General features: G+C 68.5%; 44 protein-coding genes, 3 rRNA genes and 1 pseudogene (1 of these 48 running past the window's edge). 32 read left to right on the top strand and 16 right to left on the bottom strand.

The window, feature by feature from the left end; translation table 11 throughout:
* The first annotated feature begins 40 nt into the window (after positions 1-40).
* Both BKK81_RS31560 and BKK81_RS31555 read left to right on the top strand, forming a co-directional pair.
* Positions 41-1186: a M20 family metallopeptidase gene (locus BKK81_RS31560; protein WP_071022760.1), complete on the top strand. Its 1146-nt coding sequence runs from the start codon at positions 41-43 to the stop codon at positions 1184-1186.
* 50 nt (positions 1187-1236) lie between these two features.
* Positions 1237-2235 (top strand): Bug family tripartite tricarboxylate transporter substrate binding protein, encoded by a 999-nt coding sequence (locus BKK81_RS31555; RefSeq protein WP_071021230.1) that lies wholly within the window; start codon positions 1237-1239, stop codon positions 2233-2235.
* A gap of 175 nt (positions 2236-2410) precedes the next feature.
* On the opposite strand, the gene BKK81_RS31550 is transcribed toward BKK81_RS31555, so the two are convergent.
* From BKK81_RS31550 to BKK81_RS31540, 3 genes are all read right to left on the bottom strand, one after another.
* On the bottom strand, positions 2411-4024 hold the full coding sequence (locus BKK81_RS31550) for a M20/M25/M40 family metallo-hydrolase (RefSeq protein ID WP_083384811.1): 1614 nt from the start codon (positions 4022-4024) through the stop codon (positions 2411-2413).
* Between the two features lie 317 nt (positions 4025-4341).
* On the bottom strand, positions 4342-5094 hold the full coding sequence (locus BKK81_RS31545) for a flagellar brake protein (protein ID WP_071021228.1): 753 nt from the start codon (positions 5092-5094) through the stop codon (positions 4342-4344).
* Between the two features lie 192 nt (positions 5095-5286).
* On the bottom strand, positions 5287-5514 hold the full coding sequence (locus BKK81_RS31540; RefSeq protein WP_071021225.1) for a hypothetical protein: 228 nt from the start codon (positions 5512-5514) through the stop codon (positions 5287-5289).
* Between the two features lie 614 nt (positions 5515-6128).
* Here BKK81_RS31540 and BKK81_RS31535 point away from each other — a divergent pair.
* From BKK81_RS31535 to BKK81_RS31500, 8 genes are all read left to right on the top strand, one after another.
* Positions 6129-7226: a branched-chain amino acid aminotransferase gene (locus BKK81_RS31535; RefSeq protein ID WP_071021221.1), complete on the top strand. Its 1098-nt coding sequence runs from the start codon at positions 6129-6131 to the stop codon at positions 7224-7226.
* 628 nt (positions 7227-7854) lie between these two features.
* Positions 7855-9386, top strand: a 16S ribosomal RNA gene (locus BKK81_RS31530).
* Between the two features lie 329 nt (positions 9387-9715).
* Positions 9716-12594, top strand: a 23S ribosomal RNA gene (locus BKK81_RS31525).
* A 122-nt stretch (positions 12595-12716) separates the two neighbouring features.
* Positions 12717-12830 (top strand): 5S ribosomal RNA (rrf, locus tag BKK81_RS31520).
* Together the 16S, 23S and 5S rRNA genes form the textbook arrangement of a ribosomal RNA operon.
* 281 nt (positions 12831-13111) lie before the next feature.
* On the top strand, positions 13112-13594 hold the full coding sequence (locus tag BKK81_RS31515) for a hypothetical protein (protein ID WP_071021218.1): 483 nt from the start codon (positions 13112-13114) through the stop codon (positions 13592-13594).
* A gap of 221 nt (positions 13595-13815) precedes the next feature.
* Positions 13816-15141 carry a TolC family protein gene (locus BKK81_RS31510; protein ID WP_071021215.1) on the top strand — a complete coding sequence of 442 codons (1326 nt, stop codon included), beginning with the start codon at positions 13816-13818 and terminating at the stop codon, positions 15139-15141.
* A 2-nt stretch (positions 15142-15143) separates the two neighbouring features.
* A complete protein-coding gene (locus tag BKK81_RS31505) occupies positions 15144-16304 on the top strand; it encodes an efflux RND transporter periplasmic adaptor subunit (protein WP_071021212.1) in 1161 nt (386 codons plus the stop codon).
* Positions 16305-16310: 6 nt separating this feature from the next.
* Entirely contained in the window at positions 16311-19430 is a 3120-nt protein-coding gene (locus tag BKK81_RS31500; RefSeq protein WP_071021209.1) for an efflux RND transporter permease subunit, read from the top strand.
* Positions 19431-19456: 26 nt separating this feature from the next.
* Here BKK81_RS31500 and BKK81_RS31495 read toward each other — a convergent pair whose 3' ends face one another.
* Entirely contained in the window at positions 19457-20353 is an 897-nt protein-coding gene (locus BKK81_RS31495) for a LysR family transcriptional regulator ArgP (RefSeq protein WP_071021206.1), read from the bottom strand.
* A gap of 73 nt (positions 20354-20426) precedes the next feature.
* Between BKK81_RS31495 and BKK81_RS31490 the strand changes: the two genes are divergently transcribed.
* Positions 20427-21083 carry a LysE/ArgO family amino acid transporter gene (locus BKK81_RS31490; protein ID WP_071021203.1) on the top strand — a complete coding sequence of 219 codons (657 nt, stop codon included), beginning with the start codon at positions 20427-20429 and terminating at the stop codon, positions 21081-21083.
* A gap of 26 nt (positions 21084-21109) precedes the next feature.
* Here the strand turns inward: BKK81_RS31490 and BKK81_RS31485 are convergent, their stop codons facing one another.
* Positions 21110-21913, bottom strand: a complete 804-nt coding sequence (locus tag BKK81_RS31485; protein WP_071021202.1) for a BPL-N domain-containing protein — start codon at positions 21911-21913, stop codon at positions 21110-21112.
* 218 nt (positions 21914-22131) lie between these two features.
* Here BKK81_RS31485 and BKK81_RS31480 point away from each other — a divergent pair, with 218 nt between their 5' ends.
* Positions 22132-22761: a nitrogen fixation protein NifQ gene (locus BKK81_RS31480; RefSeq protein ID WP_083384637.1), complete on the top strand. Its 630-nt coding sequence runs from the start codon at positions 22132-22134 to the stop codon at positions 22759-22761.
* Here BKK81_RS31480 and BKK81_RS31475 read toward each other — a convergent pair.
* Together BKK81_RS31475 and BKK81_RS31470 are read right to left on the bottom strand one after the other, a co-directional pair.
* Positions 22724-23548 carry an EAL domain-containing protein gene (locus BKK81_RS31475; protein WP_071021198.1) on the bottom strand — a complete coding sequence of 275 codons (825 nt, stop codon included), beginning with the start codon at positions 23546-23548 and terminating at the stop codon, positions 22724-22726. The two genes, BKK81_RS31480 and BKK81_RS31475, sit on opposite strands and share 38 nt — an antisense overlap.
* Complete coding sequence (locus BKK81_RS31470; RefSeq protein WP_071021196.1) at positions 23545-24435, bottom strand: EAL domain-containing protein; 891 nt, start codon at positions 24433-24435, stop codon at positions 23545-23547. Before BKK81_RS31470 ends, BKK81_RS31475 begins: the two co-directional genes overlap by 4 nt.
* 689 nt (positions 24436-25124) lie before the next feature.
* Between BKK81_RS31470 and BKK81_RS31465 the strand changes: the two genes are divergently transcribed.
* Both BKK81_RS31465 and BKK81_RS31460 read left to right on the top strand, forming a co-directional pair.
* The gene (locus BKK81_RS31465) at positions 25125-25493 is read left to right on the top strand and encodes a hypothetical protein (protein ID WP_071021193.1); all 369 of its coding nucleotides are present in this window, start codon (positions 25125-25127) and stop codon (positions 25491-25493) included.
* Positions 25494-25742: 249 nt separating this feature from the next.
* Positions 25743-26354 (top strand): TetR/AcrR family transcriptional regulator, encoded by a 612-nt coding sequence (locus BKK81_RS31460; RefSeq protein ID WP_071021190.1) that lies wholly within the window; start codon positions 25743-25745, stop codon positions 26352-26354.
* Positions 26355-26494: 140 nt separating this feature from the next.
* Here BKK81_RS31460 and BKK81_RS31455 read toward each other — a convergent pair whose 3' ends face one another.
* The 3 genes from BKK81_RS31455 to BKK81_RS31445 all read right to left on the bottom strand — a co-directional run bounded on the left by BKK81_RS31455 (position 26495) and on the right by BKK81_RS31445 (position 29985).
* Positions 26495-27292 carry a family 1 encapsulin nanocompartment shell protein gene (locus BKK81_RS31455; protein WP_071021188.1) on the bottom strand — a complete coding sequence of 266 codons (798 nt, stop codon included), beginning with the start codon at positions 27290-27292 and terminating at the stop codon, positions 26495-26497.
* On the bottom strand, positions 27285-28328 hold the full coding sequence (locus tag BKK81_RS31450; RefSeq protein ID WP_071022753.1) for a Dyp-type peroxidase: 1044 nt from the start codon (positions 28326-28328) through the stop codon (positions 27285-27287). Before BKK81_RS31450 ends, BKK81_RS31455 begins: the two co-directional genes overlap by 8 nt.
* Positions 28329-28563: 235 nt before the next feature.
* Entirely contained in the window at positions 28564-29985 is a 1422-nt protein-coding gene (locus BKK81_RS31445) for an APC family permease (protein WP_071021185.1), read from the bottom strand.
* Between the two features lie 388 nt (positions 29986-30373).
* Here BKK81_RS31445 and BKK81_RS31440 point away from each other — a divergent pair, with 388 nt between their 5' ends.
* The 3 genes from BKK81_RS31440 to BKK81_RS31430 all read left to right on the top strand — a co-directional run bounded on the left by BKK81_RS31440 (position 30374) and on the right by BKK81_RS31430 (position 34225).
* Positions 30374-31531 carry an MFS transporter gene (locus BKK81_RS31440; protein ID WP_197524081.1) on the top strand — a complete coding sequence of 386 codons (1158 nt, stop codon included), beginning with the start codon at positions 30374-30376 and terminating at the stop codon, positions 31529-31531.
* A gap of 182 nt (positions 31532-31713) precedes the next feature.
* Positions 31714-32484, top strand: coding sequence for an SDR family NAD(P)-dependent oxidoreductase (locus BKK81_RS31435; RefSeq protein ID WP_071021180.1), 771 nt, complete (start codon positions 31714-31716; stop codon positions 32482-32484).
* 88 nt (positions 32485-32572) lie between these two features.
* Positions 32573-34225 carry an AMP-binding protein gene (locus BKK81_RS31430; RefSeq protein ID WP_083384632.1) on the top strand — a complete coding sequence of 551 codons (1653 nt, stop codon included), beginning with the start codon at positions 32573-32575 and terminating at the stop codon, positions 34223-34225.
* 44 nt (positions 34226-34269) lie between these two features.
* Here BKK81_RS31430 and BKK81_RS31425 read toward each other — a convergent pair.
* Positions 34270-34899 (bottom strand): annotated as a pseudogene (locus tag BKK81_RS31425) (LysE family translocator).
* Between the two features lie 912 nt (positions 34900-35811).
* Between BKK81_RS31425 and BKK81_RS36955 the strand changes: the two are divergent.
* Positions 35812-36897, top strand: a complete 1086-nt coding sequence (locus tag BKK81_RS36955; protein ID WP_418235918.1) for a methyl-accepting chemotaxis protein — start codon at positions 35812-35814, stop codon at positions 36895-36897.
* A 101-nt stretch (positions 36898-36998) separates the two neighbouring features.
* Here the strand turns inward: BKK81_RS36955 and BKK81_RS31415 are convergent, their stop codons facing one another.
* Positions 36999-37964, bottom strand: a complete 966-nt coding sequence (locus BKK81_RS31415) for a LysR substrate-binding domain-containing protein (RefSeq protein WP_071021177.1) — start codon at positions 37962-37964, stop codon at positions 36999-37001.
* Positions 37965-38069: 105 nt separating this feature from the next.
* Between BKK81_RS31415 and BKK81_RS31410 the strand changes: the two genes are divergently transcribed.
* The 7 genes from BKK81_RS31410 to BKK81_RS35800 all read left to right on the top strand — a co-directional run bounded on the left by BKK81_RS31410 (position 38070) and on the right by BKK81_RS35800 (position 45362).
* Entirely contained in the window at positions 38070-38963 is an 894-nt protein-coding gene (locus tag BKK81_RS31410; protein WP_071021174.1) for an MBL fold metallo-hydrolase, read from the top strand.
* 496 nt (positions 38964-39459) lie between these two features.
* Positions 39460-40641: a porin gene (locus BKK81_RS31405; protein ID WP_071021170.1), complete on the top strand. Its 1182-nt coding sequence runs from the start codon at positions 39460-39462 to the stop codon at positions 40639-40641.
* Between the two features lie 136 nt (positions 40642-40777).
* Positions 40778-42211 carry a M20 family metallopeptidase gene (locus BKK81_RS31400; protein WP_071021167.1) on the top strand — a complete coding sequence of 478 codons (1434 nt, stop codon included), beginning with the start codon at positions 40778-40780 and terminating at the stop codon, positions 42209-42211.
* Positions 42212-42213: 2 nt separating this feature from the next.
* Positions 42214-42930 carry an ABC transporter permease gene (locus tag BKK81_RS31395; protein ID WP_156811509.1) on the top strand — a complete coding sequence of 239 codons (717 nt, stop codon included), beginning with the start codon at positions 42214-42216 and terminating at the stop codon, positions 42928-42930.
* Positions 42930-43667 carry an ABC transporter permease gene (locus BKK81_RS31390; RefSeq protein ID WP_071021164.1) on the top strand — a complete coding sequence of 246 codons (738 nt, stop codon included), beginning with the start codon at positions 42930-42932 and terminating at the stop codon, positions 43665-43667. The genes BKK81_RS31395 and BKK81_RS31390 overlap by 1 nt, the downstream gene beginning before the upstream one ends.
* Entirely contained in the window at positions 43664-44455 is a 792-nt protein-coding gene (locus tag BKK81_RS31385) for an ABC transporter ATP-binding protein (protein ID WP_071021161.1), read from the top strand. The genes BKK81_RS31390 and BKK81_RS31385 overlap by 4 nt, the downstream gene beginning before the upstream one ends.
* A gap of 34 nt (positions 44456-44489) precedes the next feature.
* Positions 44490-45362 carry a transporter substrate-binding domain-containing protein gene (locus BKK81_RS35800; RefSeq protein WP_071021158.1) on the top strand — a complete coding sequence of 291 codons (873 nt, stop codon included), beginning with the start codon at positions 44490-44492 and terminating at the stop codon, positions 45360-45362.
* 37 nt (positions 45363-45399) lie between these two features.
* Here the strand turns inward: BKK81_RS35800 and BKK81_RS31375 are convergent, their stop codons facing one another.
* On the bottom strand, positions 45400-46002 hold the full coding sequence (locus tag BKK81_RS31375) for a DJ-1/PfpI family protein (protein WP_071021155.1): 603 nt from the start codon (positions 46000-46002) through the stop codon (positions 45400-45402).
* 92 nt (positions 46003-46094) lie between these two features.
* On the opposite strand from BKK81_RS31375, the gene BKK81_RS31370 reads away from it, so the two are divergent.
* Positions 46095-46646, top strand: a complete 552-nt coding sequence (locus BKK81_RS31370; RefSeq protein ID WP_071021153.1) for a TetR/AcrR family transcriptional regulator — start codon at positions 46095-46097, stop codon at positions 46644-46646.
* Positions 46647-46929: 283 nt separating this feature from the next.
* Here BKK81_RS31370 and pstS read toward each other — a convergent pair whose 3' ends face one another.
* Positions 46930-47955, bottom strand: coding sequence for a phosphate ABC transporter substrate-binding protein PstS (pstS, locus tag BKK81_RS31365; RefSeq protein WP_071021150.1), 1026 nt, complete (start codon positions 47953-47955; stop codon positions 46930-46932).
* Positions 47956-48183: 228 nt separating this feature from the next.
* Here pstS and BKK81_RS31360 point away from each other — a divergent pair, with 228 nt between their 5' ends.
* The 3 genes from BKK81_RS31360 (at position 48184) to BKK81_RS31350 (ending at position 50530) form a co-directional block, all read left to right on the top strand.
* Positions 48184-49086 (top strand): EamA family transporter, encoded by a 903-nt coding sequence (locus BKK81_RS31360; protein ID WP_071021147.1) that lies wholly within the window; start codon positions 48184-48186, stop codon positions 49084-49086.
* A gap of 147 nt (positions 49087-49233) precedes the next feature.
* A complete protein-coding gene (locus tag BKK81_RS31355) occupies positions 49234-49686 on the top strand; it encodes a tautomerase (protein ID WP_071021144.1) in 453 nt (150 codons plus the stop codon).
* A 121-nt stretch (positions 49687-49807) separates the two neighbouring features.
* Positions 49808-50530 carry an SAM-dependent methyltransferase gene (locus BKK81_RS31350; RefSeq protein ID WP_071021141.1) on the top strand — a complete coding sequence of 241 codons (723 nt, stop codon included), beginning with the start codon at positions 49808-49810 and terminating at the stop codon, positions 50528-50530.
* Between the two features lie 45 nt (positions 50531-50575).
* Here BKK81_RS31350 and BKK81_RS31345 read toward each other — a convergent pair whose 3' ends face one another.
* The gene (locus BKK81_RS31345; protein WP_231908152.1) at positions 50576-51562 is read right to left on the bottom strand and encodes a LysR family transcriptional regulator; all 987 of its coding nucleotides are present in this window, start codon (positions 51560-51562) and stop codon (positions 50576-50578) included.
* Between the two features lie 126 nt (positions 51563-51688).
* Between BKK81_RS31345 and BKK81_RS31340 the strand changes: the two genes are divergently transcribed.
* From BKK81_RS31340 to BKK81_RS31330, 3 genes are all read left to right on the top strand, one after another.
* Entirely contained in the window at positions 51689-52606 is a 918-nt protein-coding gene (locus BKK81_RS31340; RefSeq protein WP_071021139.1) for a diiron oxygenase, read from the top strand.
* 90 nt (positions 52607-52696) lie between these two features.
* A complete protein-coding gene (locus BKK81_RS31335; RefSeq protein WP_071021136.1) occupies positions 52697-53668 on the top strand; it encodes a tripartite tricarboxylate transporter substrate binding protein in 972 nt (323 codons plus the stop codon).
* Between the two features lie 2 nt (positions 53669-53670).
* A complete protein-coding gene (locus BKK81_RS31330) occupies positions 53671-55269 on the top strand; it encodes a gamma-glutamyltransferase family protein (protein WP_071021133.1) in 1599 nt (532 codons plus the stop codon).
* 16 nt (positions 55270-55285) lie between these two features.
* On the opposite strand, the gene BKK81_RS31325 is transcribed toward BKK81_RS31330, so the two are convergent.
* Positions 55286-56261: the 3' portion of an NAD(P)H dependent flavin oxidoreductase family protein gene (locus BKK81_RS31325; RefSeq protein WP_071021130.1), read on the bottom strand. It continues 770 nt past the right edge of the window; 976 of the gene's 1746 nt are visible here — the last part of the coding sequence; its start codon lies beyond the right edge, outside the window — the gene reads right to left on this strand; its stop codon occupies positions 55286-55288.

Raw genomic sequence — 56261 nt, 5'->3', positions numbered from 1 at the left:
GAACGAAGTGAACGAGTTCGTACCGGCCAGGGACAGTGGCATGGATAAAGATGAGGAAGCGGTGCTGGCCTGGCTGGCCGGCCGCGAGTCGGCCATGCAGGCGCTGCTGCAGCGCATCGTCGACATCGACAGCGGCAGCCGCCAGGAGGCTGGCGTGACGGCGGTGGCCGAGGTCCTGGGCGCGCACCTGCGCGAGGCCGGCATGGCCGTGGCCTTCCATGCCGTGCCCGGCTTCGGCGTCTGCCTCGACGCCGGGCTGCCCGGTTCCGGCCAGGGGCGCCCGATCCTGCTGATGGGCCATATGGATACGGTCTACCCGGCCGGCACCGTCGCACGCAGGCCCTTCCGCATCGAGGCGGGGCGCGCCTACGGGCCGGGCGTGGCCGACATGAAGTCGGGCCTAGTGATGAACGTCTTCGTGGCCGAGGCGCTGGCGCGCCTGGGCCGCCAGGCGCCGCCGCTGCGCCTGTTCTTCTCCTGCGACGAGGAGATCGGCTCGGGCGCCACGCGCGAGCGCATCATGGAGGTGGCGCGCGGCGTGCGCACCGTGTTCAACGCCGAGCCGGGCCGCGTCAGCGGCAACCTCGTCACCGGCCGCAAGGGCTCGATGGTGGTGGCGTTCGAGGTGGAAGGGGTGGCGGCGCACGCCGGCATCAATCCGGCGCAGGGTGCGAGTGCGATCGACGCGCTGGCGCGCAAGATCGTCGCGCTGCATGCCCTCACCGACGCCGGGCAGGGCATCACCACCAATGTCGGCTGCGTGCAGGGCGGCATCGTGCCGAACATGGTGGCGCCGCAGGCGCAGGCCCAGCTCGACGTGCGCTTCACCGCCGAGACCGACGTGGAGGCCCTGGTCGAGCGCATCCGTGCCATCGTCGAGGAAGAGTCCATCCCGCGCACGCGCGGCCGCATCACCGAACTGCGCCGCACCATGCCGATGGCGCGTACCCCGGACGCGCTGCTGGCGCTGTACCAGGGCAATGCCGAGCGGCTCGGCTTCCGCGTCGAAGGCGAATTCACCGGCGGCGCGGCCGACAGCGGCCTGACCGCCTCGGTCGGCACGCCCACGCTGTGCGGCACCGGCCCGGTGGGCGGCCACGCACATACCGAACGCGAGTACTGCGAGCTGTCGACCTTCGTGCCGCGCGCGCAGGCGCTGGCACTGACCATCCTCGGCCTGCGTTGAACGGCTGGATCCGGCCTTCCCCCAAGTTTCCTGGCTCTTCCTAATCTCCCATGCAGAAGCTGATCTCTACCCGTCGCCACTTCCTCCGCCTGGGCCTGGGCGCCGTGGCGCTCGCGGCCGCGCCGGCCGCCGTGCTGGCCCAGGGTGCCTGGCCTGCCAAGCCCATCACGCTGGTCGTGCCGTTCCCGCCGGGCGGCTCGGTCGACATCATGGCGCGCCAGTACGCCGACCCGCTGGCGCGCATCCTCGGCGTGCCGGTGGTGGTCGACAATCGCCCGGGCGCCGGCGGTTCGGTCGCCACGCAGTCGGTGGCGCGCAGCAAGCCCGACGGCTACACGCTGGTGGTGTCCTCGCAGAGCAGCCACCTGGCCAATCCGCTGACGCAGCCGCGCATCGGCTACGACCCGATCAAGGATTTCGAGAACATCGCCATCCTGGGGCGCCAGCCCAATGCGCTGGTGGTCCATGCCAGCCTGCCGGTGCGCACCTTCGCCGAGTTCCTCGCCTATGCGAAGAAGAACCCCGGCAAGCTCGACTACGGCAGCGGCGGCGCCGGCAGCATGGGGCAGCTCAATGTGGAGATGCTCAAGGCCAATACCGGCATCTATGCCACGCACATCCCCTATCGCGGCGGCTCGCAGCTCATCACGGCGGTGCTGAGCAATGAGGTGCAGTTCATCCTGGACAACCTGGTCATCATGCTGCCGCATATCAAGGACGGCAAGGTGCGCGCGCTGGCGGTGGCGTCCGAGCAGCGCCTGCCGCAGCTGCCCGACGTGCCGACCTTCGCCGAACTGGGCTATCCGCAGCTCAACCTGAGTTCCTGGACCGGCATCGCCGCGCCTGCCGGCACGCCGGAGCCGGTGGTGCAGAAGCTGTACCAGGCGGTGCGCCAGGCCGCCAGCGATCCCGCCATGCAGGCGGCGCTGCGCTCGCGCGGCGTGGTGCCGCCGGAGGACATGCCGCCGGCCGCCTTCGAGAAGATGATGGCCGAGCGGCTGCAGCGCTACGGCGAGGTGGTCAAGCGCGCCAAGATCTCGGCGGAATAAACGGGAGGACCCCGCCGGGCCATGGCGCGGTAGCGTATGGCGGGGTGTGGCATCGACGGGCGGCGGCCGGCACGGGAAACCGTGGCCTGCCGCCTTCGCATGGCGCGGCCGGCAAGGCGACGCCGGCGGTGCGCCGGCGATCGGGTCTCAGCGATAGGGTCTCAGCGATAGGGTGTCAGCGGTAGGGCGTCTGCAGGATGCCCATCACCGTGCGGATGCCGTCGCGGTAGTTGCCCAGCCGCATGTTCTCGTCGTAGCTGTGCTGGTTGTTGTCGGCATTGACCAGCGGCACGATGACGAAGGGCGACTGCAGCGCCTGCACCGCGGCGCCGGTGGGTACCGTGCCGCCCATCATGCGGATCTGCACCGGCGCCTGGCCGTAGGTGGACTGCATGGCCTGCTGCAGCCAGCGGCTGACCGGGGCGTCGAGCGGTGTCCGCGCCGCCGAACTGGAGGCCGGCACCTCGCCGGCGCTGAGCGAAGCCAGCTTGGGATAGCGCGCCCGCTCCTCCGCGCTCGGCTCGCCCTCGACCAGGTGGTAGCCCTGCTTCTGCACGTGTTCCTTGAGGCGGGCGAACAGGTATTCCGGGCTGGTCTCGGGCACCGTGCGGATGTCGATCTCCGCCAGCGCCGACGAGGGCACCACGGTGCGCGCCTTGGCGCCGACGTCGCCGGCGGCCATGCCGCGCACGTTCAGGCTCGGATACTGCATGGCTTCCTGGTAGTTGGCGCCGACCCGCTCGGCCGCGGCGATGCCCAGGCGGCGGCGCAGCGCCGCCTCGTCGTCCGGCACGGCGCTCATGATGCGGCGCGCTTCGTCGTCGAGCCTGACCGGGCTGTAGTAGCCCGGGATGGTGACGCGGCCCTCGTCGTCCTTCATGCTGGCCAGCAGGCTGGCCAGGCGCTGGGCGGGATTGGCCGAGTAGTTGCCATAGTGGCCGCTGTGCAGCTCCTGGCCGGCGCCGAATACCTTGAGCTTGACCAGCAGCACGCCGCGGTTGCCGAACACCAGCGTGGGCCGGTTGCTCTGGTGCATGGGGCCGTCGAAGATCACCATGCCATCGTTGCGCAGCAGCGCCAGGTTCTGGCCGATCACCTTGCCCAGCGAAGGCGAGCCCTTTTCCTCTTCCGAATCGAGCAGGACCTTGATGTCCACGGCCGGCTCGGCGCCGGCGGCCTTGAGTGCGTCGACGGCCGCCAGGAACATCACGATGGGGCCTTTGTCGTCCGAGGACGAGCGCGCGAACAGCCGCCACTCGGGATCGACCCGCTCGCCGTAGAGGTGCTCCAGCGGCAGCGCCTCCCACTTGCCGTCGGCCTGGCGCGCCTTCAGCACCGCCTCCCAGGGACTGCGCTGCGCCCACTGCGACGGCGTCACCGACTGGCCGTCGAAATGCATGTAGAACAGCACCGTCTTGCGCGGCGCCGCGCCGGCCGCCGCCGGCGCCTTGAGCTCGGCGTAGACCATCGGCTTGCCCTCGTTGGGCAGCTCGCGCGCGTTGAAGCCGCGCCGCGCGAAGGCCTGCACCAGCCAGGCGGCATTCTTCTGGATGTCGGCCGGCACGTTGGCGTCGTTCGGCATGGCCAGCAGTTCCACCCACTCGCGGTAGCTGCCGGCGGCGGCTCGCATGGCCGCCTGTTCCAGCGCGGCGCCGTCGAGCGTGGCGGCGCCGGCACCGGTGGCCAGCAGGGCCGCGCCCAGGGCGGCGGCCAGGGGCCAGGCGAGCGGGCGGCGCAGGGAGCGCGGGCGCTGGCGGTCGGTGCGGGGGGCTCGTATCGGGTCGTTCATCGTGTCCTCGTGGATCCAGGTCGGCTGCTGTGGTGCCTTGGTCTTGTCATCGGCCGGCAGGGTGGCCGGCGCAGCGCTCAGATGGTAGCGCGTCCCTTGCCTGCCGGGCCGCCGATTCCGTTCCGGCCGGCTTTCGACGGCGCCGCCGCGGGCGCCTCCACCGGGTTGCGCGAGGCCTGTGCATTGCGCGACGGCGATGCGCCCCGCTATCACGGCAAGGGCGTGCATCGCGCGGGGGCCGGGGATGGCCGCGCGCCATGCCGGCAGCGATGCCGCGCATCCGCTGCGGCGCGGGGCTTGAGGCCGCGCGCGGGACGTCAGGCGGGCGGGGTTTCCAGCGGGGCTTCCAGCGGGATTTCCGGCGCGACTTCGAGCGCGAACACCAGGCGCTGCAGTTGCCGCCGAGTGCCGGCGTCGAGATCGACGAAGACGCAGCCGACCTTGCGCCGAGCGTCCGCCTGCGGGGTGGCGGGGCCGTGCCGTACCACGCGCAGGCTGGCCTGCACGATGCCGAAAGGGCCGAAGTCCAGCGTGCAGTCCGGCAGCAGCCGTCCGGGCGCGAAGACGGCCAGCAAGCCGAGCGGCACGCGCAGGCCGACGCCGCTCAGCGACAGGTCGCGGATGTCCAGGCTCAGCGGCGGGCCACCAGCCTCATCTTCCCGCCGGCAGCGGAAGCCGCGCGCCGCCGCCAGGCGGACGCGGAAATGCCTGCGCGCCTGCAGGTACTGCAGGCGCGCAGGCAAGGGAATGTGGAAGGCGGGCGTATTGCCCAGGCGGGTCACCTCGGGCGTGCCGGCGGCGAAGCGGATGGGCGTACCGCCCAGCGAGCCGCGCAGGCTCAGGCCGGTGGCGTTCAGCAGCCGTTCCAGTTCGCGCCCGTTGCGGCACCATTCGAGCACGCAGGCGCGCCGGTCCTCGTCGGCCAGCAGCAGGCGGGTCGGGATGCCGGCCGGCTCGAACAGCAGCGGCGTGCGCGTGCGGGCCAGTTCACGCAGCACACGGGCGATGCTTGCCGGCTCGTCGAGCCAGAAGTCGTCCTGCGCGGTGGCCGGCTGCACGGTCGGTGACATGGGGCGGATCGTAAACCATCATTTCGAGGGGATACGGGATTATCGCCTGCCTGTTGGCGGCATGGCGTGGCTGCCAGGCAACGTGCGCGGCGGCGCGTGCGGCGAGGTGCCGGAAGCGGCACTGGAACGGCGGGGAACGGTGGCGCGGCAAGGCCGCGCCCATCCGGCTCGGGCGGGGGTGCCCGTCGGCGCTCAGTGGGGGAAGCGGTCGTCGCCGTTGGCGATGTAGTGGCTGGCTTCCTCGCCCCAGTGGGTCATCTGGCGGGCGCGCGGCTTGATGGCGCCATCGACGTAGACATCGCGCTGGCCGGCATGGGCGGCCGAGTCGAAGGGGCGGGGGCCTTGCTGGGCGAAGACGGGGGTCGACAGCGCGCCGAGGGTGGCGGCCAGGGCCAGGAAGGAGAGTGCGGCTTTCTTCATTTTATTATCGGCGTCAGCGGATTCATGGGTTCGTGACGCCAGCATGTCATCAGGAGTGGCGGCATTATAGGGGTTTTCCCTAGACCGTGCAGGGCGAGTTTGCGGCGGCGCAATAATCCCCGCCAAGGACACCTTGGCTGTGACTCAAAGGCAGCTTTCCATGCGATCAGGGTCGTTCCGGGCGGCCGGGATCGGCCACAGGTGCTGCCATCGCCCTGGTGGGGGGGGGTGTCTCCGCGCGAGACTTCCGGGCCTCAAAAAAAAGAGAGCCCGCGGGGCGGGCTCTGCGAAGGACCATCGTCACGGTCACTCACGCACGGCATGTCATGCGCTTGACATGGATAGCGGCAGTGCGGGCCTCGCCTTTTCCCCCACCGTAGCGGGGGGGAGGGCGCTAGTCCGGGCGCCGGGTTTGCCCTGGTGTCTTGTCAGGCTCTCGCGCGAAGGGTGGAGTGCCACGGCAGTGCGTTGCGATGGCCGTTTCCACCGTCGATTGTGCGGTGCTGCCCGCCGTCCGCTGCTGCCGGCACCAATACAGCGCCTCAATCTGCCTGCATTGGCGCACAATATCGGTCTCGGGCGTGTGTGAGCGCCTTGCATATTTGGGAGCCGGTATGAGCAGCAATGTCGAAGCAGTCTTTTCCATCGAACCCAGCCAACACCCCGTGGCCGCCGCGGAGCGTGCGCGTTTGCTGGAGAATCCCGCCTTCGGCAGGGTGTTCTCCGATCACATGGCGACCATCCGCTACACCGAGGGCAAGGGCTGGCACGACGCCAGGATCGCCGCGCGCGGCCCCTTCGAGTGCGATCCGGCCATGCAGGTGTTCCACTACGCACAAGAGATTTTCGAGGGGATGAAGGCCTATCGCCTGCCCGATGGCGGTGGTGCGCTGTTCCGCCCTGACGCCAATGCGCGCCGCTTCCGCAACTCGGCCCGCCGCCTGGCCATGCCGGAGCTGCCCGAGGCACTGTTCCTGGAGTCCGTGCGCGAACTGGTGCGCCTGGACCGCGAGTGGATTCCCACCGTGCAGGGCGGTTCGCTGTATCTGCGCCCTTTCATGATGGCTACCGAGGTGGCGCTGGGCGTCAAGCCGGCGGCCGAATACCTGTATTGCGTGACGGCCTGCCCGGTGGGCGCGTACTTCAAGGGCAGCAACCCGGCGGTCACCATCTGGGTGTCGGACAACTACACGCGTGCCGCGCCTGGCGGCACGGGCGAGGCCAAGTGCGGCGGTAACTATGCGGCCAGCCTGCTGGCGCAGGCCGAGGCCTCGCGCGAGGGCTGCGACCAGGTGGTCTTCCTCGACGCGGTCGAGCGGCGCTGGGTGGAAGAACTCGGCGGCATGAATGTCTTCTTCGTCTTCGACGATGGCTCGCTGCAGACGCCGCCGCTCACCGGCACCATCCTGCCCGGTATCACGCGCGAGTCGCTCATCGTCCTGGCCCGAGACATGGGCCTGACGGTACGTGAAGAGCCGTACTCGATCGACCAATGGCAGGCCGATGCCCGGAGCGGCCGCCTGCGCGAAGCCTTTGCCTGCGGCACGGCCGCCGTGGTGACGCCCATCGGGACGGTGAAGGGCCACAAGCACAACTTCACGATCGGCGATGGCGGCGCCGGCAACCTGACGATGCGCCTGAAGAACGCGCTGGTCGACCTGCAGCAGGGCCGCGCGGCAGATCCGCATGGCTGGATGGACCGCCTGTTCTAAGCCAGCTCCGACCCGCGATCCGCTCGAGGGTTCCCCGTCCTGGTGCTGCGGCCGGCGCGCAAGGCGAGGCGGGGCCGCGGGGAGGGCTTCTGTTCCCGGATAGCCTGGGCCGGTCCAGGGTTCACCAGGGTATGAGCGGAGATGGCAAGCGGATAGAAGAGGCGCTTGGGATTTTTTTCTGAAAAGCCTTGCCAATTGGTTATCGAGGCATTAGTATTCGCCTCCCCGTTCGCAGCGCACCGCGTGACGGGGAGGGAATGGCAGGATTGGAGCGGCTCGAATGAGTGCGGCGTCCGAATAAAAGAAATTCTCGAAATCGCTTGATTGATCTCGAAAAATTCTTTATAGTCTCGTTCCTTCGCTGCAGACATAACGCAGCGGCAACGCAAACCGGCAAAGCCGGATGCGGCCCGAGAGGGTGGTTCTTTAACAAACAAACACCGATAAGTGTGGGTGCTTGATAGTGAATGCGGAAGACCTCGGTCTTCTAGCTTGCAAATTATCAGTGCTCGCACAGTAAACATGTTTGGTTTCGTCTTCGGACGGAGCCAGTCAGTTTTCTGAGAGTGAGCGACCGCTCGAAAGAGCGAGGTTTGCGCAGGCAACTGCGCGGAACCACACAGAGATTGAACTGAAGAGTTTGATCCTGGCTCAGATTGAACGCTGGCGGCATGCCTTACACATGCAAGTCGAACGGCAGCGCGGACTTCGGTCTGGCGGCGAGTGGCGAACGGGTGAGTAATACATCGGAACGTGCCCTGTTGTGGGGGATAACTAGTCGAAAGATTAGCTAATACCGCATACGACCTGAGGGTGAAAGCGGGGGACCGCAAGGCCTCGCGCAATAGGAGCGGCCGATGTCTGATTAGCTAGTTGGTGAGGTAAAGGCTCACCAAGGCGACGATCAGTAGCTGGTCTGAGAGGACGATCAGCCACACTGGGACTGAGACACGGCCCAGACTCCTACGGGAGGCAGCAGTGGGGAATTTTGGACAATGGGGGCAACCCTGATCCAGCAATGCCGCGTGTGTGAAGAAGGCCTTCGGGTTGTAAAGCACTTTTGTCCGGAAAGAAATCCTTTGGGCTAATACCCCGGAGGGATGACGGTACCGGAAGAATAAGCACCGGCTAACTACGTGCCAGCAGCCGCGGTAATACGTAGGGTGCGAGCGTTAATCGGAATTACTGGGCGTAAAGCGTGCGCAGGCGGTTTTGTAAGACAGGCGTGAAATCCCCGGGCTCAACCTGGGAATGGCGCTTGTGACTGCAAGGCTAGAGTGCGTCAGAGGGGGGTAGAATTCCACGTGTAGCAGTGAAATGCGTAGAGATGTGGAGGAATACCGATGGCGAAGGCAGCCCCCTGGGACGTGACTGACGCTCATGCACGAAAGCGTGGGGAGCAAACAGGATTAGATACCCTGGTAGTCCACGCCCTAAACGATGTCAACTAGTTGTTGGGGATTCATTTCTTCAGTAACGAAGCTAACGCGTGAAGTTGACCGCCTGGGGAGTACGGTCGCAAGATTAAAACTCAAAGGAATTGACGGGGACCCGCACAAGCGGTGGATGATGTGGATTAATTCGATGCAACGCGAAAAACCTTACCTACCCTTGACATGCCACTAACGAAGCAGAGATGCATTAGGTGCCCGAAAGGGAAAGTGGACACAGGTGCTGCATGGCTGTCGTCAGCTCGTGTCGTGAGATGTTGGGTTAAGTCCCGCAACGAGCGCAACCCTTGTCTCTAGTTGCTACGAAAGGGCACTCTAGAGAGACTGCCGGTGACAAACCGGAGGAAGGTGGGGATGACGTCAAGTCCTCATGGCCCTTATGGGTAGGGCTTCACACGTCATACAATGGTGCGTACAGAGGGTTGCCAACCCGCGAGGGGGAGCTAATCCCAGAAAACGCATCGTAGTCCGGATCGTAGTCTGCAACTCGACTACGTGAAGCTGGAATCGCTAGTAATCGCGGATCAGCATGCCGCGGTGAATACGTTCCCGGGTCTTGTACACACCGCCCGTCACACCATGGGAGTGGGTTTTGCCAGAAGTAGTTAGCCTAACCGCAAGGAGGGCGATTACCACGGCAGGGTTCATGACTGGGGTGAAGTCGTAACAAGGTAGCCGTACCGGAAGGTGCGGCTGGATCACCTCCTTTCCAGAGCGTGCATTCCGAGTCGAGCACTCACACTTATCGGTTGTTTGTTGTTGCGGCCAGGACATGGCCAAATGCAAGTGCTTGATATCGAGCGCTTGCATTTGGCATTGCCAAGCGAAGAAATTCGGCTGTTCTTTAACAATATGGGATGTAGTAAAGGTGTCGTGAAGCCTTGATGAGAGGCTGAAGTAACCAACACGATACCGGGTTGTGATTGTATCAACCAAAGTATTTAAGTGATCGAAAGATGACTTGGAATACGGCACAAATGCGAGAACTCAACCTGTAATGAGCGTTTCAAGCGCGAGCTTGAGACACACTCGTTATAGGGTCAAGCGAACAAGTGCATGTGGTGGATGCCTTGGCGATCACAGGCGATGAAGGACGCGGTAGCCTGCGAAAAGCTTCGGGGAGCTGGCAAACGAGCTTTGATCCGGAGATGTCCGAATGGGGAAACCCGGCCCGTATGGGTCATCCCTTGCTGAATACATAGGCAAGGGAAGCGAACGCGGCGAACTGAAACATCTAAGTAGCTGCAGGAACAGAAATCAACCGAGATTCCCAGAGTAGTGGCGAACGAAATGGGAACAGCCTTGTACTCTTTAGCAGCATTGTTAGCAGAACGGGATGGAAAGCCCGGCCATAGCAGGTGATAGCCCTGTATGCGAAAACAGCGTTGTGGAACTAGGTGTACGACAAGTAGGGCGGGACACGTGAAATCCTGTCTGAAGATGGGGGGACCATCCTCCAAGGCTAAATACTCGTGATCGACCGATAGTGAACCAGTACCGTGAGGGAAAGGCGAAAAGAACCCCGGGAGGGGAGTGAAATAGATCCTGAAACCGCATGCATACAAACAGTCGGAGCCTGGAAACGGGTGACGGCGTACCTTTTGTATAATGGGTCAGCGACTTACATTCAGTGGCAAGCTTAACCGATTAGGGCAGGCGTAGCGAAAGCGAGTCCGAACAGGGCGTTCAGTCGCTGGGTGTAGACCCGAAACCAGATGATCTATCCATGGCCAGGTTGAAGGTGCGGTAACACGTACTGGAGGACCGAACCCACTAGTGTTGAAAAACTAGGGGATGAGCTGTGGATAGGGGTGAAAGGCTAAACAAATCTGGAAATAGCTGGTTCTCTCCGAAAACTATTTAGGTAGTGCCTCGTGTCTCACCTTCGGGGGTAGAGCACTGTCATGGTTGGGGGGTCTATTGCTGATTACCCCGCCATAGCAAACTCCGAATACCGAAGAGTGCAATCACGGGAGACAGACATCGGGTGCTAACGTCCGGTGTCAAGAGGGAAACAACCCAGACCGCCAGCTAAGGTCCCAAAGATTGGCTAAGTGGGAAACGAAGTGGGAAGGCTAAAACAGTCAGGAGGTTGGCTTAGAAGCAGCCACCCTTTAAAGAAAGCGTAATAGCTCACTGATCGAGTCGTCCTGCGCGGAAGATGTAACGGGGCTAAGCCAGTCACCGAAGCTGCGGACGCACGCAAGTGCGTGGTAGGAGAGCGTTCTGTAAGCCTGTGAAGGTGTCTTGTAAAGGATGCTGGAGGTATCAGAAGTGCGAATGCTGACATGAGTAGCGATAAAGGGGGTGAAAGGCCCCCTCGCCGTAAGCCCAAGGTTTCCTACGCAACGTTCATCGGCGTAGGGTGAGTCGGCCCCTAAGGCGAGGCAGAGATGCGTAGCTGATGGGAAGCAGGTTAATATTCCTGCACCGTCGTATGATGCGATGGGGGGACGGATCGCGGAAGGTTGTCCGGGTGTTGGAAGTCCCGGTCCCTGCAGTGGAGAAGGCGCTTAGGCAAATCCGGGCGCGGGATTCAAGGCTGTGGGGCGAGCGACCATGTGTCGCGAAGCAATCGGAAGTGGTTCCAAGAAAAGCCTCTAAGCTTCAGTCATACGAGACCGTACCGCAAACCGACACAGGTGGGCGAGATGAGTATTCTAAGGCGCTTGAGAGAACTCGGGAGAAGGAACTCGGCAAATTGGTACCGTAACTTCGGGATAAGGTACGCCCTGGTAGCTTGACTGGCCTGCGCCAGAAGGGTGAAGGGGTTGCAATAAACTGGTGGCTGCGACTGTTTAATAAAAACACAGCACTCTGCAAACACGAAAGTGGACGTATAGGGTGTGACGCCTGCCCGGTGCCGGAAGATTAAATGATGGGGTGCAAGCTCTTGATTGAAGTCCCGGTAAACGGCGGCCGTAACTATAACGGTCCTAAGGTAGCGAAATTCCTTGTCGGGTAAGTTCCGACCTGCACGAATGGCGTAACGATGGCCACACTGTCTCCTCCCGAGACTCAGCGAAGTTGAAGTGTTTGTGATGATGCAATCTCCCCGCGGCTAGACGGAAAGACCCCATGAACCTTTACTGTAGCTTTGCATTGGACTTTGAACCGATCTGTGTAGGATAGGTGGGAGGCTTTGAAACCGGGACGCTAGTTCCGGTGGAGCCGTCCTTGAAATACCACCCTGGTTTGTTTGAGGTTCTAACCTTGGCCCGTGAATCCGGGTCGGGGACAGTGCATGGTAGGCAGTTTGACTGGGGCGGTCTCCTCCCAAAGTGTAACGGAGGAGTTCGAAGGTACGCTTGGTACGGTCGGACATCGTACCTAAAGTGCAATGGCAAAAGCGTGCTTAACTGCGAGACCGACAAGTCGAGCAGGTGCGAAAGCAGGACATAGTGATCCGGTGGTTCTGTATGGAAGGGCCATCGCTCAACGGATAAAAGGTACTCTGGGGATAACAGGCTGATACCGCCCAAGAGTTCATATCGACGGCGGTGTTTGGCACCTCGATGTCGGCTCATCTCATCCTGGGGCTGTAGCCGGTCCCAAGGGTATGGCTGTTCGCCATTTAAAGAGGTACGTGAGCTGGGTTTAAAACGTCGTGAGACAGTTTGGTCCCTATCTGCCGTGGGCGTTGGAATCTTGACGGGGGCTGCTCCTAGTACGAGAGGACCGGAGTGGACGTACCGCTGGTGTACCTGTTGTCTCGCCAGAGGCATCGCAGGGTAGCTATGTACGGAAGAGATAACCGCTGAAAGCATCTAAGCGGGAAACTCGCCTGAAGATGAGGATTCCCTGGAGGCTTGACCTCCTTGAAGGGTCGTTCGAGACCAGGACGTTGATAGGCTGGGTGTGGAAGCGCAGTAATGCGTTAAGCTAACCAGTACTAATTGCCCGTAAGGCTTGATCCTATAACCAGTGTGTTTCACTGGTTGACGTATCGCGTGTGCCCAGAACGGTGCCGATACCTCACAACCAAGACTACATCCCTATTCGCTGCGACGGCTCAACCCCGGCGCAGCAACCCTTAATGCCTGGTGACCATAGCGAGTCGGAACCACCCCTTCCCATCCCGAACAGGACCGTGAAACGACTTTGCGCCGATGATAGTGCGGACTACCCGTGTGAAAGTAGGTCATCGCCAGGCTCTCCCTCCCGCAAAACCCCTCGACAGCAAACGCTGCGAGGGGTTTTGTCTTTGCGGCGTGCCGGAACGTCGAGATGTCATGACAGTCGTGACCCTGCATGGACGCCTGCCGGGATTGCTCAGGACTCCCTGGGGGCTGACGCGAACGGCAGGCATTGTCGCTTTCCAAGGAACGCAGAAGGGCTAGCGATGGTCTATGCCTTGCATTCCGTTACAATGTTGTCCTGCAGCAAGACGCCATCCCAAGTTCGTCGCAACGTCGGCTGCACCGTCTCTCCTCCATGCGCGCCCTCTACCTGCTGTTCGCCGTCGCCTGCCTTTGCCTGTTGTCTTTCGGGACGACGGTGCCGGCGCACGCTGCCGGCGGGGCCTGCCCGGCTGGCGGCGCGCATGCAGCGACCCGGCCGGCGCTGCCTGAGCCGACCGTCGAGCGGACGGCGGAGCGTGCCATCGACCGCACTGTCGAGCGCGTAGCGCAGGGCAGCATGCTCGAACTGGTGCTCGACGACGAGGATTTTCCCGACTTCGGTGAGCCCGAGATGGCGGCCTCCGACGAGCCGCCGCCCGGTTACTGTGATATCTGGGCGGCCGACCTGCTCGATCCGCTCGACGTCCTCGACGAAATCGAGGAATCCGGTGCGCTGTTCGTGCTGCCCCAGGTCAGCCTGGCACAGGCGCCCGATTTTCCCCCGTCTTCTTGCCCGGGCCGCGCTGACGCGCTGCCTGCGGCCTGCTTCAAGCCTCCCCGAAGCCTTTCCGCCTGAGGCGCCTCGCCGGCGCCGCGCGCTCGGCACCTGCGCGTGCCGCGCGTACCCGCTATTCCCATTCGACTGATTCCGCCGCACGGCCTGAGCGCTTGACCGCCTGAGGCCCGGCCCGTCCGCCCGTCCGCCTGTTCGCCAGTCGGCGAGGGCGGGAGCCGGCTTGCCGTCGCCCCTGGGGCGATGGTGGCTGGCGCACGGCCGTGCGGCCTGTTTGCCTGTCCATGAAGACCACCACCACGCTAGTCTTGACCGCGTCGCTCGCGTTCGCCTTGCCGCCGGCGCAGGCTGGGACGGCCGCCGCCAGCGCACCCTCCGCGGCGGCTGCTGCCGCCCCGCCGGCCGCCGCGCGCTCCCCCGCCGACACCTTCTCCTTGTCCCGGCTCCTGGCGCTGGCGCAGTCGACCAACCAGGGGGCGCTCGCCGCCCAGGCCGGCGTCGACGCCGCCAGCGCGGCCGTCACCAGTGCCCGCGCCTATCCGAACCCGCAGGTCGAGGTGCTGTACGGCCGCCTGTCGGGGCGCACGGCCGGTGTGGCGAGCGGCAGCGCGCCCACCTATGCCATCACGCAGAAGTTCGACTACCCGCGGCAGCGCAGCCTGCGCGAAGAGATCGCGCGGCGACAGCTCGATGCCACCCACGCCGGCCGCCAGGCCTGGCGCGCGGACCTGTCGGCGCGCGTCAAGCAGTCCTTCTATGAGACCCTGCGCCGCGAGAGCGAGCTGGCCGCGGCACGCGAGGACCTGAGCATGATGCGGCAGATCCATGCCCGCGCCCGCCTGCGTGTCGACGTGGGCGAGGCGCCGCGCTATGAGCTGATCAAGGCCGAGACCGAACTGCTGACCGCGCAGAAGACCAGGCAGGCGGCGCAGCTGCGCGTGGAGCAGGCGCGCGCCGCGCTGCGCCAGCACGTGGGCGGTGCCATGCCGGCCGATTTCGCACTCAGCGGCTCGCTGGGCGATGCCGTGGCGCTGCCGCCGCTGCCGCGCCTGCGCGAGCAGCTCGGCAGCGAGAGCGCCGAGCTGGCGCAGCGCCGCATGGAGCTGGAACGGGCGCGGTTGGCGGTCGACTACCAGCGCTCGCTGCGCCTGCCCGAAGTGTCGCTGCGCGCGAGCACGGAGCGGCAGCCTGACAACACGGTCACCCAGGTCGGCCTGGTGCTGACCATTCCGCTGTGGGATCGCCGCAGCGGGCCGGTCAACGAGGCCGTGGCGCAGGCCGCCCAGGCGCGCAGCACGCTGGAGGCGCGCGAATTCGAGCTGAGCCAGGAACTGGAGACGGCCTATCACCAGATGGAGGCGGCCCAGGCCCAGGTCACGGCGCTGGAGTCCGGCATCGTGCGCCAGGCCGAGTCCGCGCTGGCCGTGGCGGAGTCCGCTTACCGCTTCGGCGAGCGCGGCATCCTCGACTACATCGACGCGCAGCGCGTGCTGCGCAGCGCCCGCGGCGAATTGATCGCCGCTCAGTACGAGCTGCAGCTCGCCGCCATCCAGATCGAGAAATTGCTGTCGACGGTGCCGTCGACGCCCGCATTCACCGGACTCCAATGACCATGCGCCCGAACTTTTCCCTTTCGCTGCTGGCTTGCGCCGCGGCCTTCGCCGTGCTGACCGGCTGCTCCGACCAAGCGGCCCCGGCGGCCGAGCCGGCCAGGCTGCCGCCGGGCATCGTCAAGCCCGAAGAGACACTGCAGAAGACGCTGAAGGTGGCGCCGGCCGCCACCAGCGCCTTCAGCGAGATGCTGCGCGTGGCCGGCCGCATCGATTTCGACGAGCAGCGCGTGGCGCGCATCGGCGCCAGTGTGACCGGCCGCGTCACCGACCTGTATGCCATGCTCGGCCAGGAAGTGAGGGCCGGCCAGGTGCTGGCGCGCCTGCACAGCAGCGAGCTGGGCACCGCGCAGATGGCCTTCCTCAAGGCCGAGGCGCAGACCGAGCTGCAGGCGCGCAACGCCGAGCGCGCGCGCCAGCTGTACGCCGCCGACGTGATCGGGCGCGGCGAGCTGCAGCGGCGCGAGAGCGAGTATGCGATCGCCTCGGCCGAGATGCGCGCCTACCGCGACCAGTTGCGCGTGCTGGGTATGTCGCAGGGTGCCGTCGCCGAGCTGGCCCGCAGCGGCAGCATCGACTCTTATTCACCGGTGTTCTCCAGTGTCAGCGGCACCGTGGTCGAGCGCAACGTGGCCCAGGGCCAGGTGGTGCAGCCGGCCGACGCGCTCTATACGGTGGCCGACCTGTCGCGCGTCTGGGTCGTGGCCGAAGTGCCGGAGCAGCAGGCCGCGCTGGTGGCGGAAGGGCAGAGCGTGGACATCGAGGTGCCGTCGCTGGCCAATGGCGCCGGTCACGACCGCATCACCGGCAAGCTGATCTACGTCGGCCGGGTAGTCAATCCGCAGTCGCGCACGGTGCTGGTGCGCACCGAGCTGGAGAACAAGGAAGGACGGCTCAAGCCGGCCATGCTGGCCAGCATGCTGATCGCCAGCAAGGCGGTGGACCAGCTGGTGGTGCCCGAGTCGGCCATCGTGCGCGACGGCGGCGATGAACTGGTCTACGTGGAGCAGCCTGGCGGACAGTATCGCCTGACCAAGGTCAAGCTCGGCGCCGAGAGCGATGGCATGCGCGTGGTGCAGGGCGGTATCCGCGCCGGCGACCGCATCGTGGTCGAGGGGGCCTTCCACCTCGACAACGAGCGCAAGCGACTCGAACAGGGGTAAGCCGCCATGATCCGATCCCTAGTACAGGCCGCCATCAAGCAGCGGCTGGTGGTGTGCGTGCTCGCCGTGGTGCTGTTCGCGTTCGGCCTGGGCGCGGCCAAGAAGCTGTCGGTGGACGCTTTCCCCGACGTGACCAATGTGCAGGTGCAGATTGCCACCGAGGCGATCGGCCGCTCGCCCGAAGAGGTCGAGCGCTTCGTCACGGTGCCGGTCGAGATGGCGATGACCGGTCTGCCGGGCCTGCAGGAAATGCGCTCGCTGAACAAGCCCGGGCTGTCGCTGATCACCCTGGTCTTCACCGATGCGACCGACGTCTACTTCGCCCGGCAACTGGTGATGGAGCGGCTGATCGAGGTGGGCGGGCGCATGCCGGAAGGCGTGGCACCGGTGCTGGGCCCGGTCTCGACCGGCCTCGGCGAGGTCTACCAGTACACGCTCGACCATGCCGATGACGGCGAGCGCGAGCTGACCCAGGAAGAACTGGCCGAGCGCCGCATCGCCCAGGACTGGGTGGTGCGCCCGCTGCTGCGCTCGATCCCCGGCGTCGCCGAGATCAACTCGCAGGGCGGCTACGTGCGCCAGTACCAGGCGCTGGTCAATCCCGACCGCATGCGCCACTACCAGGTCTCGGTGCAGCAGGTCTACCAGGCGCTGGCGCGCAACAATGCCAACTCCGGCGGCGGCGTGCTGCCGCACTACGCGGAGCAGTACCTGATCCGCGGCGTGGGCCTGGTGCGCGGCCTCGACGATATCGGCAGCATCGTGCTCAAGGAGATCGACGGCACGCCGGTCTACGTGCGCGACGTGGCCGAGGTCAAGATCGGGCACGAGGTGCGCCAGGGCGCGCTGATCAAGGACGGGCGGACCGAGGCGGTCGGCGGCATCGTGATGATGACGCGCGGGGGCAACGCCAAGGAGGTGGTGAGCCGGGTCAAGGCGCGCGTGGCCGAGATCAACGCGCGCGGCATGCTGCCGGGCAAGCTGCAGATCGTGCCTTACTACGACCGCAGCGAGCTGGTGGACGCCGCGCTGTGGACGGTGACCAAGGTGCTGCTCGAAGGGGTGGTGCTGGTGGTGATCGTGCTGTTCCTGTTCCTGGGCGACGTGCGCTCCTCGGTGGTGGTGCTGGCGACGCTGGTGCTGACGCCCCTGTTGACCTTCATGGTGATGAACCAGGTGGGGCTGTCGGCCAACCTGATGTCGCTGGGGGGGCTGGCGATCGCCATCGGCCTGATGGTGGACGGCTCGGTGGTGGTGGTGGAGAACGCCTTCGAGCGGCTCGGCCATTGCGACAAGACCGGCATGAGCAAGACCGAGATCCTGGTCAAGGCGGTCGGCGAGGTGGCCACGCCGGTGATCGTCGGCGTCGGCATCATCATCCTGGTGTTCCTGCCGCTGATGACGCTGTCCGGCATGGAAGGCAAGATGTTCGCGCCGCTGGCCTTCACCATCTCGATCGCGCTGGCGATCTCGCTGATCCTGTCGCTGACGCTGTCGCCGGTGCTGTCGTCCTACCTGCTCAAGGGCGGGGCCGAGCACGACACCCGCGTGATCGCCTTCCTCAAGCGCCACTACCTGCGCCTGCTGCACTGGGCGCTGGCCAACAGCCGCAAGACTGTTATCTGCGCGGTGGGCGCCTTCGCCGCCGCCATCGCGGTGGTGCCGCTGCTGGGTACTTCCTTCATCCCCGAGATGAAGGAGGGTTCGATCGTGCCGGCGCTGGATCGCGTGCCGAACATTTCGCTGGAGGAGTCGATCAAGCTGGAGAGGGAGGCCAACAAGCTGGCCTTGTCGGTGCCGGGCGTGAAATCGGTGGTGTCCGGCGTGGGCCGTGGCGAAAGCCCGGCTGACCCGCAGGGCCAGAACGAGTCGACGCCGATCGCCAGCCTGAAGGACCGCGACGAGTGGCCCGACGGCTGGACCCAGGACGATATCGCCAATGCCATCCGCGATAAGCTCAAGGCCATTCCCGGCGCGCAGATCGTGATGGCGCAGCCGATCTCCGACCGTGTCGACGAGATGGTCAGCGGCGTGCGCTCCGACGTGGCGGTCAAGGTCTTCGGCGACGACCTCGGCAAGCTGCGCGAGCTGGCCGGCGAGATCGCGCGCGTGGCCGGGGGCATCGCGGGGGCGCAGGATATCCGCATCGAGCGTGTCACCGGGCAGCAGTACCTGTCGATCGAGATCGACCGCCAGGCCATTGCGCGCTACGGGCTGAACGTATCGGATATCCACGACCTGATCGAGATCGCCATCGGTGGCAAGCGCGCCACCGACGTCTTCGAGGGCGAGCGCCGCTTCAGCGCGGCGGTGCGCCTGCCCGAGGCCTTCCGCGGCAATGTGCAGGCGATCCGCCAGTTGCTGGTGACGGCGCCCGACGGCGTGCAGGTGCCGTTGCAGAGCGTGGCGAAGATCGAGGTCAACGACGGTCCGGCGCAGATCAGCCGCGAGATGGGCAAGCGCCGCGTGGTGGTGATGATCAACGTCAACGGACGCGACCTGGGCGGCTTTGTCGGCGAGCTGCAGCAGGCCGCATCCGCCAAGGTCAAGCTGCCGGACGGCTACTACCTCGAGTGGGGCGGCCAGTTCCAGAACATGGAACGTGCCATGGGCCACCTGAAGATCATCGTGCCGGTCACCATCGCCGCGATCTTCTTCCTGCTGTTCCTGCTGTTCAACTCGCTGCGCCTGGCCACGCTGATCATCACCGTGCTGCCGTTCGCCTCGATCGGCGGCGTGATCGGCCTGTTCGTCACCGGCGAGTACCTGTCGGTGCCGGCCTCGGTGGGTTTTATCGCCCTGTGGGGCATGGCGGTGCTGAACGGCGTGGTGCTGGTGTCCTACATCCGCTCGCAGCGCGAAGCCGGCGTGCCGGTGGCCGAGGCCGTGGCACTGGGCGCGACCCAGCGCTTCCGCCCGGTGATGATGACGGCCACCATCGCCATGCTGGGCCTGGTGCCCTTCCTGTTCTCCAACGGCCCGGGCTCCGAGGTGCAGCGCCCGCTGGCGGTGGTGGTGATCGGCGGCCTGATCACCTCGACGCTGCTGACGCTGGTGATGGTGCCGGTGCTGTATCGCTGGTTCGACGACAAGAAGGCGGATCCGGTGCGGGACGCGCCCGTGTAAGCGCAGCCGCCAGCCCTGATTTCCGCTCAGGCCGGCAGCAGCGCGGCACGCGCCGCCGCCAGCACCTCCTCGCTCAAGCGCTCCAGCAGGCCGGACGCCGCGCGTGCGTATTGCCAGTGCAGCGGCACGTCCAGCGGCGTGTCCGGCACCAGTTCGACCAGCGAGCCGTCGGCGAGATGGGGGGCGATCAGCCCCAGCGGATGCAGGCCCCAGCCCATGCCGGCCAGCGCTGCGGTGACGAAGGCCTGCGACGAGGGCAGGGCGTGGCGCGGCAGCTCAACGTGCCGGTGGCACAGGCGCCGCGCCCAGTGCGCTTGCAAGGCGTCCTTGCTGTTGAACACCAGGCTGGGCGCCCTGGCCAGCGTACCGGCGCCGACGCCGCTGGCGAAATGGTGGCGCACGAAGGCGGGGCTGGCCGCCGCCAGGTAGCGCATGGCGCCCAGCGGGCGGCTGTTGCACCCGGCGGCCGGGTGCGCGGTGGCCGTCACCGCGGCCAGCACGGCGCCGCTGCGCAGCCACTCGGTGGTGTGGTCCTGGTCGTCCACCGTCACGTCCATCAGCACGGGGTGCGCCGCCGCGAAGGTGGCGATGGCCGGCGCGGCCCAGGTCGCCAGGCTGTCGGCGTTCACCGCCACCGGCAAGGTCACGCGCGCCAGCCCCTGCGGGGCGAGCGCCGGCAGTGCCCCCTGCAGTTCTTGCTCGAGCAGGCGCACGCGGTCGACGTGCTGGCACAGCCGCCGTCCCGTTTCCGTGGCCCGGCAGGGTTGCTCGCGCACCACCAGCGGGCAGCCGACGCGCTCCTCCAGCTGCCGGATGCGCTGCGAGATGGCCGATGGTGTCACATGCAGCGCGCGCGCCGCCCGCTCGAAGCTTCCTTCCCGAACCACGGCAACCAATGCCGCCAGCGCCGAGTAATCCAGCATCGATGAAGTTCCGCTAATGTTGATGTAGGAAAGATAGTTTGGCTTCATCCAAGGAGGCTGGCAAGCTGGCGCCATGATGAGCCTTCCACCTTCCACCACCGCTCCGCTTGCCATGTCCGTCGTGCTGCAGGGCCTTGCCCTCGGCCTCGGGCTGATCGTCGCCATCGGCGCGCAGAATGCCTTCGTGCTGCGCCAGGGCCTGCGCCGCGAGCATGTCGGCAGCGTGGTGCTGTTCTGTGCGCTGGCGGATGCCTTGCTCATCTGCGCGGGTGTGATGGGCATGGCCCAGGCCCTGGGAGAGCGTCCCGGCCTGGCGCGCGTGCTGGCGCTGGCCGGCGCGGTCTTCCTAGCCGTCTATGGCTTGCAGGCCTGGCGGCGTGCGCTGCAGTCCCACCGGCTGCAGGCCGCGGCGGGCGGCATCGGGGCCGGCCGGGGCGCGGTGCTGGCCCAGGCGGCGGCGTTCACCTTGCTCAATCCGCACGTCTATCTCGATACGGTGCTGCTGGTCGGCAGCATGGGCGCGCAGCAGCCGGCGGCGCTGCGCGGCTGGTTCGTGGCGGGCGCGAGCGGGGCCAGCCTGCTCTGGTTCGGACTGCTGGGCTTCGGCGCGCGCCGGCTGGCACCGTGGTTCGCCCGGCCGAAGGCCTGGCAGGTGCTGGATGCGTTGATCGGCGCGACCATGTTCGCGCTGTCTGCGCTGCTGGTGCGCCATGTGGTGCTGGGCTTCTGAGGCGGGGCGCGCGGCGCGCGCGGTGCTCAGCCCAGCTTGAGCCCGCCGTGCGCCAGCAGCTGGCGGAACACCGCCAGCCGCGCGTCGCCGGTCTGCGCCAGCCGCTGGCAGACGTGCGCGTGGCTGGCCTTGTCGCTGTGTCCCTGCAGCGCTTCCTGGCACTCCAGCTCCGAGATTTCCAGGTGGACGCCGCTCAGGATCGCGCGGCCCTTGCCGACGCGCGCACTGACGATGGCGGGGGGCGTGCCGCCGAGATCCGCATAGACCGCCAGCACCTGCGTGCCGGCGCCGGGCGCCGCGTCGAAATCGAAACGGCAGCCGCCGTGGTAGTGCGTATACAGCGCCAGCGGTGCCGGCGACAGGTGGTCCGTGGTGCGCAGCGTCACCGCTGCGGTGGTGCGCGGCGTGCCGTCGTAGAGGAGGCCTCCGGTCAGTTCCGGCAGCGAACCCACCGCGACCGCGTCGACGAAGCTCAGCTCGCGCGGGCCGCAGATCGCGCCGCGGGTGCCCGCATGGAAGGCCAGCTCCCGGCAGGCATAGTAGGCCCCCGCGCAGATGCCGAGATAGGTGCCGCCGGCTTCGACGAAACGCCGGATACGCGCGTTGGGCGCGCCATTGAGCGCCGCGCAGTAAGGCAGGTCGGCGCCGCCCGGCATCACGAACATGACCGCGTGGTCGAACAAGGTCGGGTCCAGCCGGATATCGGCGGCCATCACCGTGCGCATCTCATATTCGCCGGGATGCAGCTGCTGTCCGATGGTCCGCATCAGGCAGGCGGTCCAGTCGGATGCGCCGGCGTCGATGTAGGTAAGGATCTGGGGTTTCGGCATGCGGATTCCGGAGCGATCGTGGCGTTGCGGCGCCGGGGTTCCTGCGCAGTCTAAGCCAGATTCCGCCGGCCCGGGCTGCGTCGACGCGGCATCGGCGTGTCCGCGCCCTGCACAGGGTTTTGACCCTCGTTATATACCTCTATATATTTCGATCTGTGCTTGCGGTGCGGCGGCCCGGCCCGCCGCACCGCTCCCGCCGTTCCTGCCGCCCGTACCCCATGAACCGTTCGCTGCTGATTCTCGACGCCTTTGCCGCCCATCCGGGCGATCTCGTCGCGCGCGCGCTCGCCGGCGTGCTGGAGAGCGCCGCAAGCGGGCGCCTGCCCGCGTTCGCGCAATGGCTGGGCCTGCCCAGCCAAGAGTTCCGCGTCTTGCTCGACCGGTACTTTCCCGGCGCGGCGGCGGCGGGCTGGGCCCCCGATGCGCCGAACGTGGATGCCGCGGCGCTGCCCTGCGAATTCGCCGACCTGGTGGACATGCTGTGGGACGGGCGCAGTCCCGGCCGCGACGGCGTGGCGGTGCGCTGGACCGCCCATGCGCTGGCATCCGGCTGCTTCGGCGGAGGACATCTGTGGGAGGACATGGGGCTGGGCGGACGCGATGATGTCTCGGACCTGCTGCGCACCCGGTTCGCGCCGGTGTTCGCCGCCAACACCACCGATATGAAGTGGAAGAAGTTCTTCTACCATCGCGTCTGCGCCCGCCTGGACCTGCATCCCTGTCCCGAGCCGTCCTGCAGCCGTTGCGACCACTATGCGCAATGTCACGGCCCGGAAGGCCGGGCGGGGGCCGTGCCGATCCACGGCCCGGCTAGCCAAGCCAGCGCTGCCGCGCCAGCAGTTCGGTAAAGCCCGCCACGCTGAGCGGGCGCGACAGGTAGTAGCCCTGCACCTGGTCGCACCCCATCAGCGCCAGCGCGCGCAGCTGGCGCGCGTTCTCCACACCTTCCGCGACCACCTGGATGCGCAGCCGCTTGGCAAGCCGGATCAGCGCCAGCAGCAGGCGATGCGCCCGCGTGTCCTCGCTCTCCAGCGCGCTGATGAAGACCCGGTCGATCTTGATCTGGTCCACGTCCAGCTCATGGAGATGGAGCAGGTTGGAGTAGCCGGTGCCGAAGTCGTCGATGGCGACGCCGACGCCGATCGCGCGCAGATGGCCGAGCAGGCCCTTCATATGCGTGGACGCGCCGATGCGGGTGGACTCGGTGACCTCCAGCATCAGGCTGGCGGCCGCCAGGCCATGCCGCGCCAGGGCTTCGTGCAGGCAGCCGGCGAGGTCGCCTTCGCTCAGGTGGCTGAGCGAGATATTGACCGCCAGCGGGGGCGGCGAGAAGCCGGCCTGGCGCCATGCGGCCAGTTGCCGGCAGGCCGCATGGATGACCCAGCCGGTCAGCGGCGCGATCTGGCCGCCGGCCTCGGCGACCGGGATGAACTCGTCCGGCGGGATGTTGCCCAGGCGCGGGTGGCGCCAGCGCAGCAGGCATTCGGCACCGGTCAGCTCGCCCAAGGCCGTGCCGAACTTGGGCTGGAACATCAGGTGCAGTTCGTCCAGCTGCATGGCGCGCGCGAGGCCGGCCTCGATCATGCCCGCGCGTGAGGCGCCGTGCCTGCCGTCGTAGCCTTTGCCGGCGCTCATGGCGCGTAGTACGTGTGGCGGGTTTCGCGCGGCGGATCGGCGGGCGCGGTGCGATCGCCACTCTCGTGCCATGCCGGCGCAGGTTCACCGAGCAGGCGGCGCAGGAAGGCATCCGGCACCAGCGGGGGCGCGATGGCGTCGCCCTGCAGCGCATCGCAGCCGAGCGTGCGCAATGCGACCCGCTGCGGGCGGCTGTCGACGCCGCGCGCGCCGATCTCGAGGTCGAGGGCCCGCGCCACCTCGATTGCCGCCGACACGATCGCCATGCCGCGCGGCTCGGGCAAGGCGAGGGTGCCGACCAGCCGCGGATCGATCCACAGTTCATCGATGGGCATCTCGCGCAGCAGTCCCAGCGTGGAGTAACCATTGCCGAAGCCGGCCAGCGCGATACGTGCGCCGAGCGCGCGCAGGCTGGCGAATCCGGGCTGGCACTGTTCCGCTGCCTGCGCGACCACGCTTTCCGGCAGCGCCAGTACCAGGCGGCCCGCGCCGATGCCGTGCTGGCGCAGCGCGTCGAGCACGCGCTTCTGGGCATGTGGCACGGACAGTTCGCCTAGCGAGGCGCGCAGGTGGATGCGGAATGGTTGCGGGGCCAGGTGGCTCCAGCGCTTCAGGTCGGCCAGCACGGTGTCGAGCAGCCAGTCGCCCAGGGCGGCGCGCATGCCGCAGTGGCGTGCCACGCGCGCCAGCAACGGGGGCGGCAGCACCCCATACAGCGGGTGCTGCCAGACCGGCTCCACCTCCGCCGCGCACCAGCGGCCGTTGCGTCCGGCGACGATGGGCCGCAGCCGCAGCGCCAGTTCTCCTCGCCGCATCGCTGCGGGCAATTCCCGCCCCAGCAGCGTTTCATCGGGCGGCGGCGCGTGGTCTTTCGGCGCATCCTTCATGGCCGGGACGCCTTCCTGTTGGCCACGGCCAGGCCGGAGCGGCAGGTCCGCGCAAGCAGGGTGGACCCGCTCGGTGCGAGGAACGGGACATGCGGGGCGGCGGGGCCGGCAAGGCGGCTGGCGGGAAATGGGCGGAACAATGTCATCGCGCTGGCGATGCAGTGGCAGGAAGCGGTATCGACGTGGATCCGGTTCGCAGACTAAGAGAGGCGGGCGCTTGAACATGCCCCCGGAACGGAGGGATCGTCGGTGCGGCATCTCTCCCGGGCGCCGTGGCGGCGAATACACCCCGCGCGCGAGGGGAGTGTCGAGGCGGTCGGGGAGCGTCCGGGCTGACACATGCACAGCATATGGGCCCATGAGACAGCAGGCGTGTCCGGCACGACACGTGGAGCGGTCGATGGCGGAGGCAGCGTCCTGCTTCTTGTTGCGGCAGCGCAAAAATTCCTTGACTATCTATCTACCAGTAGATACCATGTGTTCATGGATCGCTGCTTCCCCTCCGCCACCGGCGGCAGGAAAGAAAAAGAGGATCCAGCGCGACATCGGGGATTTCCCCGTTTTTTCAGGACCGGTTCTCTATCTACAGGTAGATGCAAGTAGATACCTAACCGGCCCGGCACCAAGCGCCGCGCCGCAGACCAACCGGATCCCGATCGCGTGGATTCTTGCTAGACAAGGAGAGCATCATGAGCACCAACAAGACCTTCACCAAGACCCTGATCACCGCCGCCGTGCTGGCTGCCGCCGTGCTGGGCGGCCAGGCCTACGCCTCGGGCCCGAAGGACAGCGGCATCTCGGGCGACCGCTACGGCTACGTGTTCCGCGGCAATGACGCGCGCAGCGTCTACACGGACGGGGCCAAGGCGGGCAAGGCCGATCCGTACACGGACGGCGCCAAGGTCGGCAAGTTCGACCCGTACACCGACGGTGCCCGCATCGTGGCAGGCCTGGACCGCAGCGGCGTGTCGTCGGAGCCGGCCCGCAAGGCCGACCCGTACACGGATGGCGCCAAGGTCGGCAAGTTCGACCCGTACACCGACGGCGCGCTGGCCTGATGTGGATGGCGGGGTGGTGGCGGCCCCTGGCCGGTGCCGCCCCGCGTTAGCAGGTGAGTGGAGAAGCGATCATGAGACTGCGGGATAGCGTTCTGATCCTGGCCGGCTGGGTGTTCCTGTGCCTGGCCAGCGGCTCGCTCGTGACCCTGGCGGCGCAAGTGCTGCCGGCGTGAGCGCGGTGCGGGCTGTATGTGCGGATGCACATAGGATATGCTTGAGACTCTATCGATAGATAGATAAGATCGCACCATGAAAACCCAAACCGTCCGTGAACAACTGCTCGAGCACACGCTGGTGCTGATCCGCCGCCGCGGCGTGAACGGCTTCAGCTATCGGGACCTGGCCGAACTGGTCGGGGTCAAGACCTCGAGCATCCACTATTACTTCCCCTCCAAGGACGACCTGGTGCTGGAGGCGGTCAAGGAATACAGCGCCCGCGTGCTGGAGCGCATGAAGGCCGTGGATGCGCTGGAGTCGCCTCAGGAGCAGGCGCGCGCCTATCTCGAGGCCCTGCGCACGGCGGCTTGCGGCAGCGACCAGATCTGCCTGGCGGGCATGCTGGCGAACGAGGCCCTGAGCCTGTCGGACGACGCACAGTCGGTGATCCGCGAATTCTTCCGTACCCAGGAACTCCGCCTGGCGAAGATGCTGGAGCGCGCGCAGCAGCAGTACGGCAAGGTACTGCCGGTGCCGCCGCTGGCCCTGGCGCAGGTGATCTACGCCGCCTTGCAGAGCGCGGTGGTGTCGAACCGCCTGTTCGGTTCGCCGGAGCGGCTGGAGGCAGCGGGCAAGCTGCTGGTGGCTTACGCTTCGCCGGATCCGGTCCAGGTGGCGCGGGCGGAAGTGGCGACGGCATCCTGATCCGCGGCACGCCTGCGCGCGCGGCAATGCGGTGCAAGCCAGAATGAAAGCAACAAAAAGCCGGCCCTGAAAAGGGCCGGCTTTTTGTTTGCCCGGGCGGCACGCGGCAAGGCGGCGGCGCCGCGCGCGCGAGCGGGACCTCAGGGCATGACCGCCACCGCCGCTTCAGGAGTCTGCAGCAGGAAGGTCAGCGTTTCCTGCAGATAGAGGCTGACGGTCGTGTCGTCATGGCGCTGGTAGCCGATCGACAGGTCCTGGCCGAGATGCAGGTCGAAGTCGCCGCCGCGCGTGGAGAGCACGCAGCCGCCTCGGATGGCCGGCGCCCAGATGATCTCGCCGTTGACGATGCGTTCGATGTGCTCGCGCACCGGATAGCCGCCGTCGCTGGCCTCGCTCAACGCGGTGTAGGCATCGGCGCCGAGCAGCACCGAGTAGGGGCCGTCCACGCCGGCCAGGCGCAGCTGGCTCAGCGCCTGTGCGATGGCGGCGGGATAGTCGGCCACCTTGGCCGGCAACGGCACCGGCTGATTCGAACTGCCCGCGCGGATACCGACGATGGCGGCGGCCGCATAGCCGTCGAAGATGGCGCTGTCTTCCGCCAGCGCCATGCGCGTGGCCGCATCCTTGGCGGGTTGCCAGTCGGCATCGTTGGCGCCGTGCTCGACGGCGTCGATCGCATCGCGCGACAAGGTGAAAGGCACGCGCAGTTCGACCACGGCCTTGACCTCGCGCTGCCTGGCCTGCACGCCCTCGCGCGGCGCGGCGATGGCGGCCTGGCGGCCGGTGGCGACGGCACCGAAGGCATTGCCGTTGGGGCCCTTGACGTCGACCACGCGGCGCCCGGCGAGCGCGCGCTTGAAGGTGCGCGCCACTTCTTCCTCGATCTGCGCCCAGGCCTCGCTCGAGATCGGGGCCAGTTCGCGATGCAGGTTATTCATGCTGGGAAGCTCCTTTGAGTGAGCCGATGCGCAGCGAGCCATCGCCGGCGGGCGCGGCCAGCGCATCGGAGGCCGGCAGCGGGGCCGGCGCGGTGGCGGCTTCGCGCTCGGCGAGCGCTTCCAGCAGCGGCGCCGAAGGCACGAAGAACAGGCCGCCGGTCACCGCCGTGCTGAAATCGAGCAGCCGGTCGTAGTTGCCGGGTGGATTGCCGACGAACATGTTCTCCAGCATCGTCTCGGTGGGTGCCGGCGAACGCGCGTAGCCGATGAAGTAGGTGCCGAACTCGCCCGCGCCGGGGCGTCCGAAGGGCATGTTGTCGCGCAGGATCTTGACCTCCGCGCCATTTTCCTCGAGCGTGGTGAGGGAGCTGTGCGACCAGCTCGGCTTCACGCCCTCGGCCAGTTCGATGTCCGACAGCTTGGTACGGCCGATGATGCGCTCCTGCATTTCCACCGGCAGCGCATTCCATGCGGTCATGTCGTGCAGGTATTTCTGCACGATCACATAGCTGCCGCCGGCGAAGTCCGCATCCTCGGCGCCGACCAGGGTGAAGTCGAGCGCTTCCTCGCCTTCCGGGTTCTCGGTGCCATCGACGAAGCCGACCATGCTGCGCTGGTCGAAGTAGCGGAAGCCATGCACCTCGTCGGCGGTGGCGACCGCGCTGCCCAGCCGGGTCATGATCTGCGCGGCGAGCTCGAAGCACAGGTCCATCTGCTCGGCACGGATGTGCAACAGCACGTCGCCGGGCGTGGCCGGCGCTACGCGCGGCGGCTGGCCGACCGCGCGGAAGGGGTGCAGGCCGGCCGGGCGCGGGGCGCCGAACAGCGTATCCCAGGCGTCGGAGCCGAAGCCGCACACGCACGACAGGCGGCCGGCGGGCACTCGCTTGCCGACCGAGCGCACCAGCGCGGCCAGGTCGGCGCACAGCGCGCGCACGGCGGCGTGGCTGGCGGCATCGGGTTGGAGGGTGAGGACGAGGAAGATGGCGGAGCGCGTGATGGGCGCATTGACCGCCTGCGGGGTGCTGCCGTTCATCTGCCGCGTCCCCCGGCTGGCGCGGCGGGCCGCGTGGTGTGTCGGGTGGCGCTGCGGCCGGCGGCGGCTCGCGGCCGGCGGAGCGACCATTTCATGCGCGTCGAATCCATACATTTCCTTGGTGGGCGACGCAGGATATGTAACCCGAACCACGCGCAAAAGGCAAGATACAGCGGGCAAGGTACAGCGCTCACGGCACCGGGCCCTCCACCCTTTGCCCTCCGCCCTCTACCCACTACCCGGTGTCCGCCGCATCCCGCTGCCTCTCGTCCCCCGCGGCGGTGCGCGCGAGACGGCGCCGGCGCCGTCCCAGCAGCAGCGGCACCACGCCGATGGCGATGCCGCCGACGGCGATCACGCGCGCAGTGAAATCGAAGGCCGGCATGCTGTACAGCGCGACGGCCCACAGGAAGGCCGCGCTCGCCGCGGGCCAGGCCACCATCAGCGCCAGATCGGCAGTGCCCGCGGCCGCGCGGTAACTGCGCCAGGCGCAGGCGAAGCCGACCAGGCCGTAGTAGAAGGCCACCTGGAAACTGATGGCGTTGACCGAGTCCTGGATGATCTCGCCGACGCTGTCGAAGGTGGCGGCGGCCAGCAGCAACAGCAGTCCGCAGCCGGAGATCACCAGCGTGGCCACCCACGGCGTGCGCCAGACCGGATGCAGGCGCGCGTAGCGCCCGTGCAGCAGGCCGTCGCGGCCGCTGGCATAGAGCGTGCGGCTGAACTGCAGGATCGACGTCTCCAGCGTGCCGACGGTGCTGAGCATCACTGCCAGCACGGCCAGGTAGTCCCACGGGCGGGGGAACAGCCGCGAGGCGAGCGCGAAGACCACGTTGGTGCCGGCCTGCCGGATCTCGGTATCCGACAGCACCAGCAGGCAGGCAGCGACGAAGGCGATGAACAGCGCCAGCACGATGCCCATGGCGAGCAGCGCGCCACGGCCGGGCACGCGTGAGGGATCGCGCGTCTCCTCGGTCAGGTTGGCGGTCACGTCCCAGCCCCAGAAGAAGAACAGCGCCACCAGCGCCCCGTTGGCGAACAGGTGGGGCGTGAAGTGCCAGGGCGACAGCGCGGACAACGAGGACAGCGCCAGCGCATGCGGCGCGTGCCGCGTGGCATGGGCGAGGGCGGCCACCGAGACCGCCACCAGCACGGCCAGCTCCACCACCGTCATCGCGACCTGGGTGTAGCTGGTGAGCTTGATGCCCTTGATCACCACCGCGCTCACCAGCAGCAGCCAGCCGGCGGCCACCAGGGTCACCAGTGCCGGCCGCGCGGCCAGCGCCGGATCGAGCAGCAGCAGCGTCGCGGTGGCGGCGGGGATGGTGCCGGAAACCATGAACACCGCCGAGGCGACCAGCAGCGCCCAGCCGGCGAGGAAGCCCAGCACGGGATGGAAGGCCGTGCCGACCCAGGCATAGCAGGCCCCCGCGTCCGGCTGCAGGCGGTTGAGCTGGCGGTAGGCCAGGGTCACGCCGAACATGATCAGGCCGCAGTACAGCAGGCTGGCCGGCGCCAGGGTGTGGACGGTGGCGATCAGCGTGGCGGTGGTCGCCGCCAGGCTGAAGGCCGGCGCCGTGCCGGCTACGCCCATCACGACCGATTCGCCCAGTCCGAGCGCGCCCGCCTCCAGCCCTCCTTGCGCCTTCGCCTCCATGGTGGCCCTCCCTTCCGGGACGCTGCCCGGCCCGCTGCGGGGCCCCGGTTCAGGACGGTCGGCCCCCGGCGAACCCGCTCGCTGGAACGGGCCTGATCGCACCGTCTCCAGTTTGGGTCAGGACCCGGCGCGCAACAAGGCGCGCGTATCCGAGCGCCACAACCGAGGGTGACGACGGTGCCGCGTGCGGCTACCAGCTTGCCTGGCCGTCCGGGCTGCCCTCGCTCAGCGGGATCCCTGACGGCACTTCATATGGTTGCAAATTAAAACCTCATTCATTACACTGCGGCGTCACATGGTTTTAATTTGAAACTAAGGAGCGCCCATGCTTCCATCCCGTGTCGCCGCACGGCCCGATGGCCTGCCGCCGTCCGCCCGGCCCGTGCCGATGCCGGCTTCCCTGGTGCGGCTGCTCGCGGTCGCCTGTGCGCTCAGCGTCGCCAACGTCTACTACGCGCAGCCCCTGCTCGATGCCGTCGCCCGGGACTTCGGCATTCCGCCTGCCACGGTGGGCGGCATCATCACCGCGACCCAGGCCGGCTGTTCCCTCGCACTGGTCACGCTGGTGCCCCTTGGCGACCGCTTGGAGCGCAGGCGCCTGCTGGCGCTGCAATTGGTGCTGCTGGCCGTGACCGCGCTGGCGGTCGCCGCCGCGCCCACGCCCGCGCTGCTGCTGGCGGGCATGCTGGGCATGGGCCTGTTCGGCACCGCGATGACGCAGGGGCTGATCGCCTATGCGGCCACGCTGGCCGAGCCGGGCGAGCGCGGACGCGTGGTGGGCGCGGCCCAGGGCGGGGTGGTGATCGGGCTGCTGCTGGCGCGGACCCTGGCCGGACTGGTGGCCGACGCGGCCGGCTGGCGCGCCGTTTATCTCGCTTCCGCGCTGCTGGCCGGCGGCATGCTGGTGTGGCTGGGGCGGCGCCTGCCGGCGGTGGCCGCGCCGCCCCGGCCGCCAAGCTACGCGGCCCTGCTGCGCTCCATGCTGGCGCTGCTGGCGCAGGAGCGCACGCTGCAGGTGCGCGGCATGATCGGCCTGCTGATGTTCGCCGCCTTCAGTGCGTTCTGGAGCGCGCTGGTACTGCCGCTGTCGGCGCCGCCCTTCTCGATGTCGCATGCCGGCATCGGCGCCTTCGGCCTGGTCGGCGCGGTGGGCGCGCTGGCGGCGGCGCGTGCCGGCCGCCTGGCCGATCGCGGCCTGGGGCAGCGCGCTACCGGGCTGGCGCTGCTATGCCTGGCGGTGAGCTGGCTGCCGATCGGCATGCTGCCCACTTCGATGGCGGCGCTGGTGGCCGGCATCGTGCTGCTGGACCTGGGCGGGCAGGCGGTCCACGTGATCAACCAGGCCATGATCCTGCAAGCCCGGCCGCAGGCGCAGGGCCGCCTGGTGGGCAGCTACATGCTGTTCTACGCGGCGGGCAGCGGCTTCGGCGCGCTGGCATCGACGCTGGCCTACGACCGGGCCGGCTGGAGCGGGGTCTGCCTGCTCGGCTTCTCCCTGAGCCTGCTGGCGGCCCTGTTCTGGGCCGCGACCCTGCCGCGCCGGTAACGCCGCACGGCCGTGACCGAAGCGGTCACGGCCGATTCGTCGTTTCGGACGACGCGCTGCCGCGGAGCGTTCGCGACACTGGAACGCACCGTTCGCCAGGGTGCGCCGGCATCGACCTTGGCGCCAGACAGGGCGCCAAACAGGGCGGCAAACAGGGCGACGAACACGGAGAGAGGAGACACATGACCTATCAGGCATTCGATCTGAGCGGCAAGGTGGCGCTGGTCACCGGGGGCAACGGTGGCATCGGGCTCGGCATGGCGGAAGGCCTGGCCCAGGCTGGCGCGGACATCGCGATCTGGGGCACCAGCGCGGACAAGAACGCGGCGGCCGTCGAGCGGCTGGCGCGCCATGGCCGGCGCGTGCACGCGGTGCGCTGCGACGTCGGCGACGAGTCGGCGGTGGACGCTGCCTTCGCCGAGACGGTGGAGGCGCTCGGACGCATCGACGGCTGTTTCGCCAATGCCGGCATCGGCGCGCGCGGCGGCCGCTTCGAGGACATGCGCAGCGAGGACTGGCACCGCGTGCTGCGCGTCAATCTCGACGGCGCCTTCTTCACCCTGCGCGGTGCCGCGCGCCAGATGCTCAAGCAGGGCGACGGCGGCGTGCTGATCGGCACGGCCTCGGTGGCCGCCATCGAGGGGGCGCCGCGCAACGAGCACTATGCCGCCACCAAGGGTGGCCTGATCTCGATGATGCGCGCGCTGGCGGTCGAGTACGCGCGCCACGGCGTGCGCGCCCATTCCATCCTGCCGGGCTGGATCGCCACCGACATGACGGCGCGCGGCCAGGCCGACGCCGCCTTCCAGGAGATGGTCGGCAAGCGCGTGCCGATGCGGCGCTGGGGCGAGCCGGCCGACTTCGCCGGCATCGCCATCTACCTGATGAGCGATGCCTCGCGCTACCACACCGGCGATACGCTGGTGATCGACGGCGGCTACACGCTGTTCTGAGCGCGGTGCCGTGGCGACCGCGCCGCGGCACGCACCGACCGATGACCGCGGCAGCCGGCGCGCCGGCCCGCACCGACAGGCAAGTCCCATGACCGACAGCGCTGCCGCCAGTTCCCCTGCGGACACTTCCCTTGCACCTTCCGGCCAGCCCATCGCGCATTCCATCGCGCCCCCCTTCCCGCATGCCTTCGTGCATCCGTTCGCCGGCTGCGATATCCGTACCCTGATCGATGCCCAGGCCGCGCGCCGCGGCGACCATCCCTTCCTGATCTGGGAGCCCTTCGAAGGCGAGGGCCGGCGCTGGAGCTATGCCGGCTTCGCCACGGCGGTGCGCCGCTTCGCCGCGGGCCTGCAGGCCCGCGGCGTGCGCCCCGCCGAACGCGTGCTGGTGCACCTCGACAACTGTCCCGAAAGCGTCATCGCCTGGCTCGGCTGCGCCTATGCCGGCGCCGTGGCGGTGACCACCAATGCCCGCTCCAGCGCCGACGAACTGGCCTATTTCGCCAGCCACAGCGGCGCGGTGGGTGCCATCACCCAGCCGCGCTTCGCGCAACTGGTGGCCGCTGCCGCGCCCGCGCTGGGCTGGCTGGCGGTGACCGCCACCGACAGCGGCGCCGCGCCGCCGGCCGCGTCCGGCCCCGGCGAGCCCTTCGCCGCCATCGACGCCGATCCGGACGGCCTGGCCGTGCGCGCGCACGACCCGATGGCGCCGTTCGGCATCCAGTACACCTCGGGCACCACCGCGCGGCCCAAGGCCGTGCTGTGGACCCACGGCAATGCTCTGTGGGGCGCGCGCGAGTGCGCCCTGCACGAGGACCTGCGCGCCGAGGACGTGCACCTGGTCCACCTGCCGCTGTTCCACACCAATGCCCAGGTCTACTCGGTGGCGGCCGCGCTATGGGTGGGCGCCACGGTGGTGCTGCAGCCGCGCTTCTCCGCCTCGCGCTTCTGGCCGGTGTCGCTGCGGCACCGCTGCACCTGGACCTCGGTGGTGCCGTTCTGCGTGCGTGCGCTGCTGACGGTGCCGCGGCCGGAACATCACCACTACCGCTTCTGGGGCAGTGCCGTGTGCGAACCGCCGACCGATGCCCACTTCGGCGTCAAGACCATCGGCTGGTGGGGCATGACGGAGACCATCACGCACGGCACCGTGGGCTCGGCGCACCTGCCCGATGCGCCGCTGTCGATGGGGCGTCCCGCCAACGGCTACACCATCCACGTGCTCGACGGCGACGGCCGGCCGGTCGCGCCCGGCGCGACCGGCGAACTCTACGTCGGCGGCGTGCGCGGGCTGTCGCTGTTCCTCGAATACGCGGGCGACCCGGCCGCCACGGCGGCAGCCTTCCGCGCCGATGGACTGTTCGCCACCGGCGACCGCGTGCGCCTGGGCGAAGACGGCTTCCTCTACTTCTCGGACCGCGCCAAGGACATGCTGAAGGTGGGCGGCGAGAATGTCGCCGCCTCAGAGATCGAACGCGTGATCGCGCTGGTGCCCGGCGTGGCCGAGGTGGCGGTGGTCGCCCGCAGGCATCCGATGCTGGAAGAGGTGCCGGTGGCCTTCGTGATCCCCGCCGCCGGGGCCGATGCCGCGCTGGACGAGCGCGTGCTCGCCGCCTGCGCGGGGCAACTCGCTGACTTCAAGCGGCCGCACGAGGTCAGGCTGGTCGACAGCCTGCCGCGCTCGACGCTGGAGAAGGTGGCCAAGGCGCAGTTGCGCGCCTTGCTGGCGCAGGCCGGCTGAGGTGCGCCGTGGGCCGGGGGCCCGGCCCACGGCGTTTCGCCCCGTCAGCGGGTCTGGGCGGCCACGCGCAGGCCCAGCGCGATGAACAGCAGGCCGATGAGCTTGTTCTGCCAGCGCACCAGCCAGCCCAGGCGCCGTGCGAAGCGGCCCAGCGGGCGCACGCTCAGCACCAGCAGCGTGGTTTAGAGCGCGCTCATGCCCACGAAGACCAGGCCCAGCACGGCGAACTGGCCGAAGGACGAGCCATGGCCCGGGTGGACGAACTGCGGCAGGAAGGCCAGGAAGAACAGGGCCGTCTTCGGGTTCAGCACCTCGGCCGGAATGGCCTGCAGGAAGGCCTTGGCGGGCGTCACCGCGGGCAGTTGCGGCAAGCGCGGGTCGTCCTGCGGCGGTTGCCGCAGGGCGCGGATGCCGAGGTAGAGCAGATAGGCCGCACCGAGGTACTTGACCGCGTTGAACGCCAGCGCGGACGTCATCAGCAGCGCCGACAGCCCGACGGCCGCGCACAGCGTATGGATGAAGTCCCCGGCGGCCACCCCCAGGCCGGTCAGGATGCCGGCCTTGCGCCCGCCATGCACGGTGCGCGTCAAAACCAGCAGCACAGCGGGCCCCGGAATCAGGAACAGGCCCAGCACCACGACGACGAACGCTCCCAGGGTAGACAGGTCTGGCATGTTGTTTCCTTGCGGTTCGGTCCGAGAGGCGCCGCACGGCCGGTGGCGCGGGCGCGGGCCTTGCGGCGCGGCCCGCGGGACATTATCGGCGTTTTCATGCCGTTTCGCTCAAGGTCCGCCGAGCGCTGCCGTTGACCATGGATTGAGACGCTGAAGCCGGGAAGTCCGGCCCGCATCCGCCTGGGCCTGCCCGCTTTGCGTGCCGATCGATACATCGCCGTGGCCGGCCCTGCAGGGTGGTGGACCAGTGGCGCGAGCGATGGTCGGCGTCAAGCGGGAAGATCAATAGGACAAGGCGGCCGGTCCGGGTTTCCGGCCGGCCGGCGCGGCGCCCGAATCCGTCGCCGCACGGCAGGGAATTCCACAAACAAGAGGGAAGGGGGAGCACGTATGTCGATCGAGAACCTGAGAATCCGCACGCGCCTGGCGATCGGCTTCGGGCTGGTGGCGCTGCTCGCGCTGGCGCTGGCCGCTGTCGGCGCGCTGCGCCTGCAGGACGTCGCGGACGGCGCGCAGCGCATCGCCGCGGTAACTTGGGGCAAGGCAGACGCCGCCGCCGCCGTGGCGACCGCAGCGCGGGCCGACGCCGCGCGCATGACGGCGCGGCTGCTGGGGGTGCAGGCCGGGTTGCCTGACAGCGGCGGCCAGCTCGCGCCGGGCAAGGTGTTCGAGGAGGCGACCGGCGGGTTGCCCGACGCGGCTGCCTCGGACGAGGACAAGGCAGCGCTGGCGCGCCTGCGCGACGCGCAGGGCAAGTACGCCGCCGCCTCGGGACGGGCCGCGGCGCTGCTGCAGCAGGGCGCGCGCGACGAGGCGGTGCGTGTCTTCGCCGTGGAGGTGCTGCCGGCGCTGGACGACGTGCAGGCGCAGGCGGCCGCGCTGGCCGGCCGCTACAAGGCCGAGGCCGGCACCATCGCCGCGCAGACGGCCGCACAGGCGGCTTCCGCGCGCGCCTGGCTGGCCGGGCTGGCGCTGGCCATCGTGGTGCTCGGCATGATCTATGTCTACCGCCTCACGCGCAGCATCGAGCAGCCGCTGGGCGAAGCGGTCCATATCGCCGAGACGGTGGCGTCCGGCGACCTGAGCCAGGAGTTCGCCACCGAGCGTGGCGGCGAGTTCGGGCGGCTGCTGAGCGGGCTGGGCGAGATGGAGGACATGCTGACCGACCTGGTCGGCCGCATCAAGGAATCGAGCGATGCCATCGGCGGTGCTTCGCGGCAGATCGCCGACGGCAACCTGGACCTGTCCCAGCGCACCGAAGAACAGGCCGCCACGCTGCAGCAGACCGCGACGCGCATGAGCGAACTGACCGGCATGGTGCGCAGCAACGCCGAACGCGCCCATGCCGCCAACGAACTGGCGGCCGGCGCCTCGGGCGTGGCAGCGCGCGGCGGAGCGGTGGTGGGCCAGGTGGTGCAGACCATGGAAGCCATCAGCGGCAGCTCGCGCAAGGTGGCCGATATCATCGACGTGATCGAAGGCATCGCCTTCCAGACCAATATCCTGGCGCTGAACGCGGCGGTGGAGGCGGCGCGCGCGGGCGAGCAGGGCCGCGGCTTCGCCGTGGTGGCGGGCGAGGTGCGCAGCCTGGCCCAGCGCAGCGCCAATGCGGCCAAGGAGATCAAGACCCTGATCGGCGACTCCGCCGCCCAGGTCGAAAGCGGTTCGGCGCTGGTCGGCCAGGCGGGCGAGACCATGCAGGAGATCATGCAGTCGGTGCGCCAGGTGGCCGGCCTGCTGGACGAGATCGCGCAGGCTTCCGGGCAGCAGAGCCAGGGCATCGAACAGGTCAACCTCGCGGTCGCGCAGATGGACGCCGTCACGCAGCAGAACGCGGCCCTGGTCGAGCAGGCCGCCGCCGCCTCCGCCGCGCTGGCCGAGCAGGCGCAGCACCTGCAGCAGGCGGTCGGTGAGTTCAAGCTGGAGGACGAGGCACCGGGTGGGGCGCAGCAAGCGGTGTCGGCGCCGGCCGCAGGTCTGGCGCTGGCGCGCGGCTAGTGTCCTGAGGCTGTGCATGGCCGAGGCGGGACAGCGGCTATCAGGGGAGAGTGCGGTCGCCGCCCGTGCTCCGTGCTTCGTGTGCCGACACACGACGAAGGCTAGCGCGCCGCCGTCGCTTTCAGTCCCCGTGCCACCGCCCGGAGTGTCGATAGGAAGGATGCAAAGGCCGGCGATTCCGACGCCTCGGCACGCATCGCGATCCCGACCGGAGGCAAACTCCAGTCGGGACGGAAGCGCAGGATCGCGAGCCGGTCGAGCGCCGCATGGTAGCGCGCCATGGTCAGCGGCATGGCGGCGATCATGTCGGTGTCGCGCATCAGCACGGCGTTGGTCATCACCGATACCGATTCGATGCCGGCCTTCGGCAGCGGCAGGCGATGGGCGATGAAATAGTGCTCGATCGTCTGCCGCAGCGGCGCTTCGCGGGGTGGCAGGATCCACTCCTGGCGCGCCAGGCATTCCGGCGTCATCTTGCGCATCCTGGCCAGGGGATGCCCGACCCGGGCGACGAGGCACACAGGCTCGTCATACAGCACCTCCCAGCGGAAACCGCCGGACTCCATCTGCCACGTCATCCGCCCCAGCACGCAATCGAGTTCGCCCCGTCCGAGCGCCGCCAGCAGGACGTCGCTCGCCCCCTCCTGCACCAGCATCGTGATCCCGGGCTGTTCCGTGCGCAGGCGCGCGAGCGTCCGTGGCACCAGCTCCGGCAGGGCGACCTGCAGGGCACCGAGTCGGACGTGGCCCGCTCCGCCGCGTGCCAGGCTTTCGATCTCATCGCGCGCGCCGTCCAGGTCCGCGAGCAGCAGCGAGGCCTTGCTGAACAGGGCGGTGCCGAATGCGGTCGGCGTGATGCCCCTGCGCGATCGCAGGAAAAGCGGTACGCCGAACATTGCCTCGATCTCCCGCAGCAGCTTGCTGGCGGCGGACTGGGTCATGTTCATGCGTTCCCCCGCCTTGTGCAGGCTGCGCAGGTCGTCGAGCGCCAGCAGCAGTTCCAGATGGCGGATACGCAAGGTCGAGCGGATGCGCCGGGCCGGCGGGACCTCGAATTCTGCAGCCATTCGGTGATTCCTCCTGGTGTTCACTGAGCCACGAAACTTCATCAATTGCTCATGGATGCCAGAACTATACTGGGCGTCACCTAAAACGCAGAACCCGGAGACGCCATGAAGATCACGATGCTGGGGACAGGCGCCGCGCTGCCCGACCCGGACCGCGCGCAGTCGGCAATCCTGCTGACGCTGAACAATGGACGCCACTTCCTGTTCGATTGCGGCGAAGGGGCGACCCGGCAGATGGTGCGTGCCAATGTCGATCCGGCATCCGTGGGCTTCGTATTCCTGACCCACCTGCATCACGACCATATCTGCGACTATCCCTATTTCGTGATCTCGGGCTGGATGCTCAACAAGACCGGTGCGCCGCTGGTGCTGGGGCCGAAGGGAACCCGGCACTTCGTCGAGCATCTGTTCGAGCATGGCGCCTACCAGGCCGACTTCCGGGCGCGCGGCGCCTACCCGATCCGGCAGCAGAATCTCGAGGCGATACGTCCCGAGGTGCGCGAAATCAGCCCGGGCGTGGTGTTCCAGGACGACGACGTGAAGATCTCGGTCGACTGGGTCGAGCATATCCCGCGCGAGGTATGCGAGTGCTTCGGCGTGCGGGTCGAGGCGGAAGGGAAGGTGATCGCGTTCAGTGGCGACACCGCGCCCTGCGAAGCGATGGTGCGCCTGGCGCGCGATGCCGATCTGCTGATCCATGAATGCACCTTCCCGGAGTCCTTCATCGCGCACCGCGCCAAGACCGGCGTGGGAACCTTCTCGCATACCAGTCCGACCGAGCTGGGCAGGATTGCGGCGCGCGCCGAGGTCAAGAGTCTTGTCGCCACGCACTTCGGTCACTTCGATTCGACCAGCCCGGTACTGAAACGCGCGGCCGCCAAGCACCTTCCGGTGGAGCTGATGGGGCCGCACTTGCTGGACGAGGTCGTGACCGATATCCGCAAGCACTACGGCGGCCCGCTGCGGCTGGCGCATGACTTGATGCGGATCGACTTGTAGGGCGACGCCTCGCGGCGCGCGGGCGCCGTTATTCACCATCATGCCGGCGGGCGGAGCGTCTGCTTTGCTCTGCGCCGCCGCCGGATGCCGGTGCCACCTGGATCGGGAGCTTGTGGGGGTGTTCTCTCGACGACGAGCGCATCTGGTGCGTTTGGTGCAATCCGGGACTCCTGCGGCAGCGTCCGGCGCCAAGCCTTGCCACGGCCGCCTTCGTGAGGGCGTGCAGGAGCGGGTCGCCGAAGCCGATTGACCCGGTCGGGCCCTGCTTGCCGATCGACGCGGCAGGCCTGCCTCCGCGTCTTCCTGCCGGAGTTGCCGGATCGGCGAGCCACAGCCGGCCGGTAAGCGCAGTCTTCACCTCCGCGATGGCGTGTCCCCTTCGACGCCGGGATGGTGATTTTTCTGGTCTATCAATATTAAAAGTCGGAGCTTATTTTTTGCGGATCTAATTAGTATTTTTTAAATAAAAAAAATAAAAAACCAACGGAGACAATCGATGAGAAAAGGATCGCTATATGCCGTCGCCGCGCTGGGCGCATTGTCCGATGTGGCACATGCCCAGAGCAGCGTGGCGCTGTACGGTGTCGTCGACGAAGGCTTGAACTACAACTCCAATGCCGGTGGTTCCCGCCTGTACAACCTGACGAGCGGCGGCCTGCAGGGCAGCCGCTGGGGCCTGCGCGGCAGGGAGGACCTCGGCGGCGGCCTGGCGGCGCTCTTCGCGCTGGAAAACGGTTTCAATGCAAGCAACGGCAAAGCGGGACAAGGCGGTCTCGCGTTCGGGCGCCAGGCCCTGGTCGGCCTGGCGGGGGACTTCGGCACCGTGACGCTGGGCCGTCAATACGATGCCCTCATCGACTCCGTGGGCGCATTTTCCGCCGCCGGACAGTGGGGCACGGCGATGTCCGCTCACGCTGGCGACATCGACAACTTCAACAATTCATACCGGGCCAACCATACCGTCAAATACAGGAGCGCGGCCCATGCCGGCCTGACGTTCACGGGCACGTACAGCCTGGGCGGGGTCGCGGGAGACGTCACGGCAAACCAGGTCTGGTCGCTGGGCGCGCGCTATGGCGGCGGGCCGCTGGCGTTCGGTATGGCCTACCTGAACGCCCGTACGCCGGCCGCGAACGCCGGCAGCCTGTTTGGCAACAATACCGCTACCGGCACGCCGTCCGCTGTCACGTCGCCGGTCTATCGCGGATTCACGTCGGCCAACACCTACCAGGTGATCGGCATCGGCGCCGCCTATGCCATCGGCGCGGCAACCATCGGTGCGACGTACTCGAATATCCGGTTCATGCATCTCGGGGCGGTTCCCGGCCTGAACGCCATGCGCTATGCGGGCACCGTGGCATTCGACAACGCCGAGATCAACGTCAAGTATCAGGTGACGCCGGCCCTGCTGTTGGGGGCGGCTTTCAGCTACACGAAGGGCAGCCCGGTCCGTGACACGAGTGGCGCGAGCCGCTCGGGCGCGAACTATCTCCAGGTGGCCGTGGGCGCGGATTACTTCCTGTCGAAGCGTACCGACGTGTATCTGGCCGGCGTTCATCAGAAGGCTTCCGGCACCGACTCGACCGGCGGCCCGGCCGTCGCGGCGATCCGGGCATTGCCGGCTTCGAACAGCAATCGCCAGACCATGGTTCGCGTCGGGATCCGACATCGGTTCTGAGGTTCGGCGGTGCCGGCGTGGCATCGGCATGCCGCGCATCCATTCCGTCGCCGTGCGTCGCGTGGCCGCGCGCGGGCAGAAAGAGGCAATGGCGGCGCGTCGACGGTAGTCAACCCATCCAGGCAAGGAGCGTGTCATGCAAGTGAACGAGGTGGAGACGATGCGGGACGTGTGGGCACGCATCGATGCGATGCGGGATCAGTTCACCGCATTGAGCAACGCGGTCTGGGAGACACCCGAACTCAACTACGAGGAATACCAGTCCGCCGCGGCGCATGAGCAACTGCTGCGCAAGCTGGGGTTCCGCGTCGAGACGGGCATCGCCGGCATTCCTACTGCGATGGTGGGAGAGGCCGGCGAAGGCGGGCCGGTCATCGCCATTCTCGGCGAGTACGACGCGCTGCCGGGCCTTTCGCAGAAGGCCGGCGTGGATGAACGGGACCCGGTACACGAAGGCGGCAGCGGACATGGCTGCGGGCACAACCTTCTCGGCGCCGGGTCGATGCACGCCGCCGCGGCAGTCAAGAGCTACCTGGAAGCACACGGCCTGCCGGGCCGGATCCGCTACTACGGCTGCCCGGCCGAGGAGGGCGGTGCCGGCAAGGGCTTCATGGTCCGGGCCGGCGTGTTCGACGATGTCGACGCGGCGATCTGCTGGCATCCCGCGGCATTCTCCGGCGTCGCCAATCCCGTCTCGCTCGCCTGCAACGAGATCAACTATCACTTCTCCGGTGTCGCGTCGCATGCTTCCTCGGCGCCGCATCTCGGCCGCAGTGCGCTCGATGCGGTGGAACTGATGAACGTTGGCGTCAACTACATGCGGGAGCACATGCCTGCGAGTGCACGCATCCACTATGCGGTGACCGATAGCGGCGGTATTGCGCCGAACGTGGTGCAGGCGCGCGCCACCGTGAGATATCTGGTCAGGGCCGCGGACCTGGACGGTCTCCGTACCCTGCGCGCCTGGGTGGACGACATCGCCCGGGGCGCCGCGCTGATGACCCAGACGACCGTGCGTTCGCAGATCGTCAGCGGCGATGCGAACGTGGTCGGCAATACGCCGCTCGAGGACCTGATGCAAGCACAGTTCGCCGAACTCGGGCCGCCGGACTTCGACGACGCCGATCGCGCGCTGGCCGCCCGCTTCCAGGCTACGGTCGGCGAGGAAGCCGTTCTGTCCGCATTCCGCCGTGCCGGCCTCAAGAGGGCAGAGGGCCTCGTCCTGTGCAATGCCATTGCGCCCCGGTACGCCGGGGATGAATCGCAGCTTGCGTCCACCGACGTGGGAAGCGTCAGCTGGGTGACGCCCACGGTGCAGGCGCGCGGCGCCACCTACGCGATCGGTACGCCGGGCCATTCCTGGCAGCTGGTGGCCCAGGGGAAGTCGAGCATCGCCCACAAGGGCATGGTGCACACGGCCAAGATCATGGCCAGCACGGCCGTCCACCTCTACCTGCGCCCGGACATCCTGGAAATGGCAAAGGCCGAGCATCGCGCACGCGTGGGGGACGGGCCCTTCCAGAACCCGATCCCCGACGACGTGCGGGTTCCGCTTCCTGCCTCGCATTGATCATGGAACCGTCCATCTTCGACGTTTTCGGCTTTTCGAGCCAAGGGTGGGGGCCGCTGCTCATGGCCAGTGCCGCAACGACGTTCGCCGTCGCCGTCTGCGGCCTGCTGGCCGGTGGCGTGTTCGGTGCGCTTGGCTGCTGGGCCAAGGTCGGCGGGCGCCAACCGCTACCGGCGCTGGCGACGGCGTACACCACAGTGCTGAGGGGGATTCCCGAACTGCTGGTCATCTACCTGTTCTATTTCGGCGGCAGCGCGGCCTTGACCCGGATCGGAACGTGGATGGGCGCCGGCGGTTTCGTCGGCATCCCGGGAGCCGTCGCAGGCGTGCTGGCGATCGGGATCACGTCGGGCGCCCAGCTGACGGAAGTCTTCCGCGGCGCCTGCAACGCCGTGAGCCGGGGCGAGCTCGAAGCGGCGGTGGCATGCGGCATGCCGCGCCTGCTGCGTCTGCGCCGGATCCTGGTCCCGCTGACCTTGCGCCACGCCATGCCGGGCATCGGTAATGTCTGGCAGATGGTGCTGAAGGCCTCGGCGCTGATTTCGGTCACCGGCGTGGCCGATCTGCTGGGCCGGGCGCAGATCGGCGCCAACGCCACCGGCATGCCCTTCGATTTCTTCTTCGCGGCGGCGCTGCTGTTCCTCCTGATCTCGGCATGTACGGGACGCGCGCTCCGCGCCACGGAACGTTTCTATGCGCGCGGAGTGAGGCAGAGATAATGGACGTTCCATTCATCCATGACAGCCTGGCCGCGCTGCTCGAGGGCGTGCCGCTGACCTTGCAGCTCGCCTCGCTCAGCCTGGCCGCCGGGCTGGTGCTTGCCGTGGTGCTCGCGGTCATGCGCGTCTCGGGGAACGTTGCGCTGAACGCACTGGCCAGCGCCTATATCTTCGTCTTCCGCGGTACGCCCCTGCTGGTGCAGATCTTCCTGATCTACTACGGACCGGGGCAGTTTCCATGGATACAGGAGAGCATTCTCTGGCCCTTTCTGCGCGAACCGTACTACTGCGCGCTGCTCTCGCTCAGCCTGTGCACCGCTGCCTATTCCGGCGAGATCCTTCGCGGCGGACTGCTGTCGGTACCGCATGGACAGGTCGAGGCGGCTCAGGCGTGCGGCATGCCGTTCCTGCTCCGATGGCGCCGCATCGTGCTGCCGCTGGCCTTGCGCCAGGCCTTGCCGGCATACGGAAACGAGGTCGTGGCGATGGTCAAGTCGACCTCGCTCGCCTCCGTCATCACGTTGATGGAGGTCACCGGCATCGCCGCGCGCCTGATCGGCGAGACCTACCGGACGCTGGACGTGTTCGTCATTGCCGGTGCGATCTACCTCACATTGAATCTGCTGCTGACCGCGCTGATCGCGCGTCTCGAGATGGCACTGCGCCCGGATTCTCGGCCGGCGCGCCATTCCCCCAACCAGGCGGCCGCGGTCGCGAAACCGGAGAAGCGAGCATGAACGGGACATCGACCAGGGAGGCGGCGCAGGTGGCGCTGCGTGTCGATCAACTGAAGAAGAGCTTTGGCGGACATGAGGTCCTGAAAGGCGTCTCGATGGATGCCCGCGAAGGCGAAGTCATCTCGATCCTGGGTTCCTCCGGATCCGGCAAGTCCACCTTGCTGCGGTGTATCAATCTGCTCGAGATGCCGGATCAGGGACGGATCACCGTCGGCGGCGAGTTGATCCGCATGCGCCAGGTTCCCGGCAAGCCGCTTCGGCCCCTGGACCAGCGCCAGGTCGACCGTATCCGGGCGTCCCTCGGCATGGTGTTCCAGGGCTTCCATCTGTGGTCGCACAAGACGATTCTGCAGAACGTCATGGAAGCGCCGATCCATGTACTGAAGCGACCGCGTGCCGAGTGCGAGGACGAAGCCCTGGCGCTGCTCAGGAAGGTCGGGATCGTGGAAAAGCGCGACTGCTATCCCTCGCAGCTGTCGGGGGGGCAGCAGCAGCGGGCGGCCATCGCGCGCGCCCTGGCGATGCGGCCGAAGGTCATGCTGTTCGACGAGCCGACGTCGGCGCTCGATCCGGAGCTGGTGGGCGAGGTCCTGAAGGTCATGCGCGAGCTGGCCGCGGAGGGGCGCACGATGCTCGTCGTCACGCACGAGATGGGATTCGCGCGCGAGGTCTCCGATCGCGTGATCTTCCTGCATCAGGGTGGCATCGACGACGAAGGCGCGCCCGAGCAGTTGTTCCGTCACAGCCAATCCGCGCGCTTCCGGCAGTTCATCTCCAGCCACCGATAGCCGGTGGTCCATCCCCCCGCAGAGAGGACGTTACATGAAAGCGAAAGCGACATTTGCCGCCGCGGCATCCTTGCTGGCCGCCGCGCTGTTCAACCCTTCCACTGCTGCCTTCGCATCGGCCGACGGCCATGGCGGGAAGACCATCACGATCGCCACGGAAGGGGCATTCAGGCCATACAACTTCACCAACCCGGACGGCTCGCTGGCCGGGTACGAGATCGATTACTACAAGATCCTGTGCGCGAGGATGAAGGTCGAGTGCAAGCTGGTCGTCATCCCGTTCAACAGCCTGATTCCTTCGCTACTCTCCGGGAAGGTGGACGTGCTGATGTCCGGCTTGTCAGCGACGCCGAAGCGACGCGAGACCATCGCCTTCTCGGCGCCCTACAGCGCGGTCGGAAGCCGGTTCGTCACCTTGAAGTCCAGTCCGCTGGCGAAACTGCCGGGAGAAGGAAGCGTCCTCTGGCTGGACAAGGACGCGGCGGGCCTGCAGCGATTCATCGCGGCAATCAAGCCGCAGCTCGCTGGCAAGGTCATCGGCGTGCAGACGGCCTCGGTGGCGAGCGCCTTCATCGACAAGTACCTGAAGGGTGTCGCCACCGTTCGCGAGTACAAGACCCCGGAGGAAGCCGACCTGGATCTGCTGTCCGGGCGCATCGACATCACGCTGGTGTCGATGAGCTATATGCAGGGCGCGAGCCGGAAGCCCGCGAACGCCCGCTTGACGATGGCCGGGCCGCAGTTGTCCGGAGGCGTATTCGGGGCGGGTGCCTCCCTCGGATTGCGCAAAGGCGATACGGCCCTGCTGGAGCGCTTCGACCAGGCGATCAAGGCGACCATTGCCGAAGGCGTGACCCGGCAGCTGTCCCTGCAATGGATAGGATTCGATACGACTCCGGCACCGTGAAGCGATGGCAGGGTGAAGGCACCCGGCACGCCCTGCCTTACGCTCCGCCCTCCACCAGGCTCGCCTCGACCAGCCGCCCGAACAGGGCTTCCTGCCCCGCCGGCAGCAATTCCCGCAGGACCTCGCGATGCCGGCCGCTGCCCAGCAGCCGCTCGGCGATCCATGCGACCAGGTACAGGGCCGACAGGCAGCCGCCCGCGGTGGCGACGTTGCCGTCGCAGACGAAGGGACGTTCGTCGCTTGTCACGCCCATGGCGCTCAAGGCGGCGCGGGCGTCGGGATGGGTGGTGGCCCGGTTGTGCGGGAGCAGGCCGAGCCTGGCGAGGAAGAAGGAGCCGGCGCAGATGGAGCCGATCAGCTGGCGTCGCGGGTCCAGGCGGAAGCTGCCGAGGAAGGCGGCATCGGCCAGCGCCGCCGGCACGCCTTGCTTGCCGCTGGCGAACAGTACGGCATCGGCATGGTTGGCTTCGTCCAGCCGACCGTGGGGCCGCAGCGCCAGGCCGTTGGCGGAGCGCAGTTCCGGCTGGCTGCCGAGGATGCGGACCTGCCAGTGCTGGCGCTGGCGGCCGAGGATGTCCCACATCAGGAAGAGATCGATGTCGGTGAACTGCTCGAAGGCGATGAGTGCGATGGTCTTCATGGCGTCGTCGGGTGGCTATGCGAGAATCGCACTCTAGCGACGCAAGGGAGGCCATACACAGCCTGTATGGCGGCAAGCATGGCGGCAGACGCATGGCGGCATTGACACGGGACCGGTGGATCCGGGCGGGGCTCGAGGCACTGGACCAGGAGGGATTCCAGGCCGTGTCCGCCGAGCGCCTGGCGCGCCGGCTGAACGTCACGCGCGGGTCCTTCTACCATCATTTCGACAGCCGGGAGGCCTTCGTGCGCGCGCTGCTGGCCGAGTGGGAGGCCGACTACACCGGGCGCATGCTCGCCCACGCCGCGCAGGGGCGCGGCGCGCAGGATATCCTCGCGCGCTACCTGGAGATCGCGGCGCAGAAACGGCCGGGGCGCGAGGTCGCGATCCGCGCCTGGGCGCTGCAGGACCCGCTGGTGGCCGAATTCCAGGACCGCGTCGACCGCACGCGGCTGTCCTTCGCGCTGTCCGTGTGCCGCCCGCTGGCGCGCAGCGAAGCCGAAGCCGAGCGGATCGCCCGGGCCGTGCATCTCTGCCTGATCGGCGGCCAGCAGGCGGGGGACCGCCGCGATCCCGCCGCCTTCGGCGCGCTGCTGCAAGGCGTGGCGGCGCTGGTCGGCGCCGGCCTGGATCCCCGGGACTAGCTTCCCCGCAGCGCTCACCACAGGGCAGGGCCCTCACCACACCTCACTACACCTCACCACACCTCACCACACCCGGTACACGCGCCCGCTCTGCACCTTCGTCGAATTCCTGCTGGAGCAGGCGGCGCCGCTGCTGGCTTGAGCGGCGGCCTGGCAACAAAGAAAACGGGGCAACCTTGCGGTTGCCCCGTGGCTTGGCCGCCGCCGGCCTCACGCACCGGCCGGGCGGCCGGGCGTCAGGCGTGCACGGCGCGCGTCAGGCTTGCCTTAGCGCGGTGCCGGCTCAGCGCATCACCGGCTTGCCGGCTTCGTCCTTGATCTTCGCGGCCCATTGCGCGCGAATCTCCGCGACCACCGACTTCGGCAGCGAGATGTAGTCGAGCTCCTGCGCGGCCTGTTCGCCGTTCTTGAAGGCCCAGTCGAAGAACTTGAGCGTTTCCGCGCCTTGTTCGGCCTTGTCCTGCTTGGTGTGCAGCAGCACGAAGGTCGCGCCGACCACCGGCCAGGCGTCCTTGCCGGGTTCGTTGGTCAGGATCTGGTAGAAGGTCTTCGACCAGTTGGCGCCGGCGGCGGCGGCCTTGAAGGTCTCCGTCCTGGGCTCGACCACGGTGCCGGTGGCGTTCTTCATGGCCGTATAGACCATGTTGTTCTGCTTGGCGTAGGCCCACTCGACGTAGCCGATGGCGCCCGGCAGGCGCTGCACGAAGGCGGCCACGCCGTCGTTGCCCTTGCCGCCGGTGCCGGTCGGCCAGTTGACGGTGGTGCCTTCACCGATCTTCGACTTCCACTCCGGGCTGACCTTGGACAGGTAGTTGGTCCAGATGAAGCTGGTGCCCGAGCCGTCGGCGCGGCGCACCACGGCGATGTCGAGGTCCGGCAGCTTGGCCTTCGGGTTCAGCGCGGCGATCTCGGCGTCATTCCACTTCTTGATCTTGCCGAGGTAGATGTCGGCCAGCACCGGGCCCGACAGCGTCAGCTCGCCCGACTTCACGCCCGGCACATTGATCGCCGCCACCACGCCGCCGACCACCGTGGGGAACTGGAACAGGCCTTCCTTGGCCAGTTCCTCGTCCTTCAGCGGGGCGTCCGAGCCGGCGAAGTCGACCGTCTTCGCGATGATCTGCTTGATGCCGCCCGAGGAGCCGATGCCCTGGTAGTTCACCTGGGCGCCGTTGGCCTTCTGGAACGAAGTGGCCCACTTGTTGTAGATGGGGGCGGCGAACGTGCTGCCGGCGCCGGTGATGTCGGCGGCTTGGGCGGCACTGCTCAGCAGCGCGACGGCGAGGGCGGCGATGGTCGTGAACTTCATGTCTTGTTTTCTCCGGAATGAGACCCGTTGCGACGGGTGACGGCACGATAGAGGCGCACGATGGCGGAAACATGACGGACACGGCGCCGGCATCACATGCGCACCGGGAATATCCGCGTCCGCGCTGCGGCATTCTGTCGCAGCGCATCCGGCCGGCCGGGCCGGCTGGTGATAGGCTTGCGCCTTTGCCCGGCCCCCGTCGCGTCTCGTCTCGTTTCGTCTCCCGCCATGCAAGCCAAGGATCGTCTGCTCGCCCTCGCCATCGTCCTCGTCTGGGGAATCAATTTCGTCGTCATCAAGGTGGGGCTGGCCGGCATGCCGCCGATGCTGCTGGGCACGCTGCGCTTCCTGCTGGTGGCCTTCCCGGCGGTACTGTTCGTGCCCAGGCCGCGCCTCCCGCTGCGCCTGCTGCTGGCCTACGGGGCCACCATCAGCCTGGGGCAGTTCGCCTTCCTCTTCTACGCCATGGCGGTGGGCATGCCGGCCGGGCTGGCGTCGCTGGTGCTGCAGGCCCAGGCCTTCTTCACGCTGGCCATCGCCGCCGCCTGGCTGGGCGAGCCGCTGCGCTGGTTCAACCTCGCCGGCATGGCCGTTGCCGCCGCGGGACTGGCGCTGATCGGCACGGGCGCGGCGACGGCGTCCGGCGGAGCGCATGGCGCCATGAGCGTGGCCGGCTTCGTGCTGACCCTGTGCGCGGCGGCGTGCTGGGCCACCGGCAATATCGTCAGCAAGCGCATCGGTCCGGTCGACCTGGTCGGGCTGGTGGTGTGGGGCGCGCTGGTGCCGATCGTGCCGTTCGCACTGTTGTCGCTGGCCTTCGAAGGGCCGGCACGCATCGCCGCGAGCCTGTCGCAGGTGTCCGGCGCGGCCGTGTTCGCGGTGTGCTACCTGGCCTTCGTGGCGACGCTGTTCGGCTATTCGATGTGGGGCCGGCTGCTGACGCGCTACGCGGCCAGCAAGGTGGCGCCGCTGACGCTGCTGGTGCCGGTGGTGGGCCTGGTCTCGGCCCATTGGCTGCTGGGCGAGGACCTGGCACCGGCGCAATGGGCGGGCGCGGCGGTGGTGATGGCGGGGCTGCTGGTCAATGTGTCCGGCGCGCGGCTGGGGCTGCGCGCCGCGAAGCGGGCCTGAGCGAGGCAGGGCGGCAGGGCCGGGAGGCCAGCGGCTGCCCGGCTTGGCCGGATCGGCTGGAAATCTGTCGGCTCGGGCGCTGCCAGGCGGCACCGCGCTGCGCTGTAATGTCCACCTGATCCACAGCGCAGCGCGCGAGGCCGGTCCATGCCCAATCTCCTGATCCGCATTCCCCAAGGCACCTTTCCCGGCACCCATCGCGCCGACCTGGGCCGCTTGCTGAGCGACGCCGCGGCCACCGCCGAACGGATTCCCGATGACCCGCGCCGGCGCGCCCTGTGCTGGGTGCAGGTCGAGGAGGTGGCGGCGGGCGGCTGGACCTGCGGCGGCGCCGATCCCGGGGCCGGCCTGCTGCCCTGCGTGGTGCAGGCCTGCGTCCCGGCGGGCGTGCTCGACGACGCGGCACGCGCGGAGTTCGTGCGCCTGGTGCACGAAGCGGTCCAGGCGGCGCGGCCGGCCGGTGACACGCGGCCCCTGGTCACCTCGGTGCTGCTGCAGGAAGTGCCCGACGGCACCTGGGGGGTGAACGGGCGCATCTGGCGCCTGGCGGACTTCGCCGCGGCGGCCGGCTACGCGCACCTGCAGCAAGCGTCGAGCTAGCACTCAGCATGGCAGTCCGGATACCAGGATGGTTTGCCAACTGGATCTCCCCGCCGGCGTCCCTAGAATGGCCGCAGGCGGCAAGCCTGCCGCATCGCCCGCAGACAAGGAGACCTCACCGATGCCATCCCGCGCGACCGACGCCGTGCAGAAATTCGATTCCTCCCGTGCCGCCGAGTACGGCGAGCAGAGCCGCATCGCGCTGGCTGGCTACGATGCCTGCCATGAACTGGCGGCGTGCATGCTGGCCGCACGGCTCGGCAGTGGCGGCGCGGCCAGCATCCTGGTGGCCGGGGCCGGCGGCACCGGCCAGGAGATGCTGACGGCGGCCCGGCTCGAACCCGGCTGGACCTTCACCGCTGTCGATCCGTCGCCCGAGATGCTGGCGCTGACCTCGGCGCAGGTGGCGCAGGCCGGGCTGTCCGGGCGCGTGCGCAGCGTGCCTGGCTATGTGGCGGACCTCGACCCCCTTGAACGCTTCGACGCGGCGACCTTGATCGGGGTGCTGCACCACCTCCCGGGCGAGGCGGACAAGGCCGCGCTGCTGGCCGGCATCGCGGCACGCCTGCCCGCCGGCGCGCCGCTGATCCTGGCCTGCAACTACCGGCCCTACGCCTCGCAGCCGCTGTTGCTGAAGGCATGGGGAGAGCGCTGGCGCATGCAGGGCGCGGACGCGGCCACGGTGGCGGCCAAGCTGGGGCGCATCCAGCAGGGCGCCGAGCCGCCGGCATCGGAGCAGGTGGTGGCCGATCTGCTCGGGGCGGCCGGCTTCGAGGCGCCGCTGCGCTTCTTTTCCAGTTTGTTCTGGGGCGCCTGGATCGCCTGCCGGCGGGCGCCGGACTGAGGCGCACGCCGCCGCCGGCGCGCGTGAGGCCGCGCGCGGCTGGCGTCAGGCCGCCGCGCCGCCGCTCCTGCCGTCCTTGCCGCGCAGCCCCGCCAGGGTGCGGCGCGCCACCGCCACGAAGGCACCGACCAGGGCGTTGTCGGTGGCGGCCAGCGAGGCCAGCACCAGCGGATAGCGCAGCGTGGTGCGCGCTTGCGCCACCTCCACGTAGACCACGCCGCGGGCCTGCACGCGCGTCATCGCGCGCGGCACGATGGCCACGCCGAGATGGCCGGCCACGAGCGTGACGATGGACTGCATCTGCGCGGCTTCCTGCACCACGCGCGGGAAGAAGCCGGCGCGCTGGCAGGCGGCCAGGATCACGCCCGAGTAGCCGGGCCCTTCGGCGAACGGGAAGGCGACGAAGGCTTCCGCGCGCAGTTCCTCCAGCCGCACCCGCTTGCGGCGCGCGAGCGGGTGCTCGGCCGGCACCGCCAGCACCAGTTCCTCCTCGCACAGGATGTCCAGGCTGAGGTCGCGGGCCTCGTAGACCGGCGGCACCACCAGCGCCAGGTCGGTGTCGCCGCGGCGCAGCAGTTCGAGCTGGCGGCCGCTGGTCTCGCCGCTGAGGATCAGCTTGACCGCCGGGTACTCGCGCTGGAAGGTGCGCAGCACCTCGGGCAGCAGGTCCAGCGCCGCGCTCGGCACGAAGGACAGGCGCAGCGTGCCGAACATGCCGCTGGCGGCCCGGCGCGCGGATTCGATGGCGATCTCGGCCTGCGCGATGGCGCGCCGGGCCTCCACCAGGAAGACCTCGCCGGCCGGTGTCAGGCGCACCGTGTGGCGGTTGCGGTCCAGCAGGCGCGTGCCGATGGTCTCTTCCAGCTTCTGGATGGCCACCGTCAGCGGCGGCTGGGACATGTGCAGGACCTCGGCCGCGCGGCGGAAGCTCAGCAGCTCGGCCACGGCGATGAATTGCTGGAACTGGCGCAGGTCGGTCATGGTGCGGGGCAGGGCGGTGGCGCGCGCCGGGGTCCGCGCGCCGTGATTCATTGCATGTATTACGAATGCACACGAATAGTATTTGGAATATCACGGCCCGGCAATCTAGAGTAAGCAAAACGCCAGCCGGCCCGGTCCTCGCGCCGAGGCCTGCCGCCTGCCCCCACGGAGAACCCGATGCGCCCCTCGCTGCTGGAAGAACTGACCCCGGTCCCCAATCCCTATCCCATCGTCTCGACCCTGGCCTACCAGGACATCTGGGGCCTGTGCGAACAGGCGCGCGCGCTGGCCTGGGATCCGGCCCGGATCGACTATTCCGACCTGGAGCGCGCCGACCTCCCGGCCGAGGTGCGCGAGGCCGGCGCCGAGTGGTGGAGCCTGCGCGCCTGGATGGAGCATGGGGCGATCCCCTACGGCGCGGAGCGCCTGCTCGATGCCATCTTTTCCCACCAGCCCTTCGAGGTGAAGCAGCACGTGGTCAACTTCATCGCCGAGGAACTGCGCCACCACGAGGCCTCCTTCCGCGTGGCGGGCGCCATCGGCGGCTACCAGCCGTCGCCGCGCTCGGACTACTTCCGTTCGGTGATCCCGCGCTTCCACGACGAGCGCGAGGAGAAGCAGATGAGCTTCTTCGCCGGGCTCGCGGTCAACACCCTGTTCGAACAGTTGTCGGGCGAACTGCTGCAGGCCCGCTACGAGAATGCGCGCTTCGAGTCGATCCGCACCGCCTGCCGGCTGATCCTGCGCGACGAAGCGCGCCACATCCAGTTCGGCCGCATCATCATGCGGCGTTTCTTTGCCGAGATCTCGGCGGACGACAAGGCCATGCTGGGCCAGAAGTTCGCCAAGAAGCTGCGCGGCAGCCTGCTCAACGGTGTCTATGCAGTGGTCAACCTGCCGCCCGACGAGCAGCGGCGCGCGGCGCGCGCGCGCGCCCTCGCCGCCGAGCATGGCCTCGGCGCCACGCATCCGGAGGAGGAGATGGCGATCATCCGCCGCGCCTTGAACGAGATCCGCGAGGATGTCGGCGCCCACGGCGTGGAGATCCCGCCGATCGCCGAGGTGGACGAGGAGCGGGCTCCGCTGCTGTCCTGAGCGGGGCCGTCGCCTGCCTCCACGTTGTGCGCCGCCGCCGCGGCGGCGCTTCCGCACCCGACTTCGCACCCGACTCCGCACCCGCCCAGCATGCCTTCCCTTTTCTCCCGCCTGTGCGCCGGCCTGGCCGCCGCGCTGCTGCTGTCAGTACCCGTGGCCGCACAGGTCTTTCCTAACCGGCCGCTGCACCTGGTGGTGCCCTATCCGCCGGGCGGCACCGCCGACGTGCTGGCGCGCCTGCTCGGCCAGCGTTTGTCGGAGCGCCTGGGCTCCCCGGTGGTGGTCGACAACCGCGCCGGGGCGGGCACCGCCATCGGCAGCAAGTACGTGGCCCAGGCCGCGCCGGACGGCTACACGCTGCTGCTCGGCACGGTCAGCTCGCACGCGATGAATCCGGCGCTGACGCCGGTGGGGTACGACCCCGTGCAGGATTTCACGCCGATCACGCGCGTGGCCTCGGTGCCCTTCGTGGTGCTGGTCAATCCGGCCCTGCCGGTGAAGACCATGGGCGAGCTGGTCGCGCTGGCCAAGGCGCGCCCGGGGCAGATCACCTATGCCTCGGCCGGCACCGGCACCTCCAACCACCTGGCGGGCGAGCTGCTGGCGAAATCGGCCGGCATCCAGCTGCTGCACGTGCCCTACAAGGGCAGCGCGCCGGCGCTGGCCGACCTGCTGGGCGGCCAGGTCAGCCTGATGTTCGACCTGCAGGTCACGGCCAAGGCGCAGATCGAGGCCGGCACCGTGCGCGCGCTGGCCGTCACCGGGGCGCACCGCAGCAGCCTGCTGCCCAGGCTGCCCACCGTGGCCGAGTCCGGCCTGCCGGGCTTCGAGGTCAGCGCCTGGTTCGGCATCTTCGGCCCGGCCCGGCTGCCGCCCGCGGTGGTGGAGACACTGAACCGCAACCTGGTGGCGATCCTGAAGTCGCCGGAGATCCAGCAGCGTTTCAGTGCGCAGGGTGCCGAGGTGGAGTGGAGCAGCCCCGAGGCCTTCCGCACCTTCGTGCAGGCCGAGCACGCCAAGTGGGCCGGCCTGATCCAAGGCCAGAAGCTGGCCGCGCAGTAGCCATGGCGACGTCATTCCAAGCAATCGCCCCGGCACGCTGCCCGGCGGCCCGGGCCACCGTCCACGGCGACGAGATGGTGGTCGCCTCGCAACCGCTGGCGGCCCAGGCCGGCCTGGAGATGCTGGTGCTGGGCGGCAATGCCGCCGACGCCGCGATCGCTGCGGCGGCCGCCATCGCCGTGGTCGAGCCGACCAATAACTCGCTGGGCGGGGATGCCTTCGCGCAGGTCTGCCACGGCGGCCGCCTGCATGGCCTGAACGCCAGCGGCCGCGCCCCGCTCGCGCTCGACACCGCGCGGCTGGCCGGCCTGGCGGCGATGCCGCAGCGCGGCTGGGACAGCGTGACCGTGCCCGGCGCCGTGTCGGCCTGGAGCGCGCTGGCGCGCCGCTTCGGCCGGCTGCCGCTGTCGACGGTGCTGCTGCCGGCCATCCGCTATGCGCGCGACGGCTTCCCGGTGTCGCCGGGGGTGGCGCAGAAATGGCGCGAGCAGGTGGCCAAGCTGCAGGACCAGCCGGGCTTCGCCGCCTGCTACCTGCCCGGCGGGCGCGCGCCCGTCGCGGGCGAGCGTTTCGCCTTGCCGGCGCTGGCCGCCACGCTCGAGCGCATCGGCCGCAGCGGCGGCGAGGACTTCTACCGCGGCGAGACCGCATCCCTGCTCGACGCGCATGCGCGCGCGACCGGCGGCAGTCTGCGCCTGGCCGACCTGCACGCGCACCAGGCCGAGTGGGTCGAGCCATTGCAGGCACGTTACCGGGCGCTGTCGCTGGCCGAGCTGCCGCCCAACGGACAGGGCGCGGTGGCCTTGTTCGCGCTGGGCGTGCTGGCGCATCACGATCTCGCGCGGCATGGGCCGGACTCGGTCGCCTCCCTGCACCTGCAGATCGAGGCCATCAAGCTGGCCTTCGCGGAAATCGGCCCGCTGATCGGCGACGGCCCGGCGGCGCTGGCGGCCGTGCAGGCCGGTCTCGCGCCGGCGCGCCTGGCGGCGGCGGCCGCGCGCCTCCGCAGCGCCGCCGCCGCCGATACCGGCCACCGTTTCGGCCCGCTGGCGGGCACGGTGTACCTGGCGGCCGGCGACCGCGACGGCATGATGGTGTCGCTGATCCAGTCCAACTACATGGGCTTCGGCTCGGGCGTGGCGGTGCCGGCGGCCGGCGTGTCGCTGCAGAACCGTGGCGCCTGCTTCAGCACCGATCCCGCCTCGCCGGCCTTCATCCGCGCCGGCGCGCGGCCCTTCCACACCATCCTGCCGGGCTTCGCTTTCGACGCGGACGGCCAGCCCATGGCCTTCGGCGCCACCGGCGGCACCTTCCAGCCCCAGGGGCATGTCCAGATGATGGTGCGGCTGCAGGACCATGGCCAGGACCTGCAGGCCATCGTCGACGCGCCGCGCTTCAAGGTCGGCGCCGGGCGCGCGGTGCACCTCGAGCCCGGCTTTCCGCCCGGTGTGGCGCAAGGGCTGGCCGCGCTCGGCCACGACGTGGTGGAGATGGACCGCAGCACCTGGGACTTCGGCGGCATGCAGATGCTGCGCCGCGCCGGCAATGCCTACGCCGGCGCCTGCGACGCCCGCCGCGACAGCCACGCGGCGGTGCGCTGAGCGCAGGGAGCATCCCTCAGGCGCGCACCAGCACATCCTCGAAGAAGGCGCCGATCGGCCGGGCGCGGTCGCGCACCTGGATCTCCAGCACCCAGATGCCGTCGTCCGGCACGAACTCGACGTCGGCCAGGCGGTGCTTGCCGTACAGCGCGTGCGGGAATTCCGAGACGCGGTGGCCGGGCACGTCCGCCACCAGTTCGCAGCCGTGCGTGTGCGCGAGCGTCTCGGCGTAGGCATACAGCGCCTTGCCGCTCATGCCGCCGAGCCAGGCCTGGCGCGCCGCGTCGAACACCGCGCGCGCGGCCTGCGCGCAGCGCCGGTGGTCGGCATCGTCGCCGAGCACGAAGGTGTCGCCATAGTCGCCTTCGTAGCCATCCCAGACCGGGCCCACGTCGATGACCACGATGTCGTCCGCGCGCAGGCGCCGCTCGCGCTGCGAGGGTTGGTGCCAGGTGTTGACCGAGTCGGCGCCGAAGCGCACATAGGTGGGATGCCAGTTGTAGGCGGAGCCCATGGCCTGCAGTTGCCGGTCGATCATGGCGATCGCTTCGCCGGTGGTGATGCCGGGGCGCAGCATGGCGGCGGCGGCATTGACCGCCTCGATCGAACGGCGCCGCGCCTCCAGCAGGGCCGTCATGCTGAAGCGCGGCCCGACCCGTTCCCAGGGATGGCGCGGCGCCGCCGCCGGCACGAAGGCCTCGGCGTGGAAGCGTGCCGGCGGCAGCCCGGCGGCGTGCAGGGCGGCACGCGCGTCGCGCACCATGCCGGGATGGCCGCAGGCGTAGACCCGTGCGCGCGCCCAGTCGTGGCGCCCGGCCAGGGCGGCATCCTGGACCCGTCCCGGCGTGGCGGCGCCGGCGGACAGCACCGGCTGCCAGCGCAAGGCGGGGTGTTGTGCCTGCAGCCGGTCGAGCCAGTCGGCGGCGTAGCAGTCCTCCGCCTCGCGGTTGCCCCAGTAGAGCGTGACCGAGCGGCAGGCGCCGCTGGCCAGG

The organism is Cupriavidus sp. USMAHM13, from assembly GCF_001854285.1.
Lineage (GTDB): Bacteria > Pseudomonadota > Gammaproteobacteria > Burkholderiales > Burkholderiaceae > Cupriavidus > Cupriavidus malaysiensis.
The sequence above is the reverse complement of the archived record's forward strand: the minus strand, read 5'-3'. Positions and strand labels throughout refer to the sequence as shown.

Excerpts from the sequence above, each read along its gene's own strand:
- BKK81_RS31475 (WP_071021198.1), bottom strand. The coding sequence starts at position 23,548 with ATGAGCGCCGGCAAAGGCTACGACGGCAGGCACGGCGCCTCACGCGCG.
- BKK81_RS31395 (WP_156811509.1), top strand. The coding sequence starts at position 42,214 with ATGGAACCGTCCATCTTCGACGTTTTCGGCTTTTCGAGCCAAGGGTGG.
- BKK81_RS31515 (WP_071021218.1), top strand. The coding sequence starts at position 13,112 with ATGCGCGCCCTCTACCTGCTGTTCGCCGTCGCCTGCCTTTGCCTGTTG.
- BKK81_RS31360 (WP_071021147.1), top strand. The coding sequence starts at position 48,184 with ATGCAAGCCAAGGATCGTCTGCTCGCCCTCGCCATCGTCCTCGTCTGG.
- BKK81_RS31410 (WP_071021174.1), top strand. The coding sequence starts at position 38,070 with ATGAAGATCACGATGCTGGGGACAGGCGCCGCGCTGCCCGACCCGGAC.
- BKK81_RS31535 (WP_071021221.1), top strand. The coding sequence starts at position 6,129 with ATGAGCAGCAATGTCGAAGCAGTCTTTTCCATCGAACCCAGCCAACAC.
- BKK81_RS31490 (WP_071021203.1), top strand. The coding sequence starts at position 20,427 with ATGATGAGCCTTCCACCTTCCACCACCGCTCCGCTTGCCATGTCCGTC.
- BKK81_RS31390 (WP_071021164.1), top strand. The coding sequence starts at position 42,930 with ATGGACGTTCCATTCATCCATGACAGCCTGGCCGCGCTGCTCGAGGGC.
- BKK81_RS31345 (WP_231908152.1), bottom strand. The coding sequence starts at position 51,562 with ATGAATCACGGCGCGCGGACCCCGGCGCGCGCCACCGCCCTGCCCCGC.
- BKK81_RS31405 (WP_071021170.1), top strand. The coding sequence starts at position 39,460 with ATGAGAAAAGGATCGCTATATGCCGTCGCCGCGCTGGGCGCATTGTCC.
- BKK81_RS31560 (WP_071022760.1), top strand. The coding sequence starts at position 41 with ATGGATAAAGATGAGGAAGCGGTGCTGGCCTGGCTGGCCGGCCGCGAG.
- BKK81_RS31400 (WP_071021167.1), top strand. The coding sequence starts at position 40,778 with ATGCAAGTGAACGAGGTGGAGACGATGCGGGACGTGTGGGCACGCATC.
- BKK81_RS35800 (WP_071021158.1), top strand. The coding sequence starts at position 44,490 with ATGAAAGCGAAAGCGACATTTGCCGCCGCGGCATCCTTGCTGGCCGCC.
- BKK81_RS31350 (WP_071021141.1), top strand. The coding sequence starts at position 49,808 with ATGCCATCCCGCGCGACCGACGCCGTGCAGAAATTCGATTCCTCCCGT.
- BKK81_RS31465 (WP_071021193.1), top strand. The coding sequence starts at position 25,125 with ATGAGCACCAACAAGACCTTCACCAAGACCCTGATCACCGCCGCCGTG.
- BKK81_RS31500 (WP_071021209.1), top strand. The coding sequence starts at position 16,311 with ATGATCCGATCCCTAGTACAGGCCGCCATCAAGCAGCGGCTGGTGGTG.
- BKK81_RS31415 (WP_071021177.1), bottom strand. The coding sequence starts at position 37,964 with ATGGCTGCAGAATTCGAGGTCCCGCCGGCCCGGCGCATCCGCTCGACC.
- BKK81_RS31385 (WP_071021161.1), top strand. The coding sequence starts at position 43,664 with ATGAACGGGACATCGACCAGGGAGGCGGCGCAGGTGGCGCTGCGTGTC.
- BKK81_RS31455 (WP_071021188.1), bottom strand. The coding sequence starts at position 27,292 with ATGAATAACCTGCATCGCGAACTGGCCCCGATCTCGAGCGAGGCCTGG.
- BKK81_RS31495 (WP_071021206.1), bottom strand. The coding sequence starts at position 20,353 with ATGCTGGATTACTCGGCGCTGGCGGCATTGGTTGCCGTGGTTCGGGAA.
- BKK81_RS31375 (WP_071021155.1), bottom strand. The coding sequence starts at position 46,002 with ATGAAGACCATCGCACTCATCGCCTTCGAGCAGTTCACCGACATCGAT.
- BKK81_RS31450 (WP_071022753.1), bottom strand. The coding sequence starts at position 28,328 with ATGAACGGCAGCACCCCGCAGGCGGTCAATGCGCCCATCACGCGCTCC.
- BKK81_RS31470 (WP_071021196.1), bottom strand. The coding sequence starts at position 24,435 with ATGAAGGATGCGCCGAAAGACCACGCGCCGCCGCCCGATGAAACGCTG.
- BKK81_RS31540 (WP_071021225.1), bottom strand. The coding sequence starts at position 5,514 with ATGAAGAAAGCCGCACTCTCCTTCCTGGCCCTGGCCGCCACCCTCGGC.
- BKK81_RS31545 (WP_071021228.1), bottom strand. The coding sequence starts at position 5,094 with ATGTCACCGACCGTGCAGCCGGCCACCGCGCAGGACGACTTCTGGCTC.
- BKK81_RS31335 (WP_071021136.1), top strand. The coding sequence starts at position 52,697 with ATGCCTTCCCTTTTCTCCCGCCTGTGCGCCGGCCTGGCCGCCGCGCTG.
- BKK81_RS31330 (WP_071021133.1), top strand. The coding sequence starts at position 53,671 with ATGGCGACGTCATTCCAAGCAATCGCCCCGGCACGCTGCCCGGCGGCC.
- pstS (WP_071021150.1), bottom strand. The coding sequence starts at position 47,955 with ATGAAGTTCACGACCATCGCCGCCCTCGCCGTCGCGCTGCTGAGCAGT.
- BKK81_RS31505 (WP_071021212.1), top strand. The coding sequence starts at position 15,144 with ATGCGCCCGAACTTTTCCCTTTCGCTGCTGGCTTGCGCCGCGGCCTTC.
- BKK81_RS31370 (WP_071021153.1), top strand. The coding sequence starts at position 46,095 with ATGGCGGCATTGACACGGGACCGGTGGATCCGGGCGGGGCTCGAGGCA.
- BKK81_RS31440 (WP_197524081.1), top strand. The coding sequence starts at position 30,374 with ATGCCGGCTTCCCTGGTGCGGCTGCTCGCGGTCGCCTGTGCGCTCAGC.
- BKK81_RS31355 (WP_071021144.1), top strand. The coding sequence starts at position 49,234 with ATGCCCAATCTCCTGATCCGCATTCCCCAAGGCACCTTTCCCGGCACC.
- BKK81_RS31430 (WP_083384632.1), top strand. The coding sequence starts at position 32,573 with ATGACCGACAGCGCTGCCGCCAGTTCCCCTGCGGACACTTCCCTTGCA.
- BKK81_RS31435 (WP_071021180.1), top strand. The coding sequence starts at position 31,714 with ATGACCTATCAGGCATTCGATCTGAGCGGCAAGGTGGCGCTGGTCACC.
- BKK81_RS31550 (WP_083384811.1), bottom strand. The coding sequence starts at position 4,024 with ATGAACGACCCGATACGAGCCCCCCGCACCGACCGCCAGCGCCCGCGC.
- BKK81_RS31485 (WP_071021202.1), bottom strand. The coding sequence starts at position 21,913 with ATGCCGAAACCCCAGATCCTTACCTACATCGACGCCGGCGCATCCGAC.
- BKK81_RS31555 (WP_071021230.1), top strand. The coding sequence starts at position 1,237 with ATGCAGAAGCTGATCTCTACCCGTCGCCACTTCCTCCGCCTGGGCCTG.
- BKK81_RS31460 (WP_071021190.1), top strand. The coding sequence starts at position 25,743 with ATGAAAACCCAAACCGTCCGTGAACAACTGCTCGAGCACACGCTGGTG.
- BKK81_RS31480 (WP_083384637.1), top strand. The coding sequence starts at position 22,132 with ATGAACCGTTCGCTGCTGATTCTCGACGCCTTTGCCGCCCATCCGGGC.
- BKK81_RS31445 (WP_071021185.1), bottom strand. The coding sequence starts at position 29,985 with ATGGAGGCGAAGGCGCAAGGAGGGCTGGAGGCGGGCGCGCTCGGACTG.
- BKK81_RS31340 (WP_071021139.1), top strand. The coding sequence starts at position 51,689 with ATGCGCCCCTCGCTGCTGGAAGAACTGACCCCGGTCCCCAATCCCTAT.
- BKK81_RS31510 (WP_071021215.1), top strand. The coding sequence starts at position 13,816 with ATGAAGACCACCACCACGCTAGTCTTGACCGCGTCGCTCGCGTTCGCC.